General features: G+C 71.8%; 54 protein-coding genes and 1 riboswitch (1 of these 55 only partly in view). Of the genes, 35 read left to right on the top strand and 19 right to left on the bottom strand.

Annotated features, from left to right (window positions below; all coding sequences use genetic code 11):
* Window positions 1-1,155: part of an FG-GAP-like repeat-containing protein coding region (locus E9934_RS05040; protein WP_238694773.1), annotated on the top strand (this coding region is incomplete at its 5' end). The annotated region extends 266 nt beyond the left edge of the window; the window shows 1,155 of its 1,421 annotated nt.
* 4 nt (window positions 1,156-1,159) lie between these two features.
* Here E9934_RS05040 and E9934_RS05035 read toward each other — a convergent pair.
* Both E9934_RS05035 and E9934_RS05030 read right to left on the bottom strand, forming a co-directional pair.
* Window positions 1,160-1,621, bottom strand: a complete 462-nt coding sequence (locus tag E9934_RS05035) for a hypothetical protein (RefSeq protein WP_136561766.1) — start codon at window positions 1,619-1,621, stop codon at window positions 1,160-1,162.
* 100 nt (window positions 1,622-1,721) lie between these two features.
* Window positions 1,722-2,426 carry a hypothetical protein gene (locus E9934_RS05030; protein WP_136561765.1) on the bottom strand — a complete coding sequence of 235 codons (705 nt, stop codon included), beginning with the start codon at window positions 2,424-2,426 and terminating at the stop codon, window positions 1,722-1,724.
* A 117-nt stretch (window positions 2,427-2,543) separates the two neighbouring features.
* Between E9934_RS05030 and gatC the strand changes: the two genes are divergently transcribed.
* From gatC to E9934_RS04985, 9 genes are all read left to right on the top strand, one after another.
* Window positions 2,544-2,843, top strand: a complete 300-nt coding sequence (gatC, locus tag E9934_RS05025; protein ID WP_136561764.1) for an Asp-tRNA(Asn)/Glu-tRNA(Gln) amidotransferase subunit GatC — start codon at window positions 2,544-2,546, stop codon at window positions 2,841-2,843.
* Between the two features lie 2 nt (window positions 2,844-2,845).
* Window positions 2,846-4,375, top strand: coding sequence for an Asp-tRNA(Asn)/Glu-tRNA(Gln) amidotransferase subunit GatA (gatA, locus tag E9934_RS05020; RefSeq protein WP_136561763.1), 1,530 nt, complete (start codon window positions 2,846-2,848; stop codon window positions 4,373-4,375).
* Window positions 4,372-5,865: an Asp-tRNA(Asn)/Glu-tRNA(Gln) amidotransferase subunit GatB gene (gene gatB / locus E9934_RS05015; RefSeq protein WP_136561762.1), complete on the top strand. Its 1,494-nt coding sequence runs from the start codon at window positions 4,372-4,374 to the stop codon at window positions 5,863-5,865. The genes gatA and gatB overlap by 4 nt, the downstream gene beginning before the upstream one ends.
* Before the next feature lie 53 nt (window positions 5,866-5,918).
* On the top strand, window positions 5,919-6,716 hold the full coding sequence (locus E9934_RS05010; protein ID WP_136561761.1) for a hypothetical protein: 798 nt from the start codon (window positions 5,919-5,921) through the stop codon (window positions 6,714-6,716).
* 83 nt (window positions 6,717-6,799) lie between these two features.
* Window positions 6,800-6,914: riboswitch (cobalamin riboswitch) on the top strand.
* A 75-nt stretch (window positions 6,915-6,989) separates the two neighbouring features.
* Window positions 6,990-8,543: a hypothetical protein gene (locus E9934_RS05005; protein ID WP_136561760.1), complete on the top strand. Its 1,554-nt coding sequence runs from the start codon at window positions 6,990-6,992 to the stop codon at window positions 8,541-8,543.
* A 2-nt stretch (window positions 8,544-8,545) separates the two neighbouring features.
* Complete coding sequence (locus tag E9934_RS05000) at window positions 8,546-9,445, top strand: hypothetical protein (protein ID WP_136561759.1); 900 nt, start codon at window positions 8,546-8,548, stop codon at window positions 9,443-9,445.
* 22 nt (window positions 9,446-9,467) lie between these two features.
* Window positions 9,468-10,607 carry an energy-coupling factor transporter transmembrane component T gene (locus E9934_RS04995; RefSeq protein WP_136561758.1) on the top strand — a complete coding sequence of 380 codons (1,140 nt, stop codon included), beginning with the start codon at window positions 9,468-9,470 and terminating at the stop codon, window positions 10,605-10,607.
* Complete coding sequence (locus tag E9934_RS04990; protein ID WP_136561757.1) at window positions 10,604-12,217, top strand: ABC transporter ATP-binding protein; 1,614 nt, start codon at window positions 10,604-10,606, stop codon at window positions 12,215-12,217. Before E9934_RS04995 ends, E9934_RS04990 begins: the two co-directional genes overlap by 4 nt.
* Window positions 12,214-13,047, top strand: a complete 834-nt coding sequence (locus E9934_RS04985; RefSeq protein WP_136561756.1) for an ECF transporter S component — start codon at window positions 12,214-12,216, stop codon at window positions 13,045-13,047. Before E9934_RS04990 ends, E9934_RS04985 begins: the two co-directional genes overlap by 4 nt.
* A gap of 7 nt (window positions 13,048-13,054) precedes the next feature.
* On the opposite strand, the gene E9934_RS04980 is transcribed toward E9934_RS04985, so the two are convergent.
* From E9934_RS04980 to E9934_RS04965, 4 genes are all read right to left on the bottom strand, one after another.
* Window positions 13,055-14,236 (bottom strand): PQQ-dependent sugar dehydrogenase, encoded by a 1,182-nt coding sequence (locus E9934_RS04980; RefSeq protein ID WP_136561755.1) that lies wholly within the window; start codon window positions 14,234-14,236, stop codon window positions 13,055-13,057.
* Window positions 14,233-15,168, bottom strand: a complete 936-nt coding sequence (locus E9934_RS04975) for an alpha/beta fold hydrolase (protein ID WP_136561754.1) — start codon at window positions 15,166-15,168, stop codon at window positions 14,233-14,235. Before E9934_RS04975 ends, E9934_RS04980 begins: the two co-directional genes overlap by 4 nt.
* Window positions 15,169-15,204: 36 nt before the next feature.
* The gene (locus E9934_RS04970; RefSeq protein WP_238694772.1) at window positions 15,205-16,074 is read right to left on the bottom strand and encodes an EamA family transporter; all 870 of its coding nucleotides are present in this window, start codon (window positions 16,072-16,074) and stop codon (window positions 15,205-15,207) included.
* A gap of 84 nt (window positions 16,075-16,158) precedes the next feature.
* The gene (locus tag E9934_RS04965; protein WP_136561753.1) at window positions 16,159-18,081 is read right to left on the bottom strand and encodes a hypothetical protein; all 1,923 of its coding nucleotides are present in this window, start codon (window positions 18,079-18,081) and stop codon (window positions 16,159-16,161) included.
* 256 nt (window positions 18,082-18,337) lie between these two features.
* On the opposite strand from E9934_RS04965, the gene E9934_RS04960 reads away from it, so the two are divergent.
* A complete protein-coding gene (locus E9934_RS04960) occupies window positions 18,338-21,160 on the top strand; it encodes an ATP-binding protein (protein WP_158294931.1) in 2,823 nt (940 codons plus the stop codon).
* A gap of 80 nt (window positions 21,161-21,240) precedes the next feature.
* Here E9934_RS04960 and E9934_RS04955 read toward each other — a convergent pair whose 3' ends face one another.
* On the bottom strand, window positions 21,241-21,582 hold the full coding sequence (locus tag E9934_RS04955; protein WP_136561751.1) for a hypothetical protein: 342 nt from the start codon (window positions 21,580-21,582) through the stop codon (window positions 21,241-21,243).
* Between the two features lie 153 nt (window positions 21,583-21,735).
* On the opposite strand from E9934_RS04955, the gene E9934_RS04950 reads away from it, so the two are divergent.
* Genes E9934_RS04950 through E9934_RS04920 form a run of 7 tightly spaced genes read left to right on the top strand, consistent with a single transcriptional unit; the run spans window position 21,736 to window position 28,620 of the window.
* Window positions 21,736-22,830 (top strand): WD40/YVTN/BNR-like repeat-containing protein, encoded by a 1,095-nt coding sequence (locus E9934_RS04950; protein ID WP_136561750.1) that lies wholly within the window; start codon window positions 21,736-21,738, stop codon window positions 22,828-22,830.
* Window positions 22,831-22,839: 9 nt separating this feature from the next.
* On the top strand, window positions 22,840-23,286 hold the full coding sequence (locus E9934_RS04945) for an SRPBCC family protein (protein WP_136561749.1): 447 nt from the start codon (window positions 22,840-22,842) through the stop codon (window positions 23,284-23,286).
* A gap of 37 nt (window positions 23,287-23,323) precedes the next feature.
* Entirely contained in the window at window positions 23,324-25,171 is a 1,848-nt protein-coding gene (ilvD, locus tag E9934_RS04940) for a dihydroxy-acid dehydratase (RefSeq protein ID WP_136561748.1), read from the top strand.
* Window positions 25,172-25,214: 43 nt separating this feature from the next.
* A complete protein-coding gene (gene ilvD / locus E9934_RS04935) occupies window positions 25,215-26,900 on the top strand; it encodes a dihydroxy-acid dehydratase (protein WP_136561747.1) in 1,686 nt (561 codons plus the stop codon).
* On the top strand, window positions 26,897-27,487 hold the full coding sequence (locus E9934_RS04930) for a pyridoxamine 5'-phosphate oxidase family protein (protein ID WP_238694771.1): 591 nt from the start codon (window positions 26,897-26,899) through the stop codon (window positions 27,485-27,487). The genes ilvD (E9934_RS04935) and E9934_RS04930 overlap by 4 nt, the downstream gene beginning before the upstream one ends.
* The gene (locus tag E9934_RS04925; RefSeq protein WP_136561746.1) at window positions 27,487-28,194 is read left to right on the top strand and encodes a GNAT family N-acetyltransferase; all 708 of its coding nucleotides are present in this window, start codon (window positions 27,487-27,489) and stop codon (window positions 28,192-28,194) included. Before E9934_RS04930 ends, E9934_RS04925 begins: the two co-directional genes overlap by 1 nt.
* Window positions 28,195-28,203: 9 nt before the next feature.
* A complete protein-coding gene (locus E9934_RS04920; protein WP_136561745.1) occupies window positions 28,204-28,620 on the top strand; it encodes a VOC family protein in 417 nt (138 codons plus the stop codon).
* A gap of 10 nt (window positions 28,621-28,630) precedes the next feature.
* On the opposite strand, the gene E9934_RS04915 is transcribed toward E9934_RS04920, so the two are convergent.
* Window positions 28,631-29,641 (bottom strand): SGNH/GDSL hydrolase family protein, encoded by a 1,011-nt coding sequence (locus tag E9934_RS04915; RefSeq protein ID WP_158294930.1) that lies wholly within the window; start codon window positions 29,639-29,641, stop codon window positions 28,631-28,633.
* A gap of 324 nt (window positions 29,642-29,965) precedes the next feature.
* On the opposite strand from E9934_RS04915, the gene E9934_RS04910 reads away from it, so the two are divergent.
* The 3 genes from E9934_RS04910 to ilvC all read left to right on the top strand — a co-directional run bounded on the left by E9934_RS04910 (window position 29,966) and on the right by ilvC (window position 33,393).
* Entirely contained in the window at window positions 29,966-31,726 is a 1,761-nt protein-coding gene (locus E9934_RS04910; RefSeq protein WP_136561743.1) for an acetolactate synthase large subunit, read from the top strand.
* A 2-nt stretch (window positions 31,727-31,728) separates the two neighbouring features.
* On the top strand, window positions 31,729-32,268 hold the full coding sequence (ilvN, locus tag E9934_RS04905; protein WP_136561742.1) for an acetolactate synthase small subunit: 540 nt from the start codon (window positions 31,729-31,731) through the stop codon (window positions 32,266-32,268).
* Between the two features lie 99 nt (window positions 32,269-32,367).
* Complete coding sequence (ilvC, locus tag E9934_RS04900) at window positions 32,368-33,393, top strand: ketol-acid reductoisomerase (protein WP_136561741.1); 1,026 nt, start codon at window positions 32,368-32,370, stop codon at window positions 33,391-33,393.
* A gap of 60 nt (window positions 33,394-33,453) precedes the next feature.
* Here ilvC and E9934_RS04895 read toward each other — a convergent pair whose 3' ends face one another.
* Genes E9934_RS04895 through E9934_RS04880 form a run of 4 tightly spaced genes read right to left on the bottom strand, consistent with a single transcriptional unit; the run spans window position 33,454 to window position 35,169 of the window.
* On the bottom strand, window positions 33,454-33,915 hold the full coding sequence (locus E9934_RS04895; RefSeq protein ID WP_136561740.1) for a hypothetical protein: 462 nt from the start codon (window positions 33,913-33,915) through the stop codon (window positions 33,454-33,456).
* Window positions 33,912-34,316, bottom strand: a complete 405-nt coding sequence (locus E9934_RS04890; protein WP_136561739.1) for a hypothetical protein — start codon at window positions 34,314-34,316, stop codon at window positions 33,912-33,914. Before E9934_RS04890 ends, E9934_RS04895 begins: the two co-directional genes overlap by 4 nt.
* 30 nt (window positions 34,317-34,346) lie before the next feature.
* Window positions 34,347-34,829 (bottom strand): hypothetical protein, encoded by a 483-nt coding sequence (locus tag E9934_RS04885; RefSeq protein WP_136561738.1) that lies wholly within the window; start codon window positions 34,827-34,829, stop codon window positions 34,347-34,349.
* Window positions 34,830-34,839: 10 nt separating this feature from the next.
* Entirely contained in the window at window positions 34,840-35,169 is a 330-nt protein-coding gene (locus tag E9934_RS04880) for a hypothetical protein (protein WP_136561737.1), read from the bottom strand.
* 100 nt (window positions 35,170-35,269) lie between these two features.
* On the opposite strand from E9934_RS04880, the gene E9934_RS04875 reads away from it, so the two are divergent.
* Window positions 35,270-35,533: a type II toxin-antitoxin system VapC family toxin gene (locus E9934_RS04875; protein ID WP_136561736.1), complete on the top strand. Its 264-nt coding sequence runs from the start codon at window positions 35,270-35,272 to the stop codon at window positions 35,531-35,533.
* A gap of 98 nt (window positions 35,534-35,631) precedes the next feature.
* On the opposite strand, the gene E9934_RS04870 is transcribed toward E9934_RS04875, so the two are convergent.
* Both E9934_RS04870 and E9934_RS04865 read right to left on the bottom strand, forming a co-directional pair.
* A complete protein-coding gene (locus E9934_RS04870; protein ID WP_136561735.1) occupies window positions 35,632-36,027 on the bottom strand; it encodes an FxLYD domain-containing protein in 396 nt (131 codons plus the stop codon).
* A gap of 138 nt (window positions 36,028-36,165) precedes the next feature.
* Window positions 36,166-36,501 (bottom strand): DUF6907 domain-containing protein, encoded by a 336-nt coding sequence (locus E9934_RS04865; RefSeq protein ID WP_136561734.1) that lies wholly within the window; start codon window positions 36,499-36,501, stop codon window positions 36,166-36,168.
* Window positions 36,502-36,640: 139 nt separating this feature from the next.
* Between E9934_RS04865 and E9934_RS04860 the strand changes: the two genes are divergently transcribed.
* The gene (locus E9934_RS04860; RefSeq protein WP_136561733.1) at window positions 36,641-36,919 is read left to right on the top strand and encodes a helix-turn-helix domain-containing protein; all 279 of its coding nucleotides are present in this window, start codon (window positions 36,641-36,643) and stop codon (window positions 36,917-36,919) included.
* A 20-nt stretch (window positions 36,920-36,939) separates the two neighbouring features.
* Here E9934_RS04860 and E9934_RS04855 read toward each other — a convergent pair whose 3' ends face one another.
* The 3 genes from E9934_RS04855 to E9934_RS04845 form a co-directional block, all read right to left on the bottom strand.
* Window positions 36,940-37,374, bottom strand: a complete 435-nt coding sequence (locus E9934_RS04855; RefSeq protein ID WP_136561732.1) for an EamA family transporter — start codon at window positions 37,372-37,374, stop codon at window positions 36,940-36,942.
* Window positions 37,375-37,471: 97 nt separating this feature from the next.
* Window positions 37,472-38,296, bottom strand: coding sequence for an ABC-2 transporter permease (locus E9934_RS04850; RefSeq protein ID WP_136561731.1), 825 nt, complete (start codon window positions 38,294-38,296; stop codon window positions 37,472-37,474).
* Window positions 38,293-39,192, bottom strand: coding sequence for an ABC transporter ATP-binding protein (locus tag E9934_RS04845; protein ID WP_136561730.1), 900 nt, complete (start codon window positions 39,190-39,192; stop codon window positions 38,293-38,295). The genes E9934_RS04850 and E9934_RS04845 overlap by 4 nt, the downstream gene beginning before the upstream one ends.
* 121 nt (window positions 39,193-39,313) lie before the next feature.
* Here E9934_RS04845 and E9934_RS04840 point away from each other — a divergent pair, with 121 nt between their 5' ends.
* The gene (locus E9934_RS04840; protein ID WP_136561729.1) at window positions 39,314-39,967 is read left to right on the top strand and encodes a DsbA family oxidoreductase; all 654 of its coding nucleotides are present in this window, start codon (window positions 39,314-39,316) and stop codon (window positions 39,965-39,967) included.
* Window positions 39,968-39,976: 9 nt separating this feature from the next.
* Here E9934_RS04840 and E9934_RS04835 read toward each other — a convergent pair whose 3' ends face one another.
* The gene (locus E9934_RS04835) at window positions 39,977-40,429 is read right to left on the bottom strand and encodes a MaoC family dehydratase (protein ID WP_136561951.1); all 453 of its coding nucleotides are present in this window, start codon (window positions 40,427-40,429) and stop codon (window positions 39,977-39,979) included.
* A gap of 221 nt (window positions 40,430-40,650) precedes the next feature.
* On the opposite strand from E9934_RS04835, the gene serA reads away from it, so the two are divergent.
* On the top strand, window positions 40,651-42,249 hold the full coding sequence (gene serA, locus E9934_RS04830; RefSeq protein WP_136561728.1) for a phosphoglycerate dehydrogenase: 1,599 nt from the start codon (window positions 40,651-40,653) through the stop codon (window positions 42,247-42,249).
* Between the two features lie 414 nt (window positions 42,250-42,663).
* Here serA and yczR read toward each other — a convergent pair whose 3' ends face one another.
* On the bottom strand, window positions 42,664-44,127 hold the full coding sequence (gene yczR, locus E9934_RS04825; protein ID WP_136561727.1) for a MocR-like transcription factor YczR: 1,464 nt from the start codon (window positions 44,125-44,127) through the stop codon (window positions 42,664-42,666).
* A 61-nt stretch (window positions 44,128-44,188) separates the two neighbouring features.
* Between yczR and yczE the strand changes: the two genes are divergently transcribed.
* From yczE to E9934_RS19525, 10 genes are all read left to right on the top strand, one after another.
* Window positions 44,189-44,869, top strand: a complete 681-nt coding sequence (gene yczE, locus E9934_RS04820) for a membrane protein YczE (protein ID WP_136561726.1) — start codon at window positions 44,189-44,191, stop codon at window positions 44,867-44,869.
* Window positions 44,870-44,922: 53 nt separating this feature from the next.
* Window positions 44,923-46,131: a toxic anion resistance protein gene (locus E9934_RS04815; RefSeq protein WP_136561725.1), complete on the top strand. Its 1,209-nt coding sequence runs from the start codon at window positions 44,923-44,925 to the stop codon at window positions 46,129-46,131.
* A 27-nt stretch (window positions 46,132-46,158) separates the two neighbouring features.
* The gene (locus E9934_RS04810; protein ID WP_238694770.1) at window positions 46,159-46,650 is read left to right on the top strand and encodes a hypothetical protein; all 492 of its coding nucleotides are present in this window, start codon (window positions 46,159-46,161) and stop codon (window positions 46,648-46,650) included.
* On the top strand, window positions 46,647-48,326 hold the full coding sequence (locus tag E9934_RS04805) for an AAA family ATPase (RefSeq protein ID WP_238694769.1): 1,680 nt from the start codon (window positions 46,647-46,649) through the stop codon (window positions 48,324-48,326). Before E9934_RS04810 ends, E9934_RS04805 begins: the two co-directional genes overlap by 4 nt.
* Window positions 48,323-49,594: a hypothetical protein gene (locus E9934_RS04800; RefSeq protein WP_136561723.1), complete on the top strand. Its 1,272-nt coding sequence runs from the start codon at window positions 48,323-48,325 to the stop codon at window positions 49,592-49,594. Before E9934_RS04805 ends, E9934_RS04800 begins: the two co-directional genes overlap by 4 nt.
* An 80-nt stretch (window positions 49,595-49,674) precedes the next feature.
* Window positions 49,675-50,607 carry a glutamate ABC transporter substrate-binding protein gene (locus E9934_RS04795; protein WP_136561722.1) on the top strand — a complete coding sequence of 311 codons (933 nt, stop codon included), beginning with the start codon at window positions 49,675-49,677 and terminating at the stop codon, window positions 50,605-50,607.
* A gap of 8 nt (window positions 50,608-50,615) precedes the next feature.
* Window positions 50,616-51,737, top strand: coding sequence for a hypothetical protein (locus E9934_RS04790; RefSeq protein ID WP_136561721.1), 1,122 nt, complete (start codon window positions 50,616-50,618; stop codon window positions 51,735-51,737).
* Window positions 51,734-54,139 (top strand): serine/threonine-protein kinase, encoded by a 2,406-nt coding sequence (locus tag E9934_RS04785; protein WP_136561720.1) that lies wholly within the window; start codon window positions 51,734-51,736, stop codon window positions 54,137-54,139. Before E9934_RS04790 ends, E9934_RS04785 begins: the two co-directional genes overlap by 4 nt.
* Entirely contained in the window at window positions 54,136-55,311 is a 1,176-nt protein-coding gene (locus E9934_RS04780) for a PP2C family protein-serine/threonine phosphatase (RefSeq protein WP_238694768.1), read from the top strand. Before E9934_RS04785 ends, E9934_RS04780 begins: the two co-directional genes overlap by 4 nt.
* Window positions 55,304-56,548: vWA domain-containing protein (locus tag E9934_RS19525; RefSeq protein WP_158294929.1), on the top strand; the 1,245-nt coding region annotated here is incomplete at its 3' end. The genes E9934_RS04780 and E9934_RS19525, both read left to right, overlap by 8 nt.

The following is a 56,548-nucleotide window of genomic DNA, read 5'->3' as shown; positions in this document are numbered from 1 at the left end:
GTCGCCGTCCTGCTCGCGCTGATCCTCGGGGTCGGCGGCGGCGCCCTGTGGCACTTCACCCGCGACGACGGGGGCGGGACGGACGACCCGACCGCGGGGATCAGCGACGGCGCCACCGAGTCCGTCGCTCCCGCCGACGGGGGAAGCGACCCCGAGGCGTCGGGCCCGGGGCCCGACGAGCGTCCGGTCACCGCGGCCGACGCCGACGGAGACGGCCTGGACGACGTGTTCATCGTCGACAACCTCGCCGACCGGACACTGCTGCTCACCGGCGACGCGAGCGCCGCCAGCGGCTTTGGCAGCCTGCAGGAGTGGTCGCAGAGCTCCTACGGCTCGGCGAAGGTCGTGCGCGGCGACTTCGACGGCGACGGCTGGGCGGATCTGGCGGCGGTCGAGCGTGACCGGGTCGAGGTCGCTCGCTCCCTCGGCAACGGCTTCGGCGAGGCGGAGCGCTGGGCGTCACCGGGACTGCCGGAGACGTTCAAGGTGACGGCCGGTGACTTCGACGGCGACGGCCGCGACGACCTCGCCTATGCCGTCCAGGCGGGCAACGACGTGCGCCTGGATGTCGCGCTGTCCGACGGCTCCGGCTTCGGGCCGGCACGGGAGTGGGCGACAGCCGTCGGTTGGCTGCTGGCCAACATGAAGCCCGCGGCCGGCGACTTCGACGGTGACGGCCGCGCGGACTACATCGAGCAGGGACAGCCGAGCCAGCGCTCGGACCTCGATGTCGACTTCCGGCTCTTCCGCTCCGAGGGCGACGGCTTTGCGCCCCACACCGGGGCCTTCCTCAGGTCCGACTGGGCCTGGGAGGACACCCATCCGATGGTCGGTGACTTCGACGGCGACGGTGACGCGGACGTCGTGGTGCGTCGTGAGGTCGGCGGCGACATCCAGTTGGTCATCCTCGTCAACGAGGGCGGTGACCTGGTGGTCGACGCGGCCCGAGGGATCGGCCTGGAGGTGGCGGACGTGGACTCCGTCGGCGCCGTGGCCGCCGACGTCAACGGCGACGGCGTGACCGACATCGTCACGCTCGACCGCAGCACCGGCGAGGTCAAGCTGCTCGTCTACGGCGCGGGGCAGGCCGGGACGGCCGCCTTCACCCTCGCCGACGACAGCAGCGAGATGCTGCTGATCGGCGTCACGCGCTGAGGCATCAGCTGCTGGCAGAACCCCGCGACAATCCCTCGATCCCGTCCAGCCAGGCGGCGATCTCCTCGGGTCCGGTCAGTCGGACCAGTGGGAGCTCGGGGTGGCTGGTGGCCACGGTGTCGATCCACGACAGGTCGATCTCGGGCGCGGTGTCGGAGCGCATCCGTCGTACGGTCCGGCGGACGAAGCCGCGCAGGGTGCCGGCAACCTCCACCTGGACCTGCAGCAGCAGGTCGGCACGAGGCAGGAGGTAGAGGCCCGCAACCGCGTCCTCGATCGTGGCCACCCAGCCATCGAACGCAGCGAGCCGGGCCGCGTCGCGGGCGCCGAGATCCTGGGCGAGCACGAGCGGCAGGTCGAGCATCCCGGCGAGTCGCTCGACGGCCTCGTTCAGTGCCGGGCCGGGCGCGGCAGCGACCAGGACCCGCTGCGGCACGCGCGGCGGAGCGGGGACGGGGAAGGGCACGGCCGGAGTCTAGGTCGTGGACCGCGGCGTGGGACGACCGAGGGGCCGGGCCCGGCATCGCTGCCAGGCCCGACCCCTCGGACGACGAACGCTTGCGTCGTCAGCGACGCGTCGCGGTGAACGGTCCGTGGACCGACTTCGCGAAGCCGCTGCCGGCCGGCAGGATCATGCGGTACTTGATGCCGGTCCGGGAGTTCGCGAACGTGGTCACGAAACGGCCCGTGCTCGGCACCGTGACGCGCTTGTAGGTGCGCCATGCGCCGCCCTTGCGGACCTGGAACAGCGCGCGCTTGCCCTTGATGCTCGCGGCAGGCTTGATCGTGAACAGGGCCGCGCTGGCGCGACGGGTGCTGCGGTCGGCGACGGCGACCTTGCGGATGACGTTGACCCGGAGGCTCGCCGAGGCCGACCCCGACCAGCTGTAGGAGCTGTTGGCGCCACCGCCGTAGACGGCGCGGTAGGTCGTGGTCGCGTTGAACTTGTCGGCGCCGTAGTAGTAGGCGTAGGACCCGCCCGAGCTGTTCATGGCGACGTTGACCCACGCGCTGCCGGTCCATCGCTGGATGACGGTGTTCCCGACGTAGGGGTCGGTGCAGCCGGCGCCGGAGGACGTGGTGTCGGCCGTCAGCGAGTTGTAGCCCCTGAACTCGTTGGTCTTGTACGACGCCTTGAGCGTCACGGACGTGGCGCACGCCGTCACGCCGGCGTGGGCGGTGCCGGCGCTGGTCGCGACGAGCGCGGTGGCGGCCACGAAGGCGCTGGCGATGCCGGTGGCGAGCCGCCGGCGCATGGAGATGGCAGTCATTCGATCTTCTTTCCCGGGATGTGCTGAAAGGGCGGCCGTCGGCTCCCTTGACGACGGCGACGATCGTGCGGGCATCCCCCACGGGCGCGCGACGATCGGACCTGAGACGATAGGGCCATGCCTGAGATCTCCCGCGACGAGGTGGCCCATCTGGCCGATCTCGCCCGGATCGACCTCGACGACACGGAGCTGGACCACCTCGCACCCCAGCTCAACGTGATCCTCGAGGCGGTCGCCTCCATCAGCGGCGTGGCCGGTGACGACGTCCCGCCTACCTCACACCCGTTCCCGCTCACCAACGTCTTCCGCGAGGACGTCGTGGTGCCCGGGCTGAGCGCCGAGCAGGCGCTGGCGGGAGCCCCCGCGGCGGAGGAGCAGCGCTTCCGCGTGCCGCGGATCCTGGGGGAGGAGCAGTGAGCGTGCCCAACGAGCTGATCACGAGGACCGCCGCCGAGTTGGCCGATGCGCTGGCCGCGGGAGAGACCACCTCGGTCGAGCTGACCCAGGTCCACCTCGACCGGATCGCCGCCGTGGACGGCGACGCCGACGCGGGCGTGCACGCCTTCCTGCACGTGGACCCCGAGGGTGCCCTTGCGCAGGCGGCCGAGTCCGACGCCCGCCGCGCGGCCGGCGAGACTCGGCACCTGCTCGACGGCGTGCCGATCGCGGTCAAGGACGTGCTGGCGACGCAGGGGCTGCCCACGACGTGCGGCTCGAAGATCCTCGAGGGCTGGGTGCCGCCGTACGACGCCACCGTGGTGCGCCGCATCAAGGACGCCGGTCTGCCCATCCTGGGCAAGACCAACATGGACGAGTTCGCGATGGGCTCCTCGACGGAGCACTCGGCCTACGGCCCGACCCGCAACCCGTGGGACCAGACCCGGATCCCCGGCGGCTCCGGCGGCGGCTCGGCCGCGGCCGTGGCGGCCTTCGAGGCGCCGCTGGCACTCGGCACCGACACCGGCGGCTCGATCCGCCAGCCCGGCGCGGTCACCGGCACGGTCGGCGTCAAGCCGACCTACGGCGGGGTCTCCCGCTATGGCCTCGTCGCCCTCGCCAACAGTCTCGACCAGGTCGGTCCGGTCACCCGGACCGTCCTCGACTCCGCGCTCCTGCACGAGCTCATCGGCGGGCACGACCCGCTCGACTCCACCTCGGTCGACGTGCCGGTGGGCGCCTACGTCGAGGCGGCCCGCGCCGGAGCGACCGGTGACCTCAAGGGCCTGAAGGTCGGCGTCATCAAGGAGCTGGCCGGCGACGGCTGGCAGCCCGGCGTGATGGCCCGCTTCGCCGAGACCGTCGACCTGCTGAAGGAGCTGGGCGCGGAGGTCACCGAGATCTCCTGCCCGACCTTCGTGCACGCGATGGCGACCTACTACCTGATCCTGCCGGCGGAGTGCTCCTCCAACCTCGCCAAGTTCGACGCCATGCGCTACGGCCTACGCGTCGTGCCCGAGGGCGACCCGTCAGCCGAGGCCGTCATGAAGGCTACCCGCGACGCCGGCTTCGGCGACGAGGTCAAGCGCCGGATCATGATCGGCACCTATGCCCTGTCCAGCGGCTACTACGACGCCTATTACGGCCAGGCCCAGAAGGTGCGCACGCTCATCTCCCGCGACTTCGCGGCAGCGTTCGAGCAGGTCGACGTCCTGGTCTCGCCGACCGCGCCGACCACGGCGTTCCCGCTGGGGGAGAAGCTCGACGACCCGCTGGCGATGTACCTGCAGGACCTGGCCACCATCCCGGCCAACCTCGCCGGAGTCCCCGGCATCTCGGTGCCCGCCGGTCTCGCCGAGGAGGACGGCCTCCCGGTCGGCTTCCAGGTGCTCGCCCCGGCGCTCGCCGACGACCGGCTCTACCGGGTCGGTGCGGCCGTCGAGGCGGCGCTGACCTCCCGCTGGGGTGGTCCGATCCTTGCGAAGGCTCCGACCCTGGAGGTGGCGCGATGACCGACGTACTCGTTCCGTTCGACGAGGTGATCGAGAAGTTCGACCCGGCCCTGGGGCTGGAGATCCACGTCGAGCTCAACACCAACACCAAGATGTTCTGTGGCTGCCCCGCCACCTTCGGCGGCGAGCCCAACACGCAGGTGTGCCCGACCTGCCTGGGACTGCCGGGTGCGATGCCGGTCGTCAACGGCAAGGCCGTCGAGTCGGCGATCCGGATCGGCCTGGCGCTCAACTGCGAGATCGCCGAGTGGTGCCGCTTCGCCCGGAAGAACTACTTCTATCCGGACATGCCGAAGAACTTCCAGACCTCGCAGTACGACGAGCCGATCGCCTTCGAGGGCTATCTCGACGTCGAGGTGGAGGGCGAGACCTTCCGGATCGAGATCGAGCGGGCCCACATGGAGGAGGACACGGGCAAGTCCAGCCATGTCGGTGGCTCCGACGGCCGGATCCACGGTGCCGACTACTCGCTGGTCGACTACAACCGCGCCGGCATCCCCCTCATCGAGATCGTCACCAAGCCGATCCTCGGCACGGGTGACAAGGCGCCGCTCGTCGCGAAGGCCTATGTCTCGGCGATCCGCGACCTGATCGTCGCTCTGGGTGTCTCGGACGCCCGGATGGACCAGGGCTCGATCCGGGCCGATGTCAACCTGTCGCTGGCCCCCAAGGGCTCCGACGTCCTCGGCACGCGATCGGAGACCAAGAACGTCAACTCGCTGCGCTCGGTCGAGCGGGCGGTGCGCTTCGAGATGTCGCGTCACGCCGGCATCCTCGGCGCGGGCGGCTTCGTCCTGCAGGAGACCCGGCACTTCCACGAGAACGACGGCTCCACGTCGTCGGGCCGCGAGAAGTCCGACGCCGAGGACTATCGCTACTTCCCCGAGCCGGACCTGGTGCCGGTCGCGCCGAGCCGTGAGTGGGTCGAGGAGCTGCGGGCCACGCTGCCCGAGAACCCGGCCGCCAAGCGGGCCCGCCTGCAGGCCGACTACGGCTTCTCCGACCTGGAGATGCGTGACGTCTGGGCCGCCGGCGCCCTCGGGCTGATCGAGGAGACCGTCGCCCAGGGCACGGCTCCCCAGTCGGCCCGCAAGTGGTGGGTGGCCGAGCTGCTCCGTCGCGCCAACGACGCGGGCGTCGAGCTGGCCGAGGTGGGGGTGACCCCGCAGCAGGTGGCCGAGGTCCAGGCGCTGGTCGACGCCAAGACGATCAACGACAAGATCGCCCGCCAGGTCTTCGACGGACTCATCGCCGGCGAGGGCACGCCCGAGCAGATCATCGAGAAGCGCGGTCTGGCCCTCGTCTCCGACGACGGCCCGCTGCTCGCCGCCATCGACGACGCGCTCGCCGCCCAGCCGGACGTCGCGGACAAGATCCGCGGCGGCAACATGGGTGCGATCGGCGCGATCATCGGCGCGGTCATGAAGGCGACCCGCGGTCAGGCCGACGCCGCCCGGGTGCGTGAGCTGGTCCTCGAGAAGCTGAGCTGACGGCGTCGGGGCACTGCCGGTCGTCGTACGCGATGGCGGGTAGGGTCCCGGCCATGACTTCTCGACTGCGTCGCGGACTCGGCTCCGCCTCGGCTGCTCTGCTCCTCGGTCTCACGCTCGTTGCCTGCGGTGGCGACGACGGGGACTCCGACGACAAGGCTTCTAGCGACAACGGATCGAGCTCGGAGGAGTCGAGTGACACCGGCTCCGACGACGCGTCCGAGAGTGGCTCCGACGACGACTCGGACGACGCCGGATCCGGTGACGGTCCCTCGGAGCAGGACCTCGAGGCCGCCCTGCTGAGCGCCGACCAGGTGCCCGCGGGCTTCCAGGCGACGGGCGACGAGAACGAGTCGGACGAAGAGGACGACGAGGACAACCCGTTCGCCGGGACCTGCCTGGCGGACGTGGGCGAGTTCGACGACAAGGTCGGCGACCCCGCGGTCGAGGCGAAGACGGAGTACGAGCAGAGCAACGTCGAGCTGCCGGGCAGTATCGAGGTCGGCATCTCCTACTACAGCACCGATGTGGAGGACGAGTTCGCCGACTTCGTCGACGAGCTCGGCTCCTGCCCGCGCGTCCTGTCCACCGTCGATGACGTCACCTTCGACCTCGATGTCACCACGGAGGAGTTCGCGGCGCTGGACGCCGACGACACCGCCAAGGTCACGATGGCCGGCACGATCAGCAGCCAGGGCCAGTCCTTCCCGCTGACCGCCACGGTCATCGCGATCCTCAAGGACAACTACGTCAGCACCGTGTCGACGTTCGAGTTCCAGACCGAGACCCTGTCCGCGCAGGCCGACATCTGGGCCAACCTGCAGTACTCCAACGTCTACGAGCTGCGCTGATCGCTCGGGTCCGACCCGGCCACCTTCTCGCGTCCGATCGCCGGAATCGGCGGGGCGGCGCGCAGAAGGTAGGCTGCGGCCGACACATCAAGCACGTTCGCGGTGGGGGAAGCCGGTCCGAGTCCGGCGCTGACCCGCAACCGTAGGCCGCCATCGGGGGCGGCGAGCCGGAGCACCTGTTGCGACACGTCCTGACACCAACGCTGTCGTGGAAGAGCAGCGGGTGATCGGCTGGCGCCGTCCCTCCCGCTGAGTGCAGCGGGAAGGATCCACATGTCCTCGATCAACCTGCGCCGTCTCGGCGCGGTCGTCGCCGGTGGCGCCGTCGTCGCCTCCGGCCTGGTCGCCGCCGGACCGACGGGCAGCGCGCACGCGCTCGTCCTCAACGCCCCGACCGTCGCCGCCGTCGACTGGCTCGAGGCGCAGCTGACCGAGGACGACGTCTTCGGCACCGAGGCGTCCAATGTCACCGCGACCATCGACTTCGGTGTCGGGCTCGCCCGCAGTGGCGCCGATGGCGACGTCCTGGCGCGCATCGTCGACGGGGTCGACGGTGCCCTGGCGACCTACGTCGGATCTTCCGGCGATCTGGCGAAGTCGGCCCGCGTCGCGAAGGCCGCCGCGTTCTACGCGCTGGCCGGTGAGTCCCTGACCCGCGGTGAGATCGACCTCCAGGACCGGTTGGAGACCGTGGTGGGAGACGACGGCGGTCTCGACAACGACTGGGGTGGGGACGACTACTTCAACCAGTCGGCTGCGGTCCTGGCGCTCGATGCCGTGGGCAGCGAGGAGACCAACGCCGCGACCGAGTTCCTCCTCGCGGGACAGTGCGCCACAGACGGCGGATGGGGCTATCTCGACACGTTCACCGATCCGGGCAACCCCGCCTGTGTCGCCGACGCCGACACGACGGCGGTCGCCCTCCTCGGCCTCGTCTCGCAGAACGACGACGAGGACGTCGCAGCGGCGATCGCCGAGGGCGTGGCCTACCTCGAGGGCCAGCAGGCCGCGGACGGTTCGTTCGGCGAGACCTTCTTCACGCCCTTCAACACCAACTCCACGGGTCTGGCGGGCTGGGCGCTGAGCGAGGCCGGGACGACCGAGTCGGCTGCTGACGCCGCCGAGGCCGCCGCGGTCTGGGTGCGCCGCCACCAGCTCACCGGCCTCGCCTGCGACGGCGCAGCCGTCGCCGAGGCGGGCATGCTCAGCTACTCCGACCAGGCGCTCACCGACGAGCTCGGATCCGGGGTGACCGACCGCGCTCGCGCGATCAGCGCCACGGCGCAGGCGTTCCCGGTGCTCCTGCTCGCGCCCGCAGCGACCGGGGACGTGACGATCAAGGCCCCGCGGTGGGTGAAGGCCGGGACGTCGGTCACCGTGCGGGCCGCGGGGCTCGCTCCCGGTGAGCGTGACTGTGTCGTGCTCGCCGGTGGCAACGGCGCTGCTGTGGGCGATGCCGACGGCAACGGCTCGGCCTCCATCGCCGTTCCTCCCACGACCCGCAACTACAAGGCCGCGCTGCGCACCGTCGGCGGCGCCAACCTGACCACGCCCGTCACTGCGCTCGCGCCGAAGGTCCTCACGGTCCTGCGCGGCACGTCGCGGGTCGCGGCCGGCGGCCAGCAGGCCGTGCGCATCACCGGCCTGGTCCCGGGCGAGAAGGCCACCATCCGCTACGGCAAGGTCGTCGTCGGGACCGGTGTCGCCAACGCCAACGGCGCCTTCCGCGTGACGTTCGCGGTGGGGCGCGCCAAGGGCACCAAGACCGTGACCGGCCGAGGGCTGTTCAACACCCGCCGCGGCGCGGTCACGTTCCGAGTGGTCTGACGATGACGATCCCCAGGAGGCTCGGGTCGGTCGCGGCGCGTCTCATCGCCGCGACCGGCCTCCTGGTCGCCGCTCACACGGTCGTCCCGGTCAGCGCCGCCGCGGATCCGGCGAGCTCGTGCGAGGGTCGTGACGGCGTCATCGTCGTCGTCGACTTCGCCGAGCTGGGCGGCGGCGTCACCAAGGGTTGCTCGGCGGACGGCGGCACGGCCGCCGAGTTGTTCAAGCGGGCCGACTTCGGCCTCACCCGCGTCACGTCGAGCCCCAGCTTCGTGTGCCGTGTCAGCGGCAAGCCGTCGGACGCGGCCTGCGCGGACACTCCCCCCGTCAACGCCTACTGGAGCCTGTGGACCGCCGACGGGACCGCCGAGTCCTGGTCCTATGCGCAGAGCGGTGTCGATGGCCAGCGGGTCGCGGAGGGCGGCTACGTCGCGTTCGCGTGGCACCAGGGCGGCGGCCGCGCGGCAGCCCCTGCGGTCACCCCCAGCGCCCGCGTCGCGGAGGCCGAGCCCACGCCCAGCACGGGCGGCGGTACCGGCGGCAGTGGCACGGGTGGCGGCAAGGGCGGCGGCTCGAACGGGTCCGGGGGCCCCGGTCCGTCCGCTGGTGAGTCCGCATCACCCGCCGACCCGAGCTCGGCGACGCCCACGGGCGAGCCGGGTGAGACCGGCAGCCCGTCGGCCAGGGCCTCCGCGAGCGAGCGACCCACGGCGACCGACGACGCCGCCGACGAGTCCGCCTCCACGGAGCTTCCCGGCATCGACGAGATCCCCGAGGGCGCCCCGGCGGCGGAGCCGGACGACGACGAGGGTGGCTTCCCCGCCTGGGTCGGGATCGGCCTGGCCGTGCTGGTGCTCGGAGCGGCCGGCGCCGTCCCGATCATCCGGCGCCGCGCGGGCTGAGCCGGCGGGACGGGAGCTGGCGATGGCGGGACGGATCCCGCGGGACCTCCATCCCGTGGCGTGGTGGGTGTGGGCGATCGGCCTGGCGGTCGGCGCGACCTGCACCACCAACCCGTTCCTGCTCGCGATCCTGCTCGCCGTCGTCACCCTGACCGTGCTGAGCTGTCGCGGCGACCAGCCATGGGCCCGCTCCTTCCGGCTCTATGTCTGGATCGGCGCCCTGGTCATCGTGACCCGGATCCTCTTCCGGATCGTGCTCGGCGGCGACGTGCCCGGCCAGGTGATCCTTCGCCTGCCCGACATCCCGCTGCCCGACGTCGCGGCGGGCATCAGCCTGCTCGGACCGTTCACGCGCGAGGAGCTGCTCGCCTCGTCGTACGACGGGCTGCGGCTGGCCGCGCTGCTGATCGCCGTCGGCGCCGCCAACGCGCTCGCGAACCCCAAGCGCCTGATGAAGTCGCTCCCGCCCGCGCTCTATGAGGTCGGCACGGCCATGACCGTCGCGATCAGCGTCGTGCCGCAGCTCGCCGACAGCGCCCGCCGGGTCCGGGCGGCGCAGGAGCTGCGCGGCGCCGCGGCGGGGCGCTTCCGCCGCATCCGGGGCGTACGACGACTGCTGGTGCCGATCCTGGAGGACGCGTTCGACCGCTCACTGGCCCTGGCGGCCGGGATGGACGCGCGCGGCTACGGCCGCACCGGTGAGAGCACCCCGGCCCAGCGGCGGACCACCGGGGCGCTCATGCTCGTCGGGCTGTCCGGCGTGTGCGTCGGGGTCTATGCCGTCCTCGACGCGACGGCTCCCCGCGTGCTGGCGGTCCCGCTCGTCGTGGCCGGCACCGCTGTCGCACTCGTCGGCATGGCGAGCGCGGGCCGGCGCGTCGGCCGCACCCGCTATCGCGCCGACCGGTGGCGGTTGCCGGAGCTGCTGGTCGCCCTGTCCGGGGTGGTCGCGGGCGCCGGCCTGTGGGCCGTGCAGCGGTGGCAGGTCGACGTCGCGCACCCCGGTGTCCTGGAGGTGCCGGAGATCGGCCTCGGCGCCGTCGCGGTGATCCTGGTCGGCGTACTGCCCGTCTGGGTGGCCCCGCCACCGCTCACCGCGTCGACCCAGCCGACCGCGACGGCAGCACTGCGCGCCCCGGCCGAGGCGGTGGCCGCGCGATGATCGAGCTGCGCGACCTGACCTTCGCCTACGACGACGGCCCGAGGATCCTCGACGGCGTGGACCTGACGGTCGAGGAGGGCGAGCTGGTCCTGCTGGCCGGCCCGACCGGCGTGGGCAAGTCGACCCTGCTGGGGGCGGTGGCCGGCCTGGTGCCGGCGTTCAGCGGCGGCACCGTGAGCGGCGACGTCCTGCTGGACGGCGGGAGCATCCTGGAGCTGCCCGCCCGCGAGCGTGCGCACGCGATCGGCTTCGTCGGCCAGAACCCGTCGGCCTGGTTCGTCACCGACACGGTCGAGGAGGAGCTCGCCTTCGGCATGGAGCAGCTCGGCCTCGCGCCGGCGACCATGCGTCGCCGGGTGGAGGAGACCCTCGACCTGCTGGGCATCGCCGAGCTGCGCCAGCGTGACCTGCGCACGCTGTCCGGCGGGCAGCAGCAGCGGGTCGCGATCGGCTCGGTGCTGACCATGCATCCCCGGCTCCTCGTGCTCGACGAGCCGACGTCGGCCCTCGACCCGACGGCCGCCGAGGACGTCCTGGCCACGCTGACCCGGCTGGTGCACGACCTCGGCGTCTCGGTGCTCCTGGCCGAGCACCGGCTCGAGCGGGTCGTGCCGTTCGCCGACAGGATGGCGCTGCTCGGTGGTGACATCGACCGCCCGGGCCTCCTGCGGGTCGGTGAGACGGCCGAGGTGCTCGCCGACGCGCCGATCGCGCCGCCGATCGTCGAGCTCGGTCGGGCCGCCGGGTGGCAGCCGTTGCCCCTCACGGTCCGTGACGCCCGGCGTCGCGCCCGCCCGTTGCTCGCCGACCTCGGCGAACCTCCGGTGCGGCCGCGACCGCCGGTCGTCGACACCACCCCGGTCGTGGACGTACGACGCCTCGTCGGCGGGCCCGCCCACGTGCCCGTGCTCCGGGAGATCGACCTCCAGCTCCAGCGCGGCACGGTCACCGCGCTGATGGGCCGCAACGGCGCCGGCAAGTCCACGCTGCTGTGGACCCTGCAGGGGCGGCTGCGCCCCGACCGGGGCGATGTCGTCGTCGCCGGTGCCGACCCGCACGGACGCAGCGCCGAGGAGCGCCGCGCCACGACGGGCCTCGTGCCGCAGAGCCCGGCCGACCTGCTCTACCTGGAGACGGTCGCCGAGGAGTGCGCGGCGGCCGACGGTGACGCCGGACGGCCCGGACGGACCCGCGAGCTGCTCGACCGGCTCGCCCCCGGCATCGACCCCGACCAGCATCCGAGGGACCTGTCGGAGGGCCAGCGACTCGCCCTGGCCGTCGCGATCGTGCTGGCCGCGAGCCCGCAGGTGCTGTTGCTGGACGAGCCGACCCGCGGCCTCGACTACCCGGCCAAGGCGGCGCTGGCCGAGGTGCTGCGCGACCTCGCGGCCGAGCCCGGGGCCGAGCGTGCGGTCCTCGTCGCGACCCACGACGTCGAGTTCGTCGCGCGCGCCGCGGACGACCTCGCGGTCCTCGCCGAGGGCGAGATCGTGTCCCACGCTCCGGTGGCCCGGGCCGTCGGGGAGTCACCGGCCTTCGCGCCGCAGGTCACCAAGGTCCTCGGCGAGGGCTGGCTGACGGTGGACCAGGTCCGCGAGGCACTGCCATGACCGAGCCGCGGCCTCAGCCGCAGCGCGTGAGCGACGCCCGCGCCGCCGTACCGCTCGGGTTGCGGTCGGGGGCCGTCCTCGCGCTGACATCGGTGATGGGCGCGATGATGCTCGCCTGGCCGCTCTTCCTCGAGGTCGACCCCGACGCCAACCGCGTCGATCCGCCCTTCCTCTTCCTCGCGCTGCTGCCGCTGGTCCTCGCGGTCGTGATGGCCGAGCTCAGCGAGGGCGGGATCGACTCACGGGTCCTCGCGATCCTCGGCGTCCTCACCGCCGTCAACGCGGTGCTCCGGCTGCTGAGCGCCGGCACGGCCGGGCTGGAGCTGGTGTTCTTCCTGCTGATCCTCGGTGGGCGGGTCTTCGGGCCGGGCTTCGGCTTCGTGCTCGGCTGCCTGTCGATGTTCGCCTCCGCGTTGCTCACCGCCGGGGTGGGGCCGTGGCTGCCGTTCCAGATGCTGTGCGCCGGCTGGGTCGGCATGGGTGCGGGGCTGTTGCCGCGCGGTCCCCGCGGCCGTCGGGAGATCGCGCTGCTCGTGGTCTACGGCGTGCTCGCGGCCTATGCCTACGGCCTGCTGATGAACCTGCAGGGCTGGCCGTTCATCGTCGGCCTCGACGTCCCCGGCCAGGACTCGACGTCACTTTCCTATGCCCCCGACGCGTCGGTGGGGGAGAACCTCCACCGCTTCGGTCTCTACACCCTGCTGACGTCGACCGCCGGCTGGGACACCGGCCGCGCCCTGACCACGGCGCTGGCCCTGATCCTGCTCGGCCCGGCCGTGCTCACCACCCTGCGCCGGGCCGCTCGCCGGGCCCGGATCGTGCGGCGGTAGCAGCCCGTCAGGGCTCGACCAGCAGGATCCGGTCGTCACCCTCGCCGGGCTCGCCCCGGCCGTCGGTGTTGCTGGTGGTGAGCCAGAGCCGTCCGCTGGGGTCCCGCACGACGGTGCGGAGGCGGCCGAAGGTCTGCTCGTCCTCCGCCGCCGGGGCGAAGTACGCCGCCGGGTCGCTGACCTGCCCGGAGGCGACCTTGATCCGCCACAGCCGCTCGCCTCGGAGCGCCGCCATCCAGAGGTAGCCGCCGGCATAGGTGACGCCCGCGGGCGAGGCCTCCTCGGCGCTCCACGTCAGCGAGGGCCGGGTGAACTTCGCCGGCCCGCGGTCGCCCTCGACCTGCGGCCAGCCGTAGTTGGCGCCGGGAAGGATGCGGTTGAGCTCGTCGGCGGTCTGGTCGCCGAACTCCGAGGCCCACAGCTGGCTGTCCATGTCGAAGGTCAGGCCCTCGACGTTGCGGTGGCCCATCGACCACACCAACGTCTTGAACGGGTTGTCCGGTGCCGGCTCGCCGTCGGCGGTCATCCGCAGGATCTTGCCGCCGAGCGACTTCCGCGCCTGCGCCCGGGCGCCGTCCTCCGCATCGCCGGTCGAGGCGTAGAGGAAGCCGTCCGGCCCGAACGTCAGGGCGCCGCCGTTGTGGCGCTCGGCGACGGGGATTCCGGTCACGATGGGCTCGGTGGCGCCGAGCGACTCGCCGTCGAAGGTGGCCCGGACGATCCGGTTGTCGTCGGCGGTCGAGACGTAGAAGAAGAGCAGGCCGTCGGAGGAGAACGTCGGGGAGACGGCCACGCCCAGCAGGCCGCCCTCGGAGCGGGCCTGCGTCTCGGCGATCGTGCCGATCTCGACGACCTCGCCCGGCTCCTCGGTGGGCTCGCCGTCGACGGCGGGCGCGGTCACGACCAGCACCCGGCCGGTGTCGCGCTCCGTGACGACCGCCCGACCGTCGGGCAGGAAGGCCACGCCCCAGGGCGTGGTCAGGCCGGTGGCGATGGTGGCGACGACGTCGGGAACGCCGTCGACGGCGAAGGTGAGCTCGCCGTTCTGCACGGTGCCGGTCGGCGCCGCGGTCGCGGTGCCCTGCACGTCGACATCGACCTCGTTGCCGCCCTGGCCGCAGGCGCCGAGCGCCAGCGCGAGGCAGGCGAGTGCGGTCGCCGATGCCGGGGTGCGGTGCGGGCGCCTCATCCGACGCGCCGCACGAAGTCGAGCAGCAGCTCGTGCACCCGCTCGGGCTGCTCCAGCTGGATGAAGTGCGAGCCGCGCAGCTCGACGTACTCGGTCTCCTCGCCGCGCTCGGCGAGACGCGCCGAGGCGCTCGCCATGTCGCGTGCCCCCGCCAGCAGGTCGTACGTCGCCGCGACGAACAGCGTCGGCACGTGGATCTGGCTCAGCCGCACCCGCGGGTGCCGCGACGTGCCGAGGGCGAGCCGCGCGTACCACTCGACCGGCGTCGTCAGGAACTCCTGCACGCCGATCGCCGTGGCCTCGGGATCCGGCATCGGGAACATGAAGCCCGTGCGACCGATCGCGTTGATGAGTCCGGGGCCGACCGGGATCCGGCGGACCAGGGGGCTGGCGATCCAGCCGGTGTACTTGGCGAAACGGCAGGCGTTGACGGTCACCAGACGCGCGACCGGCCGCGGCAGGTGGAAGGGCCCCAGCATCGTCGAGAAGGTGTCGCCGGGCACGCCGGCCATGGCGAAGATGCCGCGGACCCGCTCGGGGTGGCGGTAGGTCATCTCGAAGGCGGTGTTGACACCCATCGACCAGCCCATCAGGACGGCGTTGTCGATGCCGAAGTGATCCATGACCGACAGGCCGTCCTGGACGAAGTGCTCGATCTCGAGGTGGCGGCGGTCGCGTGGCCGCTCCGATCCGCCGACGCCGCGGTGGTTCCACGACACGACCCGGATCCCGCACGCCGGGTCGAGCAGCCACGGCCAGAGCAGGGCGTTGGTGCCGAGACCGTTGCAGAGCACGACGGTGGGGCCGTCGATCACGCCGTCGGGGTCGTTGGTCCACGCCCGGACGTGGGTGCCGTCGTCGGACAGGATGTCGCGGAACTCGAGCGACGTCGGTCGCACGCGTTCCTCGGGGCGGGGAGCAGAGGTCGCCATGCGGGCGATTCTGCCCGAAGTCGGACCCCTCCGACGTCAGGCGCCGACCAACGGGCGGCTGGTGGCCCGGGTCGCTCCGATGCTGGCGACGACGACGCACACGATCGCCCCCCACTGGACGGCGGCGAGCTCCTCCGACACCACCAGCGCACCGGCCAGCGCCGCGGCGGCCGGCTCGAGGCTCATCAGGACGCCGAACGTCGCGGCCGGCAGCGTGCGCAGCGCCGACAGCTCCGCGGTGTAGGGCACCACCGAGCTCAACAGGCCGACCGCGGCGCCGAAGAGCAGCACCCGGCCGTCGGTGAGCCCACCGGCATCGACGCCGAGGAGGAGCGGCGAGATCAGCACCACGGCCACGACGCTCGCGACGGCGAGGCCGTCGATCCCGGGCCATTCGCGGCCGGTGGCCGCGCTGGAGAGGATGTAGCCCGCCCAGGCGGCGCCGGCCAGGAGCGCATAGGCGACGCCGACGGGGTCGAGGTGGCCGCGCTCGAAGCCGAGCAGCAGCACGCCGACGGCGGCCAGGCCCACCCACGCCAGGTCCCGGGGTCGGCGGAAGCCGACCGCGGCCAGGATGAGCGGGCCGATGAACTCGATCGTGACCGCGACGCCGATCGGGATGCGGGAGAAGGACTGATAGATGGCCCAGTTCATGATGCCGAGGCAGGCGCCGTAGCGGGCGGCCACCAGCCACGCCGTGCGTGACCGGCCGCGCAGCCGCGGACGGGCCCACAGCAGCAGGACGGCGGCGCTGGTCACCAGGCGCAGCCAGACCACGCCGTCGGGCTCGAGGTCGGCGAAGAGCCGCTTGGCGAATCCGGCGCCGAACTGGACCGACAGGATCCCGATCAGGACGAGGCCCACGGCCACCGGCCACGACGGGCCGGGTGGGGGACGCTCGGACACGGCTCCCACCGTAGACGCCCCGGAGACACCGCAGTGGCCGGCCCCGCGGGGGAGCCGGCCACTCGGGTCGTGGGAGCGGATGGACTACTTGGCGACCACGAGCCCGTCGATGTGCACTGGGCGGCCGGTCGGGCTGGTGACCCGGATCTTGACGGTGCCGGAGCGGACGCCCTGGAAGGTCGCGATCGGGATGAGCTTCTTCTTGGTGGTCTTGCCCTTGAGGCTGATGGTCTTGATGACCTTGTTGTTCCAGAGCACCTGGACGGTGCCGCCGTTGGCGACGGTGGTCGCGACCAGCGCGAGACGGCGGGCCTTCACCCCGGAGCGGACGAGCTGGCGTCCCTTGGTGGTGGTGCTGGCCAGGGTGCCCTGGAAGTGGCCGGCCTTGGCCGCGCGGGTCCAGCCGGAGCCGGCGAGCTGCTTGTCGTCCAGCGGGACGGTGGTGCAGCGCTGCGCCGAGCGGGAGCCGAGGTTGTCGGCACTGTCGATCGACTGCGTCTCGAAGCAGTAGGTGCGCCCCAGCGCTCCGGTGAAGTCGAACGGTCCGTTGGCCAGGTTGTTGCCGACCACCGCCGGGTCGGTGAAGCCCGCCTGGTTCCACGCCGAGGTGCTCACGATGACGTCGGTCGACTCGACCTGGGAGAGAGCGTCGGTGGCGGTCCAGCCGACCGGGAAGCTGGTGCTGAGCGTCTGTGCCTTGATCGCGGTGGAGGGGGCCGAGACCGGTCCGGAGACGTCGAGGTAGTCCGCCTGGACGTAGGACGCGCCGCCGTTGTCGACGATGCTGACCGCCACCACGTTGCCCTGACCGTCGGCGTCCGCTGCGATCTCACCCTCGGAGATGCCGCCGGCGTAGGTGGTCAGGGGCTGGATGGCGCTGGTGCGGTAGCGGAAGGTCAGCTGGTTGCTGCCGTCGTGGACGACGACCCGCCGGCTCCCGTCGGAGGTGAAGGGGATCGTGAACGGTGACGTCCCCGCGTCGGCCTCGTAGACGACCGGGTTGCCGAAGTCGCTGGTCGCCGGCCGGGTCGCGGCGAGGACCGAGTAGTTCGAGCCGTCGAACTGCGACCAGCTCGCGATCGCCGTTCCGGCGGCCGTCACGTCGAGCGAAGGACGGGAGGTGTCGATGCCGGGGGCGGAGACGATGTCTGGGCCGCCCGCCAGGCCCGCCGCGGTGACCTTGGCCGACACGACACGGTCGATGCCGCCCTCCGTGCCGCGGAAGACGATGGTGCCGGTGCCGTTGTCGGCGATGCCGACCTGCGGAGCGCGCGCGTCGTCCGGCCACAGGACCGGGTCGGGGTCGGTCCAGTCGGTGCCCGGCGTGCGGCGGGAGACCTCGACCTCCGGTGAGCCGAAGTTGGAGTCGTGGAAGCCGACCAGCGCCGTCCCGTCAGGTGCCACGTCGAGCGACGGGTCGGTCCCGCGCCCGCTCACCTCGCCGAGCACCGGGGCGGCCTCCTTGGCCCACAGCGCGGAGCGGACCGGGTCGGCGGAGTCCACCTCCGCCTCGATGACGACGTGGACGCGCCCGGAGGCGTCCATGGCCGCCGCAGTGTCGTTGATGCCGGTGGTGTCGGACGCGCTGAGCGTCGCGGGGCCGTCCCACTGGCCGCCGCCGACGTAGCGCGCGGAGCGCACCCGCTCCTCGCCGTTGATGGTCTGGGTCCACACGGCCGCGACGTCGCCCTTCTCGTTGCCCACGACGTGCAGGTTCTCGACCGCCGTCGCCACGCTGTGGATGACGTTGATCGGCAGGCCCCACGAGCCGCGGACGGCGTGGGAGGCATAGATCCGCTCGCCGCCGACGACCGGCTTGACCCACACCGCGACCGCGTTGCCGGGCGCGGTCGCCGTCACGTCCACCTCCGTGGGCAGGGCGCCGACCAGGCTGATGTTGCCGCCGTCGATCCCGGCGGCGGCGCCGGCGGGGGCTGCGTGGAGGCCGAGCGTGAGTGAGCTGGCGGCGACAGCGGCCGCGGCGATTCCGAGGACCTTGGTGCGCATGGGGGGTGCCTTTCGCTGGGAGGGCCGGGTCGGGCGGCCCGGGTTGGTGTCCGACCTGCTGGTGGGAGCGTCCTGACCGACGGACCTTGCACTTTTCTCACGGGACATCCGTGGCCTGTCGGTGGAGATGACCCCAGACTCGTCGTCCGGGACCGCGGTCCACATCCGCGTGGACCACGCAACCAACGCCGGTGACCACGCAGCCAACGTCACCGGCAGCACCCGCGAACGGCCGCGGCGCCCTACGATGCGATCCGTGCGCAGTCCGGTGCTCGTGTCCCGCACCGCCGAGCTCGCGCGACTCGGGACCGGCCTCGCCGCGCTCTCCGGGAGTCGCGGATCGGTGTGGTGCGTCCTGGGCGACCCCGGGATCGGGAAGTCCCGGCTCGTCGCCACCGTCGCGGCCGATGCCGCGTCGGCCGGCGTCACCGTCCTCACCGGACGGGCCGTCCTCGCCGACACCCCCGCCGCGTTGCGTCCGCTCGGTGAGGCGCTGCTGCGGTGGTCGCGCACGGCCGAGGTCCCGGACGACGCCCACCTGGCGCCGTACCTCCCGGCGCTGGGGAGGCTGGTGCCCCAGCTCGGACAGGGCACCGACGACGGCTCCGCGCCCGTGATGCTCATCGCCGAGGGCCTGCTGCGACTGGCCCGGGCGCTGCCGGGTCCGGGCATGCTGCTGGTGCTCGAGGACCTGCACTGGTCGGACCCGGAGACGCTCGAGGTGCTCGAGTACGTCGCCGACAACGCCGTCGACCTGCCGCTCATGGTCGTGGCGACCGCCCGGCAGCACGACACACCTGCGGTGACGGCGCTGATGGGCGCGCTCACGGCGCGCGGCGCCGCCGAGACGCTCACCCTGGGGCCCCTGACACCGGGCGAGGGCGCGGAACTGGCTCGCGCCTGTCTGGCCGCCGACGCTCCGGAGGAGCTGCTCGCCTGGGTCGGCCGGTTCGGTGCCGGATATCCGCTCTTCGCCGAGGAGATCCTGGCCGACCTGATCGACCGCCGCGTGCTGGTGCAGGAGGACGGCGCCTGGCACTTGGCCCAGCAGCTCGACCTGGTGGTGCCTCGTCCGTTCGTCCGCTCGGTCGAGGACCGGCTCTCCCGCGCAGGTGGGGATGCCCGCGAGGTCGCGGCCGCCTCCGCCATGCTCGGCACGGAGTTCGACTGGAGGGTCGTCGCCCACGCCACCGGACTCGGCGAGGCCGCGGTCGCGGACGCCTTCCGTGAGCTGCGGGCCCAACGACTGGTCGACATCGTCGTGCCGGACGGCTTCGCGTTCCGCCACGCGTTGACCCGCGAGGCCGTTCTCGACGGGCTGCTCGCGCCCGATCGGTCCCGGTTGGCGGCGAGCCTGGCCGACGCGCTGGCCGTCGCGGGTGACGGCGCCCCGGAGCCGCGGCTGCTCGCCGAGCTCGCCGAGACGGCCGGAGAGGACGAGCGCGCGGCCGGTCACTGGCTGGAGGCGGCTCGTCAGGCGGCCGCCCGCGGTGCCCTCACGACGGCGCTCGACGCAGTGGGCCGCGCCCGTCGGCTGCTGCCTGCCGGCGGCGTACTCGACATCGCGGCCCGCGAGATCGAGATGGGCGTGCACGCGCAGGCCGGTGACGTGCCGCGAGCGGTGGCTGCGGGCGAGGAGCTGGTCGCGGACCTGGTGGACGACCCGCCACGGCTGGCCGCCGCGCGACTACGGCTGACGCGGGCGCTGCTCGCCGGTGGCCGGTGGGACGAGGCGGCGGCAGCGCTGGGTGCCGTGACGGGGCACGATCCGGTCGAGGAGGCCGTCCTGGCCGCACGGCTGGCGCTGGGCCGACAGGACGACCGACGTGCGGTCGAGCAGGCCCGCCTGGCGCTCGAGGTCGCCGACGGCGCCCGTGTCGAGGTGTCGTGCGAGGCGTGGGAGGTGCTGGGCCGCGCGCTGCGGGCGCGTGACTACGTGGGCGCGGAGGAGGCCTTCGAGTCCGGGTTCCGGCTCGCTGACGAGCACGGGCTGCCGCTGTGGCGCTGTCGGCTCCTGGCCGCCCTGGGAGCGCTCGAGCTCGCTGGTCGCCGTCCGACCGAGGAGCGTCTGGTGGCCGCCCGGGCGGCGGCCCTGGAGCTCGGGGCGATCGCCACCGCTGCGCGCATCGAGCTCGAGCTCAACCTCGTCCGCCTGCGCTACCTGGACCTCGCCGCTGCCCAGACGGCGATCGACAACGCGATCGAGATGATGGCGCGCCTCCGGTTGCCCGATCTCGCCACCGCGCACCTGCTGCGCGCCGCCACCCACGGCCTCGCGGGCGAGGCCGACCAGATGGAGGCGGAGATCGAGCGCGCCCGCTCCCACCCGATGGACGAGGGGATCCGTCGCGTCGGGGTCCCGGGGCACGTCCGGGGGCTGGTGGCGCTCGCGCACGGCCGCCACGCGGACGCTCTCGCCCAGCTGGGTGAGGCGATGACCTATCACCGCGAGGTGCCGTCGACCCCGTTCTCCCTGCGCGGGCTGTGGGCGCTGCTGGAGACCGCGTTGACCGGCGACGGTGCCGATGCCCGCGAGGAGATCCGGTCCGGGCCGCAGTCCAACAGCCCCCACAACCACTTCGCACTGCGCTATGCCGATGCCATCGCCCTGGGGCGCGAGGGGCGCGCCGTCGAGGCCGAGCAGGCCTTCGCCGACGCGGAGTGGGCGATGCCGGGCCGGGAGCCGTGGCTCGAGCTCAATGCCCGTTTCCTCGTCGCCGGCGCGGCTGCCCGCGACGGCTGGGGCGATCCCGAGCGCTGGTTCCGCCACGTCCTCGACGGCTTCGTTGACTACGGCCTCGCCGGGGCAGCCTCGGTGTGCCGGGTGGCCATGCGCGACGCGGGCTTCGCCGTCCCCCGCAAGGCCGTCGGCAGTGGCCGGGTGCCGGTCGAGCTGCAGCGACTGGGGGTCACGGCCCGGGAGTACGACGTACTGGAGCTCGTCGTGACCGGTCTGTCCAACAAGGACGTCGCGGCCCGGCTCCATCTCTCGGTCCGCACCGTCGAGACGCACGTGACGCGACTGCTGCACCGGACGGGCTGCGCCGATCGCGCGGGCCTGGCGCGCCTGGTGTCCTGACTCAGCCGGCATCAGCCGGCATCGGCCGGCATCGGCTGGGCCGCGGTCCCCACATGGCCGCGGCCCACCCGATGCGGTGGCTACATGGCGACGGTGGGGCGCTCGGCGAGGTGCAGGTCGTCGGCGACCTCGACCCGTTCGCACCACCACGATCGCGCCGGGTCGGCGGTGCGGGCCTCGAGCGCCTTGCGGATCACCTCGACGGAGGTCGGCCGGTCCTCGTCAGCCGGTTCGGCCGGGTCTGTCGCCTCCGCGATGTCGATCACGACGGTGCAGTGATCGCGCTCGGTGCCCAGCAGCCAGCGGCTGGTCACGAACCCCGGGAGGCGGCGCAGCCACGGCGCCACCTCGGCCCGGAGGCGCTCGAGGGTCGCCGGACTGCGGTCCGGGTCGAGGCCGAGGGTCAGCACCAGCGTGGTCATGCATCAAGGCTCCCGGCCGCGCGGGCGTCGTACATCCGTGGAGACCACGTAGACAACAAGTCGAGCGCAATTCGCGCTCGACCGATGACATCGACCGCCGTCGTCGGTCAGTCTGGTCGAGGCCTACGAGCGAGCGACGGCGAGGAGACTGCGATGACGACGATCCTGATGATCGGGACCCGCAAGGGACTGTGGGTCGGACGGTCCGAGGACCGCGCCGACTGGAGCTTCACCGGGCCCCACCACGACATGGAGGAGGTCTACTCCTGCCTGGTCGACACCCGCGGCGCGACGCCACGGCTCTTCTCCGGAGCGTCGTCGAGCTGGCTCGGCCCCCAGCTGCGCTGGTCCGAGGACCTGGGCGAGACCTGGCAGGAGACACCCAACGGTGCCGTCCGGTTCCCCGAGGGCGCCGGCGCCACCCTCGAGCGGATCTGGCAGATCGTCCCCGGCACCGACCCCGGCGTCCTGCACGCCGGCACCGAGCCGGGCGCGGTCTTCACCTCCCGCGACGGCGGCGCCAGCTTCGCGCTCGAGGAGGGCCTGTGGAACCACCCGCACCGTGCTGAGTGGGGCGAGGGTTTCGGCGGCCAGGCGTTCCACACCGTCCTGCCGCACCCCACCGACGCCGACTCGCTCACCGTCGCCATCTCCACGGGCGGCGTCTACCAGACCCGCGACGGCGGTGGCTCCTGGGCGCCGCGCAACCAGGGCATCCGCGCCGACTTCCTGCCCGAGGAGCAGCGCTACCCGGAGTTCGGGCAGTGCGTCCACAAGGTCACCCGCCATCCCGCGCGGCCCGAGCGCCTCTATGCGCAGAACCACGGCGGCGTCTACCGTTCCGACGACGAGGGCGGGTCGTGGACCTCGATCGGCGACGAGCTGCCCAGCGACTTCGGGTTCCCGATCGTCGTCCACCCCCACCGGCCGGACACCATCTGGGTGTTCCCGCTCGGCGGTGGCGAGCGTCGCTACCCGCCCGAGGCCCGGGCCCGGGTGTGGCGCTCCGACGACGCGGGGGAGTCGTGGGCGTCGTACGGCGAGGGGCTGCCGGACGCGTTCTACGTCGGCGTCATGCGCGACGCGATGTGCGTCGACTCCGGCGACCCGGCCGGCCTCTACTTCGGCGCCCGCAACGGCTCGGTCTGGGCGTCTGCGGACGACGGCGAGAGCTGGCGGCAGATCGCGGCCGATCTCCCCGACGTCATGTCGGTGAAGGTCGGATCGTTCCGATCCGGGGCTGAGTAGGGTCGCGCCATGCCCGCCTTCTCCCAGACCCATGAGACGACCATCGCGGCGCCGGTCGCCACCGTCCACGCGCTGGTCGCCGAGTTCCCGGAGTGGACGAAGTGGTCCCCCTGGGAGGGCCTCGACCCCGACCTGAAGCGCACCTACGACGGCCAGGGCGTCGGCGCGACGTACGCCTGGTCGGGCAACAAGAAGGCCGGCGAGGGCCGGATGAGCTACACCTCGATCGCTCCCGAGCAGGTGGTGGTCGACCTCGAGTTCCTCAAGCCGTTCAAGGCACGCAACGTGGTGACCTTCGACCTCACCGAGGTCGGTGACCGCACGCGAGTCGCCTGGACGATGAGCGGCGAGCGCAGCGTGGTGTTCGCAGTCCTCGGCAAGCTGTTCTTCGACAAGGCCATCGCGAAGGACTTCCAGAAGGGGCTGGCGTCGCTCAAGGCCGCCGCCGAGGCCTGAGGGAGATCACCGGGGCAGGCCCGCGTAGCCTTGAAGCATGCCCACCCTGCGCTCAGCGACGTCCACCTCGGGCCGCAACATGGCCGGTGCGCGTGCCCTCTGGCGCGCGACCGGGATGACCGACTCGGACTTCGGCAAGCCGATCGTCGCCATCGCGAACTCCTTCACCGAGTTCGTCCCCGGTCACGTCCACCTGCGTGACCTGGGCAAGATCGTCGCGGAGTCCGTGGTCGCGTCCGGAGGCGTGGCGAAGGAGTTCAACACCATCGCCGTCGACGACGGCATCGCGATGGGTCACGGCGGGATGCTCTACTCGCTGCCCAGCCGCGAGCTGATCGCCGACGCGGTCGAATACATGGTCCAGGCGCACTGCGCGGACGCGATCGTGTGCATCTCCAACTGCGACAAGATCACGCCCGGCATGCTGCTCGCCGCGTTGCGGCTCAACATCCCGGTCGTCTTCGTCTCCGGCGGCCCGATGGAGGCCGGCAAGACCACGGCGATCGAGGGGATCGTCCACTCCAAGCTCGACCTGGTCGACGCGATGGCCGCGTCGGCCAACGACGCCGTCAGCGACGAGCTCCTCGACACCATCGAACGGTCGGCCTGCCCGACCTGCGGCTCCTGCTCGGGCATGTTCACGGCCAACTCGATGAACTGCCTGACCGAGGCGATCGGCCTCTCCTTGCCGGGCAACGGCTCGACCCTGGCCACGCACGCCAAGCGTCGCGCCCTCTTCGAGGAGGCCGGCCGGGTCGTGATGGACCTGTGTCGCCGCTACTACGACGAGGACGACGAGTCGGTCCTGCCACGCAACATCGCCAACCGCGACGCCTTCGAGAACGCCGTCGCGCTCGACGTCGCGATGGGCGGCTCGACCAACACCGTGCTGCACCTGCTCGCCGCCGCCCGCGAGGCCGAGCTCGACTTCGACGTCCACGACATCGACGCGATCTCGCGGCGTGTGCCCTGCCTGAGCAAGGTCGCGCCCAACTCGCCGAAGTTCCACATGGAGGACGTCCACCGGGCCGGCGGCATCCCTGCCCTGCTCGGAGAGCTGCGCCGCGGCGGCGCGCTCAAGGAGGGCGTCCACTCCGTCCACTCGCCCGACCTCGACAGCTGGCTCGGCCGGTGGGACATCCGTGCGGAGTCCCCGTCGGCCGAGGCGCTCGAGCTGTTCCAGGCCGCGCCCGGCGGTGTCCGGACGACCGAGCCGTTCTCGACCGAGAACCGCTGGGGCACCCTCGACACCGATGCGGCCGAGGGCTGCATCCGCGACGTCGAGCACGCCTACTCCGCCGACGGTGGTCTCGCGATCCTCACCGGCAACGTCGCCGTCGACGGCTGTGTCGTCAAGACCGCCGGGGTGGCCGAGGAGGCGTTGACCTTCCACGGCACCGCGATCGTCTTCGAGTCCCAGGACGACGCGGTCGAGGGCATCCTGGCCAAGAAGGTCGACGCCGGCCACGTGGTCGTCATCCGCTACGAGGGCCCGAAGGGCGGCCCCGGCATGCAGGAGATGCTCTATCCGACGGCCTTCCTCAAGGGACGCGGTCTGGGTGCGAAGTGCGCGCTCATCACCGACGGACGCTTCTCCGGCGGCACCAGCGGGCTCTCGATCGGCCACATCTCACCCGAGGCGGCCGGCGGGGGCCTGATCGCCCTCATCGAGGACGGCGACCCGATCTCGATCGACATCCCGAACCGCTCGATCCACCTCGACATCGACGACCACACGCTGTCCGAGCGCCGGGTGCTGCAGGAGAAGCGCGAGCGGCCCTACACCCCGCTCGACCGGCAGCGGCCGGTGTCCGCAGCCCTGCGCGCCTACGCCTCCATGGCCACGGCCGCGTCCGACGGTGCCTACCGGCGCGTCCCGGACTGATCCGGCGCCGTACGACGTCCAGACACTCCTCTAGCCTTGGGGCATGAGCGACGCCCCCGACATCAAGCCCCGTTCGCGCGACGTCACCGACGGCCTCGAGAAGGCGGCCGCCCGTGGCATGCTCCGCGCGGTCGGGATGGGTGACGCGGACTTCGCCAAGTCGCAGATCGGCGTCGCGTCCAGCTGGAACGAGATCACCCCCTGCAACCTGTCGCTGGACCGGCTCGCCAAGGCCGTGAAGAACGGCGTGCACGCGGCCGGCGGCTACCCGCTGGAGTTCGGGACCATCTCGGTCTCCGACGGCATCTCGATGGGCCACGAGGGGATGCACTTCTCGCTCGTCTCTCGTGAGGTCATCGCCGACTCCGTCGAGGTCGTCATGAACGCCGAGCGGCTCGACGGCTCGGTCCTGCTCGCGGGCTGCGACAAGTCGCTGCCCGGCATGCTGATGGCGGCGGCGCGGCTCGACCTCGCCAGCGTGTTCCTCTACGCCGGCTCGATCATGCCCGGTCAGGTCGACGGCCGGGACGTGACGATCATCGACGCCTTCGAGGCGGTCGGCGCGTGTCTGGCGGGCAAGATCACGCGTGAGGAGGTCGACCGCATCGAGCGGGCGATCTGTCCGGGCGAGGGGGCCTGCGGCGGCATGTACACCGCCAACACGATGGCGTCGGTCGGCGAGGCGCTGGGCATGTCGCTGCCGGGCAGCGCCGCTCCGCCGGCAGTGGACCGTCGCCGTGATGGCTTCGCGCACCGGTCGGGGGAGGCTGTGGTCAACCTGCTGCGCCAGGGCATCACCGCCCGCCAGATCATGACGCGCGAGGCGTTCGAGAACGCCATCGCCGTCGTGATGGCCCTCGGCGGCTCCACCAACGCCGTCCTCCACCTGCTCGCCATCGCCAACGAGGCCGAGGTCGAGCTGAGCCTCGACGACTTCAACCGGATCGGCGACAAGGTGCCGCACCTGGCCGACATGAAGCCGTTCGGCAAGTACGTGATGAACGACGTCGACAAGATCGGCGGCATCCCGATGGTCATGCGGACCCTGTTGGACGCCGGCCTGATGCACGGCGACTGCCTGACCGTCACCGGCAGGACGATGGCCGAGAACCTCGAGGCGCTCGCGCCGCCGGCTGTCGACGGCACGGTCATCCGGCCGCTCGACGCCCCGATCCACCAGAGCGGTGGGTTGACCATCCTCAAGGGCTCGCTCGCTCCGGAGGGCGCGGTCGTCAAGAGCGCCGGCTTCGACGACTCGGTCTATGCCGGCACCGCGCGGGTCTTCGACGGCGAGCGCGCGGCGATGGACGCTCTGGAGCAGGGCCTCATCGTGTCCGGCGACGTCGTCGTGATCCGCTACGAGGGCCCCAAGGGCGGCCCCGGCATGCGGGAGATGCTCGCCATCACCGGCGCGATCAAGGGAGCCGGACTCGGCAAGGACGTCGTGCTGGTCACCGACGGTCGCTTCTCCGGCGGCACGACCGGCCTCTGCGTGGGCCACATCGCCCCCGAGGCCGTCGACGGCGGTCCGATCGCCTTCGTGCGGGACGGCGACAGGATCACCCTCGACGTCGCCAACCGCACGTTGGAGCTCGCCGTCGACGAGTCCGAGCTCGCGGCGCGCCGGGTCGGTTGGGAGCCGCTTCCCCCGAAGTACACCCGCGGGGTGCTCGGCAAGTACGCCCGCACCGTCCAGTCCGCCGCCGTCGGCGCGGTGACATCCTGGTGAAGGTCCACCCCAGCGTCTCCGGCCGCCTGCGCGAGTTCGTCGACAGCCAGAAGATGTTCTTCGTCGCGACCGCCCCGCTCGCCCGGGACGGCCGCGTCAACGTCTCGCCCCGGGGCATCCCCGGCACCTTCCGGGTGCTCGACGAGCACACCTTCGCCTGGCTCGAGACCTCGGGCAGTGGCAGCGAGACCATCGCCCACCTGCGGGAGAACGGTCGCGTCACGGTGATGTTCTGCGCCTTCGAGGGCGCGCCCAACATCGTCCGCTTCCACGGCCAGGGCCGCATCGTGACCCGCTATGACGACGAGTACGTCCTGCTCGAGCCGCTCTTCGTCGACCTGCCGGGCGCCCGCGCCGTCGTCGTGGTCGACATCGAGCGCGTCTCCGACTCCTGCGGCTACGGCGTGCCGCTGATGGACTACGTCGGGGAGCGGGAGCTGCTGCAGTCCTACTTCGGGCGCCAGGGCGTCGAGGGCTCGGCCGACTACCGGCGCCGCAAGAACCGGACCAGCATCGACGGCCTCCCGGCCTACGACTTCGACCCGCCCGTGGAGCCGCCCGTCGAGCCGGCCGTCGAGTCGTCCTGATGACGACCGGCGACCAGGTCCAGCCCGTCGGCGCCCCGGTGCCGGGGTGGGAGCCCCGGCCGCGACCCGAGCCGGCCGTGCTCGCGGGACGGTACGTCGAGGTACGGCCCCTCACCTCGGCGCACTACGCCGACCTCTTCGCCGCCACCTGCGGCGAGGACGACGGCGACCTGTGGACCTACCGCCCCGTCCCGCGCCCCACCACGCTGCCGACACTGTGGATGCACCTCGCCGGGCTGCTCGAGTCGCCGGACCTGGTGACCTTCGCGCTCGTGCCGCTGGAGGGGGAGCGGTCCGGTCGGGCGACCGGGGTGGCGTCGTACGCCCGGATCGAGGAGGCGCACGGCCAGGTCGAGGTGGCGGGGGTCCTCCTCGGCAGGACCCTGCAGCGCACCCGGGCGGCGACCGAGGCGATCCACCTGCTGATGCGCCATGCCTTCGACGACCTCGGCTACCGGCGGTTCGAGTGGAAGTGCGACAGCCTCAACGAGCCCTCCCGGCGCGCGGCGGCACGGCTCGGGTTCGTGGCCGAGGGTCGCTTCCGCCACCACATGGTCACCCAGGGCCGCAGCCGTGACACCGACTGGTTCTCGGTCACCGACGACGAGTGGCCGGCCGTGCGGTCGGCCCACGAGGCGTGGCTGGCGCCGTCGAACTTCGACGACGACGGGGTGCAGCGGACCGCGCTGTCCGCGGTCGGTGCTTGACTCGGTCCCATGGACCCGCGGATCAGCTTCGTCACCCTCGCCGTCGCCGACCTCGACGCGAGCCGTCGCTTCTACGTCGAGGGACTCGGCTGGCGACCGGAGCTCGACGTCCCGGGCGAGGTGCTGATGATCCGCGCGGGGGAGCGGCTCGTGCTGTCGCTGTGGGACCGCGACCAGTTCGTCGCCGAGGTGGGCGGCGCCGTGGCCACGGGCGGCATCCCGCCGATCACACTGGCCCACAACGTCGCGACGCCCGCAGGGGTCGACGCCGTCCTGGACGAGGCCCGAGCGGCGGGAGCCGCCGAGGTGTCCTCGGGGACCGAACGCGAGTGGGGTGGCTACACCGGCTACTTCGCCGATCCCGACGGGTTCCGGTGGGAGATCGCGTGGAACCCGGGCGAGATCGGGCAGTCGGTGCTGCCCTGACCGCTGGTCGTCAGCGGCGCAGCTGCCGCAGCACCGACGCGGCCTGGGACCGGGCCCCCGCGGAGTTGGGGTGGGCCGGCACCGCGATCGCGAGGTCGTTGAGCGACAGGACGCCGAGGCCCTCGACGTAGCGCTCCGTCGCCGGCGCGCAGACGTCGTGGCCGCGGCTGAGCGGGTGGGTGTCGACGAGCTCGGCGCCGCCCCGCCGCGCGGCCCGGGCGAGCATGCGGTTGAGCTTGGCGAAGACGCCGTGCAGGTAGGCCATGTCGGAGTTGGTGATCGGGACGATCGGCCAACAGCCCTGGGCGGGGATGGCGTCCAGGTAGTTGACGAGCAGGATCCGCGCCTTCGGTGAGCGACGGTGGACCTCGCGCAGCGCGCGGACGACCTTGTTCTCCGAGCGCGCGATGTTGGCGGCCAGGCGGTCGACCCCGCCGGCGGTGAAGCGCTCCTTGCAGGCCCCGAGCGGGAGCGTGGAGTTGCCGATCAGCGGGACGATGTCCGGGAGCGGCAGCGTCGGCGTGGGGATCCCGATCGGGAGCAGGGAGATGCAGGACAGGGCACCGCTGGCGATGCCGGCGTCGTTGCCCCCGATGCCCATCGTGACGAGGTCCGTGCGCCGCGTCAGCCGGTCGAACTGAGGCGGGTTCTTCCCGCCCAGCGGCAGGCTCTGCGGCTTCGTGAAGTGGTCCGTCGTCGCCGAGCCGCAGGTCGCGTCGCGGAAGGTCTTCACGCCGAGCCGGCGTGCCACCAGCTTGGGGTAGTTGGTGTGCGACTGCACGCAGTCGATCGGCACGTGGGTGGTGTCCGGGAGGCCGTTCGCGTCGAGGAGGACCACGTCCGCGGACCACGAGTCCCCGAGCGCGACGTACTCCTGATAGCGGGGCGGCGCTGCCTTCGCCGCCACCGGGGCTGCCTGCGCCGCGGCAGCCGTGGGCGAGCCGGGCACGGCGGCGGCGATCAGCGGCGCGGCCAGCAGGCCGGCGAGGGTCAACAGGGTGGAGGGGGTCCGCAGGGGCATGCCCGACCAACGAGCAGGTGTGGGCGCGGTCACACCGGCCCGCGCCGGCGTTCGTCGGGGTCGTGATCGCCGGGACAGGATCTGAGACCGCCGTCTTGCCATCTGGGACCAGGTGGGACACTTATTCGACGGCACGACGTGCAACGGCGTACGCTGGCTTGCATGCATGACCAGCTCCTCGTACGCACCGGACGCGCCCGCTGACCCGATCGGCCTGCGCGTCCACCCCTCGTTGCCTCGCAACCGAGGGGTTTTTTGTTGAGCAAGATCTGATAGTCGTGACCAGCAGCGCCACGCAGCACCCAGGAGAGAAGGAACAGCCGGATGACTGAGCAGCAGGGCTCGGGCGAGTCGATCACCGGGGCGCAGAGTCTCGTCCGCTCGCTGGAGGCAGCCGGGGTGACCGACATCTTCGGGATCCCGGGCGGCGCGATCCTCCCGGCCTACGACCCCCTGATGGACAGCAGCATCCGTCACATCCTCGTCCGGCACGAGCAGGGCGCCGGCCATGCCGCGCAGGGCTACGCCTCGGCGTCGGGCCGGGTCGGCGTGTGCATGGCGACCTCCGGCCCGGGCGCGACCAACCTGGTCACCCCGCTGGCCGACGCTCACATGGACTCGGTCCCGATGGTCGCGATCACGGGCCAGGTCGGCGCGGCGCTGATCGGGACGGACGCCTTCCAGGAGGCCGACATCCGCGGCATCACGATGCCGATCACCAAGCACAACTTCCTGGTCACCGACCCCGCCGAGATCCCGACGAAGATCGCGGAGGCGTTCCACATCGCCTCGACCGGTCGACCCGGCCCGGTCCTGGTCGACGTCACGAAGTCGGCGCTGCAGTCGACGACCGGCTTCGACTGGCCCACCGAGATCAACCTGCCGGGCTACCGACCGGTGACCCGACCGCACGCCAAGCAGATCCGCGAGGCGGCCCGTCTGATCCTCGACGCCCGCAAGCCGGTCCTCTACGTCGGCGGCGGCACCATCCGCTCGGGTGCGTCGAAGGAGCTCGCGACCCTGGCCGAGCTCACCGGCATCCCGGTGGTCACGACGCTGATGGCGCGCGGCGCGTTCCCCGACAGCCACCCGCAGCACCTCGGCATGCCGGGCATGCACGGCACGGTCGCCGCGGTCGCCGCGCTGCAGAAGAGCGACCTGATCATCAGCCTCGGCGCCCGCTTCGACGACCGGGTCACCGGCAACCTCGACTCGTTCGCGCCCGGCGCGAAGATCATCCACGCCGACATCGACCCTGCGGAGATCGGCAAGAACCGGCACGCCGACGTCCCGATCGTGGGCGACGTGCGCGAGGTCCTGGTCGACCTGATCACCACCCTGCGCACCGAGGCCGACGCCGGCAACACCGGCGACTACGAGGGCTGGGTCCAGTTCTGCGCCGGCGTCAAGCAGAAGTACGCCCTCGGCTACGACAAGCCCACCGACGGCGGTCTGGCCCCGCAGTACGTCATCGAGCGCCTCGGCGTGATCTCCGGTGACAACACGATCTACACCGCGGGTGTGGGCCAGCACCAGATGTGGGCGGCGCAGTTCGTCAACTACGAGCGCCCCAACACCTGGATCAACTCCGGCGGCCTGGGGACGATGGGCTTCGCGGTTCCGGGAGCGATGGGCGCCAAGGTCGCGATGCCGGACCAGACGGTGTGGGCGGTGGACGGCGACGGCTGCTTCCAGATGACCAACCAGGAGCTGGCCACCTGCGCGATCAACAACATCCCGATCAAGGTGGCGATCATCAACAACGAGTCGCTCGGCATGGTGCGGCAGTGGCAGACCCTGTTCTACAACAGCCGCTATTCCAACACCGACCTGCACTCCAAGCGGATCCCGGACTTCGTGAAGCTCGCCGACGCCTACGGTTGCGTGGGCCTGGCGTGCGAGTCCCCGGAGGACGTGGACGCCACGATCCAGAAGGCGATGGAGATCAACGACGTGCCGGTCGTCGTCGACTTCCGGGTGCACCGCGACGCGATGGTGTGGCCGATGGTCGCCGCCGGCACCAGCAACGATGACATCAAGTACGCGCGCGACCTCGCGCCCCAGTTCGACGAGGATGACCTGTAGAGATGGCCCAGCACACCCTGTCCGTCCTCGTCGAGGACAAGCCCGGCGTCCTGGCCCGGATCTCCGCGCTGTTCAGCCGTCGCGGCTTCAACATCGAGTCCCTCGCAGTCGGCCCGACGGAGAACGACGAGATCTCGAGGATGACCATCGTGGTCAACGTCGAGTCCTCGCCCCTGGAGCAGGTGACCAAGCAGCTCAACAAGCTGGTCGAGGTCATCAAGATCGTCGAGCTCGACCCGGCCGCCTCCGTCACCCGCGAGCTGGTGCTGGTCAAGGTCGGGGCGACCAACGAGAACCGCAGCGAGGTCCTCGACGTCGTCCAGCTCTTCAAGGCCAAGGTCATCGACGTGGCTCCCGACGCCGTGACCGTCCAGGTCGTCGGCAACTCGGCCAAGATCGCCGACTTCCTCAAGGTCCTGGAGCCCTTCGGCATCCGCGAGCTCGTCCAGTCCGGCATGGTGGCCATCAGCCGCGGCTCCCGGTCGATCTCCGAGCGCGGCAAGCCAGTCGCCGTCCCCGTGCCCCGCGCCGCCCACGCCTGACCCGTTCCTGCAGCACCGGTCGTCGAGGAGCTTGCACAGCTTGCCTCACGAGACGCCCGCAGCATCCGCACCAACCCCAACCCAGCAAGGAGAGCCCCAGTGGCTGAGATGTTCTACGACGACGACGCCGACCTGTCCCTGATCCAGGGCAAGCACGTCGCCGTCATCGGTTACGGCAGCCAGGGCCACGCCCACGCGCTGAACCTGCGCGACTCCGGCGTCGACGTCCGCGTCGGCCTGCGCCCGGGCTCCAAGAGCATCGCGAAGGCGGAGGAGGAGGGCCTCAAGGTCCTGCCCGTCGCCGAGGCGGTCGAGGAGGCCGACGTCATCGTCATCCTCGCGCCCGACCAGTTCCAGCGCACGATCTACGCCGAGGAGATCGCCCCCCACCTCGCCGCGGGCGACACCCTCGTCTTCGGCCACGGCTTCAACATCCGCTTCGGCTACATCAAGGCCCCGGAGGGTGTCGACGTCATCATGGTGGCGCCGAAGGCCCCCGGCCACACGGTGCGCCGCGAGTACGTCGCCGGCCGCGACATCCCGGACATCATCGCCGTCGAGCAGGACGCCTCGGGCAAGGCCTGGGACCTCGCGAAGTCCTACGCCAAGGGCATCGGCGGCACCCGCGCCGGCGTCATCAAGACCACCTTCACCGAGGAGACCGAGACCGACCTGTTCGGTGAGCAGGCCGTCCTCTGCGGTGGTGTGTCCCAGCTGATCCAGTACGGCTACGAGACGCTGACCGAGGCCGGCTACCAGGGCGAGATCGCCTACTTCGAGGTGCTCCACGAGCTCAAGCTGATCGTCGACCTCATGTGGGAGGGCGGCATCGCCAAGCAGCGCTGGTCGGTCTCCGACACCGCTGAGTACGGCGACTACGTCTCCGGCCCGCGCGTCATCGACCCGTCGGTCAAGGCCAACATGCAGGCCGTCCTCGCCGACATCCAGTCCGGCGCCTTCGCCGAGCGCTTCATCGCCGACCAGGACAACGGCGGCAAGGAGTTCCTCGAGCTGCGTGCCAAGGGCGCCGCCCACCCGATCGAGGCCGTCGGCAAGACCCTGCGCGGCCACTTCTCGTGGAAGCAGCAAGACGACGACTACACCGAGGGTTCCGCCGCGCGCTGACCTTCTGCACCGACGCAACTCCGCCCCGGCCTCCGCGAGGAGCCGGGGCGGAGCTCGTTGTCAGGAGTTGACGCTCACGACCTTCCACCGTCCGTCGAGCTCGACGAGGTAGACCCCGTGGCTGTCGTCGTGGATGTCGCCGCGCTGGCAGCTCAAGGTGACCTTGGCGGAGGGAACGCCGTCGTCCTCGTCGGACTCCGTCTCGACGACCGTGCAGTCGTCGTTGTGCGCGTAGGTGATGATGTTGCCGCCGACCGAGCCGGGCCCGCTGTACTGGCTGTCGTCGCAGCTGTCGAAGTCGACGCGGTCGGACTCCGCCTCCGTGGCGAGGAAGCGCTCGAGCTCCTCGCAGCTCGACGACTCGGCGAACGCGATCGCGACCTCCTCGACGGTCTCGGGCTGCCCCGGTCCCGGTCCGGAGTCCGCGCCGGGCTCGTCGCCACCGCCGCAGGCCGACAGGGAGAGCAGGAGCGCCGTGAGGACGGCGGGCGCTCCGGTGCGTGCCATCGATGCCGCGCTCACCGCTCACGCCTCCGCACCGAGTCGACGGCGCCCTTGCCGGCCGCGCCCAACGCGATCAGGACGGGGAGCAGGTGGCCGAGGATGATCAGCCCGAGGACGACGGCGCCGAGTGTCGGATGGATCAGCGAGGCGCCGATGATCAGCGCGATGTAGAGGGCGATCATGAACCAGAAGCCGAGGAAGTCCATGATCGCCCCGAAGATGCCGCCGATGACGAAGAGGATGCCTTCGCCGGCGAAGGCGAGGACCTTGCGGGTCGTGCTCTCCTCGCGAGGCGGCGTGTCCGGTGCCGCCGGTCCGGCAGCCGGGGGAGCGGGTGGGTGCACTGGTGCGGGCGGAGGCGTGCTCGCGCGGCCCGGGTGGACGTAGCTCGGTCGCGGTGCGGACTGCGGTTCGTTCATGGTGATGACCTCGTTTTCGGTGGGAGCTGCTCAGGGGGTCTCGCCGCAGGTGTCGACGACGTAGTCGCCGAGGCGCTGCCACGAGCCCTGGGTGGTGAGCCCCTGGACGAGGCTGCCGAGCAGCGCTCCCCAGGGGTTGTCGACGGCGTCGCCCGAGCTGTCGATGGACTTCTGGAGCGAGTCGCGGATGCTCGCGACATCGGGCTGGATCTCGTCGGGAGCGGTTGCCTCGAGCTTGTCGAAGATGATGACGACGTCGCCCAGCGCCTCGCCGAGAGAGCTGACCGACACGAGGAAGGCCGCCAGCGGATCGTCCGCGCTGAGCTGGTCGACGGTGTCGCTGCGCGCGCCGTACTTGGCGAGGTAGGCGTCCTTCTCCTGCCAGTAGGTCGCACAGAAACTGTCGGCGGTGCGAGCCGGCGGCGTTGCGCCCGCGGTGGCGTCGGTGTCGCAGCCGGCCGCGAGGACGGTCAGCAGCAGCAGCGGCGCGGCGCAGCGTGGTCGCCTGGTCACGAGCGTCCCCTCAGCTGCCGTCGGCCAGGACGAGGCAGTAGATCGCGTCGTCGGGCTCGTCGGTGAACTCGACGGGGAAGAATCCCTGCGGGCTGGAGCAGCTCCCGTCGGTGCCGTCGATGACCTCGTAGACCTCATAGACGGCCTCGTCGCCAGTGAGCACGCCGGCGTTGTTGCTGCAGTCGGCCTCCTCGAGCTCGGCGTCGACGAGGCCGGGGTCGAGCGTGACGCAGTCGCCCTCGGCGAAGCGGGGCTCGCTGCTGCAGGCGGTGAGGGCCAGGGTCGAGGTGCCGATCACGGTCGCGACGGCGAAGGCCTTGCGGAAGCGGTGCTGGTGCATGGTTACCCCCATGTGTCCCGGCCGGACGGGAGCTGTCCGGCGCTGTGATCGCCGAGGCTAGGGACGGTCATGCGGAGACGTCGATGGGTCGGACTCCCCAATGGGGAGGGCTCCCCAAGGGGAGCGCGAATGCCGAACGCCCAGCCTCCTGCGCAGGATCGACGCCGAAATCGTCCCCTTCGACGCTCGGCACGCCGCCGAGGCGAGCCGCGCCTGGGAGCGCTACGGCCGCGGCAGTGGGCACCCGGCAGGTCTCAACTTCGGAGACTGCATGGTCTATGCCGTCGCCTCACTCGCTGACGAGCCCTTGCTGTTCAAGGGTGACGACTTCGCCAGGACCGACCTCGGCTCCGCGCTGGCGTGAACGCGCGAACCAGCGATTGCGACGGCGGCCTGGCACCGTGAAATGCCGAGCGCCCTCGGACCGTGTGGTCCGAGGGCGCTCGCGGTCGCGCGACGCGATCAGAACGCGTTCTTGATCTCGTAGTCCTTGAACTGGGCGAACTCGTCGGTGCTGATGCACTCGATCTGAGCCTGCTGACCTGGCTCGACCTCGTCGCCGATGCAGTCATAGGTCGCGACCAGATCGCCGGCCTTGTCGGTGAGGCGAATCTCGAACCACGGCGTGTCGTTGTCGTCGCTGACGTTCTTGACCTTGATCTTGGTGGTCGCGAACGTGCCGAGCGAGTCCTTCTTGAAGACCGGGTCGGTGACGATGTCCCAGTTGCCGACCTCGCCTGCGGCTGACTCGCCGGCGTCCTTCTTGCCGGTGCTCTCCTCGCCGTCCTCGCCCGTGCAGGCGAGGAAGACGAGGGCGGGCAGCCCGAAGAGAATCGCCTTCGACAGCTTCCTGTTCATGTGTGTGCTCCTGTGGTGCAACGTTGACTCACCTGTCCGGACGGGAGGGCTGGTCCGCTGTGGTCCATCGCTAGGCGGGCCAAGCCTGCCATACGAGGATGATCATCTGAGAGTGGTCTGAGAAAACTGTCCGAAGGGTCAGATCTGCGGATGGCCCAGCTGGATCAGCAGGGCGCGCGTCAGTGATTGAGCAGACTCCGCCGTCAGGGCCATCCGCGGTTGGGGGTGCTCCGCGCTCTCGATCGAGAGCCACTCGCGTGCATCGCCGACGTGGCGACCGCGGCGGACGACGATCTCGCAGGCGTGCAGCGTCGAGGTGAGGGGCACGGCGTCCCCGGTGCCGGCGATCGCGTCGATCGTGGACGGCGTGCTCTGGTGGAAGCGGTCCTCGGGATGGTCGCCCTCGTGGTGTTGGCGGGCGCACCAGGATGGACACGGCTCGGTCAGCCAGGTCGGGCTGTCATCGGTCGTCATTGCCTGCCCCTGTCGTTGGTCCGAGTGACGATAGGGAATGCCCCGGACAGTTCGGCCGTCGCGACGGCGCCTGTCCACAGGCGGCGAATCCCATACAAGTATGGTCGTCAGCGGATGACCATCTGAGAATGATGGGCGCGTGGCGAAGCGGGCGGACCGGAGCTGGGCGGCCTACGCGGCCGAGCTGGGGCACAACCTGCACCGGGCCCGCGCCGCTCGAGGCCTCAGCCAGGAGCGGGTGGCCCATCTGGCGGGCATGGCCGGCTTCACGTACCAGAAGTACGAGAAGGGCGAGTCACGTCCGGGAACGCCGATCAACCTGCAGCTGCGGTCGCTCGTCTCGCTGAGCCAGGTGCTCCAGGTGCCTGTGGCCGACCTGCTGCCCGACTTCGAGCCCGACCTCAACCGCGAAGGCTGAGCGCCGGTCGTCGTACGAGCTCAGCCGCTGACGACGAGCAGGATCGCGCCCGCGCCGACCAGGGCCACGCCGGACCACTGCAGCAGGGAGAGGCGCTCGCCGAGGAGGGTGACCCCGAAGACGGCGACGAGCACGACACTGAGCTTGTCGACGGGTGCGACCAAAGAGGCGTCGCCGACCTTGAGCGCCCGGAAGTAGCAGATCCACGAGGCACCGGTGGCGAGGCCCGAGAGCACGAGGAAGAGCCACGTCCGGCCACTCACCTCGCCCGGGGAGTGGAACTTGCCCAGGGCCAGCAGGATCAGGCCCAGGCTGATCAGGATCACGATGGTCCGCACGAAGGTCGCGACGTCCGAGTCGATCTCCTTGACGCCGACCTTGGCGAAGATCGCCGTGAGCGCGGCGAAGAGGGCGGACAGCAGAGCCCAGAACCACCAGGCGGATCCGAGCTCCATGGTGCCTCCTGCTCCGGGGACGAGACGTCGTCGGGCCCGGGAGCAGTCCACTCCCGGGCCCGACGACGTTAGCGCGTCCGCGGCAGGTGCCGCTCGGTCACTTCACCTCGGACCTCATGAGCATCGCAAGTCCGACGGTGAGGGGGATGGCCAGCCACACGAGGCTGGTGACACCCAGCTGGGCCCACGCCTCGCCGGTCATCTCGGAGTCGAACAGCGGGAAGGTGGCGGTGTTGAGGTCGAACCAGGCGGCGTTGTCGGCCCACCACTGCTGCGTGCTGGCGAGGGCGCCGGAGACGCCCGGCAGGACGAAGGAGAACACGAAGTACCCCACGATCCCGCCCGCCGAGCTGCGCAGCAGCACGCCGAGGGTGAAGCCGATGAGCATCGTGATCTCGTTGGCGAGGACGATCTGTGCGAACTCCTGCGGGTTGATGTTCCAGACCGGGTCGACGCCGGCGATGGCCGTGCCGACAAGGTTGCCGACCGCGCCGACGCCGAGGGCGAGCACCATGCCGGCAATGCCGATCGCGAGCGTCACGACGGCCTTCGCGGTGATCACGCGTCGCCGGTCGGGCACGAAGGTGAAGGTGGTCAGCCCCGATCGCTGGCTCCACTCGCTCGTGACCGCTAGGACCGCGAGCATCGGCAGTACGACGTTCATCGGGATCCCGATCGCCGTCGCGAAGGACTCGAACGTCAGGTCCTCGCGCGCGGCGAAGATGATCGTCGCGCCGGTGGCCACGACCGACAGGATGCCGATGCTGGCCATCAGCCAGAAGCCGGAGCGCGTGTCGAACATCTTGCGCAGCTCGACGGCCAGGATCCGCGACGTCGGGATCGCTGCCGGCTCGGGACGTGCCCGACGCCCGACGGTCGCGGGGGCTGGGGGAGCGGGCGGGGTGGTGGTGTCGATGCTCATGCTGCGACTCCTTCGCGCTGGGTCTGGGCGGTGAGCTCGAGGAAGATCTCCTCGAGACCGGCGCCGTCGGCGGCGCGGAGCTCGGTCACGGCGACGCCGGCGCCGAACGCCACTCGACCGACCGTGGCCAGGTCGGCCTCGGCGCGCACTGCGTCGGAGCCGGAGGCGTGGATGGTGAGACCGGCGGCGCTCAGCGCAGCGCGCAGTGCGGCCGGGTCCTCGGCACGGACCAGGGTGCCGGCCGTGGCGAGCAGCTCGTCCTTCGTGCCCTGGGCGACGATCGTGCCGTTGCCGATCACGACCAGGTCGTCGGCGATGACCTCGATCTCGTGCAGCAGGTGCGACGAGAGCAGGACCGTGCCGCCGTCGTCGGCGAAGCGGCGCAGCAGGTCACGCATCCAGCGGATGCCGGCCGGGTCGAGCCCGTTGGCCGGCTCGTCGAGGATCAGGACCTCCGGAGCGCCGACGAGCGCGGTGGCGATGCCGAGGCGCTGCCGCATGCCGAGGGAGTAGTTGCGCACGCGGCGCCCCGCCTCCTCGTCGGTGAGGCTCACCATGTCGAGCAGCTCGTCCACCCGGGTCCGGGGTACGCCGACGATGCGTGTCGCGAGCGTCAGGATCTCCCGTCCGGTGCGACCGGCGTGCTGCGCCGAGGCGTCGAGCAGCACCCCGACCTCGCGACCGGGATTGGGAAGGTCGGCGAAGCGACGGCCGAGGACGGTCGCGGTGCCGGAGGTGGGGTCGGTCAGTCCGACCATGGCACGCATGGTGGTGGACTTGCCCGCGCCGTTGGGGCCGAGGAAGCCGGTGACCCGCCCGGACCGGGCCGTGAAGGTGACGTGGTCGACGGCGGTGTAGCCGCCGTACCTCTTGGTCAGTGCGTCGATCGTGATCATGACCGGAAGCCTGTCGGCTGACGCCCGGTCTGCGCTTCGGGCAGACCCCCGGAGCCACCCCTGAGCCGACCCTGAGGCCAGTCGGGGGAAGCAATCAGGGATCCGCTGCGTTGGGTCGGGCGTGCGTATCGAGATCTGGGCCGACGTCGTGTGTCCGTGGTGCTACATCGGCAAGCGCCGGTTCGAGACGGCGCTCGCCGGTTTCGCGCACCGTGACGACGTCGAGGTCGTCTATCGCTCCTTCGAGCTCGACCCGTTCGCGCCGGAGGTCGGCAGCGAGTCGACTGTCACGGTGCTGGGCCGCAAGTTCGGCAAGGACGAGGCCGCGACACGGGAGATGATGGCCGGCGTCGACGAGCTCGCGGCGGCCGAGGGCCTGGAGTTCGGCTACGCCGACGCGCTCCATGCCCGCACGCTCAATGCCCACCGGCTCCTGCACCTGGCCCGGTCGGTCGGCCGCCAGAAGGAGCTGATGGAGCAAGTCCTGGCGGCGTACTTCTCCCGCGGCGAGTCGCTCGGCGATCCTGACGTGCTGCGTCGAGCGGCCGCAGCGGCGGGACTCGACGCCGCGCGCGTCGAAGAGGTCCTGGGCAGCACCGAATACCGCGACGAGGTCATGGCCGACATCGCCCAGGCGCAGGCCTACGGAGCCAGCGGCGTGCCGTTCTTCGTCGTCGACGGTCGCTTCGGGATCTCGGGAGCGCAGCCGACCGAGCTGTTCGGTCAGGCGCTGGAGCAGGCCTGGTCCAGCCGCGAGTCCAGCCGCGAGGTCTGACCTACCGGATCAGGCCAGCAGCAGGACGACGGTCTCGGCGACGCAGGCCGGCTTCTCCTCGCCCTCGATCTCGATCGTGTGCTTGACCGTCAGCTGCTTGCCCTTGGGGATGTCGACGACCTCGCCCATCGCCACGTGCAGGCGGATCCGCTTGCCCACGAGGACCGGGTTGGTGAAGCGGACCTTGTTGACGCCGTAGTTGAGCTTGGCTCCCGGGGTCTGCAAGGTGAAGATCTGGCTGCCCAGCCACGGCACCAGTGACAGCGTGAGATAGCCGTGCGCGATCGTGCCACCGAACGGGCCGTTCTTGGCGCGCTCGAGGTCGACGTGGATCCACTGGTGGTCACCGGTCGCATCGGCGAACTGGTTGACCCGACGCTGGTCGATCGTGACCCAGTCGCTCGTACCGAGCTCGGTTCCTGCCGCCTCGGCAACCTCGTCGAACGTGGTGAACACCCGCATCGCCATGACTCCTTCGTCCCATGATTCCGATGCCCCGACCCTAGGGCATGGCCGGGCGGCCCGTGGCACGTGTTCGGGCTGCTCGACGGCACCGTCCCGCATCCCGTTCACACGTTGGAAACACGCCGGTTCGCCGGGTAGTGTTGCCGGCGGCACAGTGTCGTGCACGCGAGTCTCTCGATTCCACTTCCACCCGCACGAAACTCCCCTAGGACACCGCTGTGACTGCCCAGACCGCACGTCCCGTCGTTCTCATCGCCGAAGAGCTCAGCCCGGCCACGGTCGAGGCCCTCGGCCCGGACTTCGAGATCCGCCACTGCAACGGCGCCGACCGCGCCGAGCTGATCCCCGCGATCGCCGACGTCGACGCGATCCTCGTCCGCTCCGCCACGAAGGTCGACGCCGAGGCCCTCGCCGCGGCCCAGCAGCTCAAGGTCGTCGCCCGTGCCGGCGTCGGGCTCGACAACGTCGACGTCAAGGCCGCCACCCAGTCCGGTGTCATGGTCGTCAACGCGCCCACCTCCAACATCGTCTCCGCCGCCGCGCTCGCCGTCGCGCTGATGCTCGCCGCGGCCCGCCACGTGTCGCCGGCCCACGCCGCACTGCGCAACGGCGAGTGGAAGCGCTCGAAGTACACCGGCATCGAGCTGTTCGAGAAGACCGTCGGCATCGTCGGCCTCGGCCGCATCGGCGTCCTCGTCGCCCAGCGCCTCGCGGCGTTCGGCATGGACGTCATCGCCTACGACCCCTACGTGCAGCCGGGCCGCGCCGCCCAGATGGGTGTGCGTCTCGTCGACCTCGACACCCTGATGGCCGAGGCCGACTTCATGTCGGTCCACCTGCCCAAGACCCCCGAGACCGTCGGCCTCATCGGCGCCGACCAGCTCGCGAAGGCGAAGCCGTCGCTCGTCCTGGTCAACGCCGCTCGCGGCGGCATCGTCGACGAGGCCGCGCTCCACGACGCCCTCAAGACCGGCCGCATCGCCGCCGCCGGCCTGGACGTCTTCGCCAAGGAGCCCTGCACCGACAGCCCGCTCTTCGAGCTCGAGAACGTCGTCGCGACCCCGCACCTCGGCGCCTCCACCGACGAGGCCCAGGAGAAGGCCGGCATCGCCGTCGCCAAGTCCGTGCGCCTCGCGCTCTCCGGTGAGCTCGTCCCCGACGCCGTCAACGTCCAGGGCGGCGTCATCGCCGAGGACGTCCGTCCCGGCATCCCGCTGACCGAGAAGCTCGGCCAGATCTTCACCGGCGTCGCCGGCGAGGTCGCCCAGAGTCTCGACGTCGAGGTCCGCGGCGAGATCGCCGAGCAGGACGTCAAGGTGCTCGAACTCGCCGCGCTCAAGGGCGTGTTCGCCCATGTCGTCGAGGAGCAGGTGTCCTTTGTCAACGCCCCGCTCCTCGCGGCCGAGCGCGGCGTCGCCGTCCGCCTCGTCACCGACAGCGAGAGCCCCGACCACCGCAACCTGATCACCCTGCGCGGCACCCTCGCCGACGGCACCCAGGTCTCCGTCAGCGGCACCCTGGTCGGCATCCACCAGCGCGAGCGCATCGTCGAGGTCAACGGCTTCGACATCGACATCGAGCCCACCGACCACATCGCGTTCTTCACCTACGTCGACCGCCCGGGCATGGTCGGCACCGTCGGCCAGATCCTCGGCCAGGCGCAGGTCAACATCGCCGGCATGCAGGTCTCCCGCGAGACCAAGGGCGGCGAGGCCCTCGTCGCGCTCTCCGTCGACTCCGCCATCCCGTCGGAGACGCTCAGCGAGATCTCGGCCGCGATCGAGGCCACCTCGATCCGCGCCGTCGACCTGGCATAGCGCCCAACTGCGCGATCGCGTCGCCCTGTCGGGGCCGGCCGCCCGGGCGCTCGCTGCGCTCGGCCCGCGGACCGGCCCCGACGCGGCTTCGCCGCTGGGGCGCCGCGCTGCCGCGCCGCGGTTGTCGTGCGTAGGTCCGGCCTTGGTCTGGCGGCAAGCCGACTCTGCAGGGTGAGGGCGCGGGGCGGCGGCTGCGGTGCCGGACGACGGGGCGGCGCCGCCTGCGGTGCCGTACGACGGGGCGGCGCCTGCGGTGCCGGACGGGGCGACCCCCGCCGGCGCATCGGGGTGCCCTCGGCGGGAAGCAACGGTCAGCCGCGCACCACGGTGGCCGAGGGCGGGGGCCCCGCGCTGCGCCGCCGGGGGTCGTCCCGGGAGGCGCCGCAGGCGCCGACCCCACCCATCCCGGCCACGTCAGGCGACCAGGACCGGGTCGCTGCCGGAGACCGGTGCGCGCGACCCGGCCCGGCCGGAGCTGACGACCGCCCACGCGGCGGCGATCCGGTCGACGGCGGTCACCAGCTGGTCGGCGGCGATCGCGTAGGGGAGGCGGACATAGCGGTCGAGGCCGCCGGCGGGGGCGAAGGACGGGCCCGGGGCGAGCAGGACGCCGTGCCGCTCCGCCTCCAGCGACAGCGCGGTCGCGCCCGCTCCTGACGCGGTGGTGGGCAGGTGGCACCACAGCGCCATGCCTCCCGCGGGCATCCGGAAGCGCCAGTCGGGCAGCCGGGCAGCGAGGGCGCCGACGAGGGCGTCGCGCTGCTCGCGCAGCCGGTCGCGTTGGAGGGCGAGGACCGCGTCGGCGTCCCCGGTGAGCAGGCGGGTCAGCACGACCTGCTCCAGGACCGGAGCCCCCAGGTCGAGGCCGACGCGGGCCCGGGTGAGCTGGTCGACGAGTGGGCGCGGCGCGCGGATCCAGCCCAGGCGCATCCCACCCCACACGCTCTTGCTGGCGCTGCCGACGCACACCGCGTCGGGGGCGTACGACGCAAACGGCCGGCCGGCGACGTGCGGCGGATCGAGCGACAGGGCGTGGTGGGCCTCGTCGACGACCGCGACGGATCCATACCGCTCGAGCAGGCCCGCATAGGCCGCCCGATCGTCGTCGGCCATGACCAGACCGGTCGGGTTGTGGAAGTCGGGCATCACGTGCACCAGGCGCGGCCGGTGCCGGGCGACGGTCGCGCCGACGGCGTCGAGGTCCCAGCCGGTCGGGTCGAGGGTGATGGTCACGAGTCGTCCGCCACCGGCGCGCAGCGCCTGGACGGCGTTGGGATAGGTCGGCGACTCCATCAGCACCTTGTCGCGGGTGCCGGCCAGGGCGCTGCCGATCACGGCGCTGGCGGCAAGTGCCCCGGCCGTGACGATGATCTGGTCGGGACCGGTCGCCAGCCCGCGCGCGTCGTACGTCGCCGCGATCGCCTCCTGCAGGGCGGGCATGCCGGCGGGGAAGTAGCCGTGGCCGCCCAGGTGGGCGGGGAGCTCGGCCGCGGCCTCGGCGTAGAGGGCGGCCATCCCGGGCGGCGCGGTGGCGGCGGCGCAGACGAGGTCGATCACACCCCGGCCGACGTCACTGGGCCACAGCGCGCGATCGAGCGCACGGGTCCGGCCGCCGGGGAGGCGCGTGTAGGTGCCGGAGCCCTGGCGTGCCTCCGCGAAGGCGGAGTCGCGCAGGACGGCGTAGGCGCGGGTCACGGTGGTGCGGGAGACACCGAGGGCGTCGGTGAGATCGCGCTCGCTGGGCAGGCGGGTGCCGTAGCCGATCCGGCCGTCGCCGATCAGCTCCCGCACGGCCTCCGCCAGTCCGGCGTAGGCCGGGGAACGGTCGAAGGTGCCGACGAGCTCGGCGAGACGTGCGGCGGAAATGGACTGCTCCATGCAGGCCAGTGAATCACGATTGGCTATTTGGCAACAGTCCAATCGAGGCGATCCTTGATGCATGAGCACCGCCGTCCGCCCGCCCGCCGCCGCGACCGTCCTGGCCGACCTCGGCCCCGTGGCGCAGGTGCGCGCCGGGCGGCTGACCCGACGACTGGCGCAGCTGTTCGTGGGTCTCTGGCTCTATGGCGTCAGCCTCGCGCTCATGGTCCGGGGCGACCTGGGCCTGGCGCCCTGGGACGTCCTGCACTCCGGCCTGATCCGCCACGTCCCGCTCACCCTGGGCCAGGCGGTCGTGGTGATGAGCTTCGTCGTCCTCCTGCTGTGGATCCCGCTGCGCGAGACCCCCGGCATCGGCACGATCGCCAACGCGCTCGTGGTCGGTCTCTCCGCGGACGTCACCCTCGCGCTGCTGGAGCAACCCGACGCCCTCGCTATCCGGGCGGCGCTGATGGTGGGGGGTGTGCTGCTCTGTGGGTTCGCCACGGCGCTCTACATCGGAGCACAGCTCGGCCGCGGGCCTCGCGACGGCCTGATGACGGGCCTGCACCGGCGTACCGGCCTGTCCCTGCGAGTGGTGCGCACCGGCCTCGAGGTCGCGGTCGTGCTGATCGGCCTGGCGTTGGGCGGTGTCCTGGGGCTGGGCACGGTCATCTACGCGCTCGCCATCGGCCCGCTGGCGCAGCTGATGCTGCCCTGGTTCCTCGTCCCCCTCCCCGGGACGACCCCGGCCCGTCCCTGAATTCCCCGCACGACCCTGCGTGAAGGCGGGCTCGGCTGGATAGGCTCGGGTCCATGACCACTGCCCCTGAGCCCTCCCCGCTCGCTCCGCCCGAGCCCGTCATCCAGCTGACGGCACCGGAGGCTCCGGCTCCGGTCGCCGAGACCCAGGCCCCCAAGATGGCCCCCCAGGTCGATGCGGCGATGGTGCCCGAGCTCGACGCCAAGGTCGACAACTTCCTGACGTCGCTCACCTCGACCAAGGCGGGCAGCCCCGAGTTCGCCGCCCAGGCCGAGAACGTCCGGACCATGGGAGACGCCGACATCCGCAAGGCGGCTGAGACGTCCAACCGGATGCTCGACAAGCCGGTGACGGCGCTGCGTGAGGGCGGCCTCGCGGAGGGTTCGGGTGTCGGCAAGACGCTGCTGGACCTGCGCCGCACGGTCGAGGACCTGGACCCCGGCCAGTCGGCCGGCAAGAAGTGGTGGAGCAAGCTGCCCTTCACGGACAAGCTCGAAGACTACTTCCGCAAGTACCAGTCCTCGCAGAGCCACCTCAACTCGATCCTGCACGCGCTGCGCAGCGGCCAGGACGAGCTGACCCGCGACAACGTGGCGCTCAACCTGGAGAAGACGAACCTCTGGGCCGTGATGGGCCGCCTCAACCAATACATCTACGTCGCCGAGAAGCTCGACGCGAAGCTGGCGGCCCAGATCGCCCAGCTGGAGCTCAGCGATCCCGAGACGGCCAAGACGCTGTCGCAGGACGTGCTGTTCTATGTCCGGCAGAAGCACCAGGACCTGCTCACGCAGCTGGCCGTCTCGATCCAGGCCTACCTGGCGATCGACATCATCATCAAGAACAACATCGAGCTGATCAAGGGTGTCGATCGTGCGACCACGACGACCATCTCCGCGCTGCGGACCGCGGTCATCGTGGCCCAGGCGCTGAGCAACCAGAAGCTCGTGCTCGACCAGATCACCGCGCTCAACACCACGACGTCCAACATGATCCAGCGGACCTCGGAGATGCTGAAGGACAACTCGGCGGCCATCCAGGAGCAGGCGGCGTCCTCGACCATCGGCATCGAGCAGCTGCAGGCGGCCTTCGCCAACATCTACGCCACGATGGACTCGATCGACGAGTTCAAGCTCAAGGCGCTCGACAACATGTCGACGACCATCGGCGTGCTGGAGAACGAGGTCCAGAAGTCCAAGGACTATCTCGACCGGGTCCAGCAGCACGACGCGCGCAACGCCGCGGGCACGCTCGACATCGGCTGAGATCCTCCGGTGGGGTTGAAATCGTGGTTGCGCGGGCGACGAGCTGACGACGAGCCGGTCGTCAGCGCCCCCGGCGTACCGACCGAGCAGGACATCCTCGCGGCCCTCAACCGGGTCAACGCGATGCTGACCGAGGGCAATGCCCCGCCGGTGGTGATCTCGCGGGTGGTGCGGATCGCGCGCACCGTCCACCAGACACTGCCGCGGCTCAAGCAGATGGGGCTGGGCAGCCTCGAGGCCTATTCGGTGGTCGCGACGGCGACCGACTACCTGCCCGAGGCGGTCACCGGCTACCTCCGGCTGCCGCGGGACTGGGCCGACACCCGACCCATCGACGGGCAGAAGACGGCCCTGATGATCCTCATCGAGCAGCTCGAGCTCCTGGGAGCGACCATGGACCAGATCTTCGACGCCGCCAACCGGGCCGATGCCCAGGAGCTGGTCGCCCACGGCCGCTTCCTCGACGCGAAGTTCGGGCACAGCTCGACCGGCGGCGACCTCGGACTGGGGGCCCCGTGAGCACGCTGCGTGAGGCCCTCGACGCCCTCGCCGCGGTCGCCCGGGACGCCGGTCTCGACGAGGCGACCGCGCGAGCCGAGGGGGAGGCGGTGGCCGCGACGGTGTCCGCGCGATCCCGTGGCGCGTTCGTGGTGTGGTCCGAGCAGACCGGACGTGCCGTGTCGGCCGAGGAGCACCAGCTCGCGGCCAAGCGCGGCAACCGTTTCCGGGCCGGGCCGACGCCGCTGATGGCGCAGCTGCTGCTCGCCAAGTCGCCCGCGTCGGCCGACTACGCCGGCGCCCTGGCCGACGTCGCGCTGGCCGGCTCCCGCCTCGGCGAGCCCGGTCCCGACGCGGTCGGTGCCGCCACCACCGTCACCACCGCCCAGCTCGGCGGCGGCAGCGCGGGGTTGGTCCCGCCCACCGGCGGCCCGGGCGCCTTCGACCTCCCGGATCGACAGCCCGCGCCCGGTCTCGGCGACGAGATGCTCGACCAGGTCCGCCGGGTCGGTGAGCAGGTACGACGCCAGCTCGGCGCGCTGAACGACGCGGCGCCGCCGCTGCCGGCCGACGCGGACCAGACCCCGGGTTTCGAGGCTCGGTCGCGGGGCGACCTCGCACCTCAACCGCCGACCGGAGCGGCCACCGACGCTGGCGCGCGGACCCAGTCCGCCGAGCCGGCGACACCGCCGGTCGAGGAGGCGGAGCCGGAGGAGCCGACCAAGTCGGTCGAGGAGCTGCTCGCCGAGCTCGACGCGCTCATCGGCCTGGCCAACGTCAAGGGCGAGATCCACCGCCAGGCGGCGGTCCTGCGGGTCGAGGGGCTGCGCAAGAAGGCAGGTCTGGAGAGCCCCACCATCACCCGCCACCTGGTCTTCAACGGCAATCCCGGCACGGGCAAGACCACGGTCGCGCGCCTTGTGGCCGGCATCTACCGCGCCCTGGGCCTGCTGTCGAAGGGTCAGCTCGTCGAGGTCGACCGGTCCGAGCTCGTCGCCGGCTACCTCGGCCAGACCGCCGCCAAGACCGCCGAGGTCGTGGCGTCGGCGGAGGGCGGCGTCCTGTTCATCGACGAGGCCTACGCGCTCTCCGGCGACCAGTACGGCAAGGAGGCCATCGACACCCTCGTCAAGGAGATGGAGGACAAGCGCGACGACCTCGTCGTCATCGTCGCCGGCTACCCGCTGCCGATGGCGGTGTTCATCTCCGAGAACCCGGGCCTGGAGAGCCGCTTCCGCACGACCATCGACTTCCAGAACTACACCGACGACGAGCTCGCCGGGATCTTCGCCTCGATGATCAAGGGCGCCGACTACGACGCTGGCGAGGAGGTGCTCGCGCGGTTGCGGACGATCCTCGCTGAGGCGCCGCGCGGGCCGTCCTTCGGCAACGCCCGCTTCGTGCGCAACCTGATGGAGGCGGCGATCGGCCACCACGCCTGGCGCCTGCGCGAGATCGCGGAGCCCACGCTGGAGCAGCTGCGGACCCTCGAGCCGGACGACCTGGTCGTCGACCCCAACGAGGTGCCGGACCCCGATCCACTCGAGGCCACCGAGCTCGCGCCTCCCGCAGACGCCGCGCCCGCCGAGACCGTCGAGCCGTTCGAGCCGGTCGCACCGGTCGCACCGGTCGAGCCGGTCGCGCCGGTTGAGGCAGCACAGGACAGCGCCGACGAGGAGAGCGGGGAGCAGCCGTGACGCAGGCAGCGCCGACACCGGCCCCCGCGCCACCCGTCGTCCAGCCGGCGACGACGCCGGCCGCCGCACGACAGCCGGCTCCGTCGTACGTCGACACCCCGGCGCTGCTCAACCGCTGGCAGCTCATCGGCATGAGCGTCGCGATCGTGTTCGCGGTCCTCAGCGCGCTGGTCCAGCTCGTCGGCTGGCAGAGCGACGGCCGGGCCGCCGACGACACCGAGCAGCTGCTGCGGGTGCAGGAGATCCAGTCGACACTGCTGCGCGCCGACGCCCTCGCAACCAACGCCTTCCTCGTCGGCGGCCTCGAGGACACCGACGACCGCGCCGAGTACGACGCCGCGATCGACTCCGTCCTGCGTCAGATCGCCGCGGCGGCCGACGCCCAGCCGGCCGACCAGGACGTGCTCGCGGACCTCAACGTCGCGATCAACGACTACGACAGCGCGGTGGCCCGGGCCCGCGACTTCAACCGACTCGGCTATCCGGTGGGCGCGGAATACCTCACCGGCGCCAGCACCGCCCTACGCGCCGACGCGATCCCGATCCTCGAGGCGCTCGTCGCGGCCAACACCGACCGGGCCGAAGGAGCGATGAACGGCCAGCACCCGTTCTGGCTGCTGGCCATCGGTCTCCTCGCCCTCGCTGGCCTGCTCTGGCTCAACCAGCAGCTGGCCCAGCACTTCCGGCGCCGGATCAACAAGGGCATCGCGATCGCCGCCGCGATCGTCGTCGGCGTCACCGTGGTCGCCGTGATCGGCGCCTGGGCGCGCGACTCCTCCAACGACGGGCTCCGCGACGGCAGCCTCGCCGTCGCCGTCTCCCAGGCCACCGCCCGCACGGCCGCCAACGACGCCAAGGCCAACGAGAGCCTGCGGCTGATCAAGCGCGGCTCCGGCGCGGACTACGAGACCGCCTGGTCAGAAGCCGCGGCCGTCGCGGAGGATGCGCTGCGCCGTGACACGGGCGACGCCTGGGACGCCTACGCCGACGCACACGCCGACATCGTCGAGCTCGACGACGGCGGCGACTGGGAGCAGGCCCGCGACCTGGCCACGACCGACGACGCGGACGGCTCGACCGACGACCTCGACGCCTTCGACGGCCAGTCGCAGGCGATCGTCGACACCGAGAGCGCGAAGGTCACCGACGACCTGCGCAGCGGACGCTGGCTCGCCCTGACCGTCAGCGTGCTCACGCTGCTGCTCGGCATCGTCGCCGCCGTCGCGGTCGCCCGAGGAGTCGGCGAACGACGGAGGGAATTCGCATGACCACCCCACGACGTTCTTCGCCTTCCCCCGCTTCGCTCCTCCGGCGAACAACGCCGCGGGGACCCCGGATGAGGATCCCGATGATCGCCACGCGACGGTGGATCGCCCCGCTGGCCGCCCTCCTCGTCCTCACCTCCTGTGGCTACGACGCCACGAGGGTGCCGGAGCCGGACGCCGCACCGACGCAGCCGGGTGCGGCCGGCGAGCCGGTCGAGTGCGACAACCCGCTGGCGTCGTACTCCCCGAGCGGGGACGCGGAGGCCGCACGAGCACAGCTGATCAACGAGGGCCGGCTGGTCGTCGGGGTCTCGGCCGACACCTTCCAGATGGGCTGGTCGAACCCGATCGAGAACGGTGTGATCAAGGGCTTCGACATCGATGTTGCGCGTGACATCGCCGAGGCCCTCGGCGTGCGGCTGCAGCTGCGTGTCATCTCGGCCGCCGATCGGGTCTCGCTGCTGCAGGCCGGCGAGATCGACCTCGTCGCCCGCAACATGACCGTCAACTGCGACCGGTGGTCGAAGATCGGCTTCTCGGCGGTCTACTACAACGCCACCCAGAAGGTGCTGGTCCGCGCCGACGACGCCGAGGCGTTCGAGCGGGAGGGCGTCACCTCGCTCGCCGGCAAGAAGGTGTGCGCGCCGAGGGGATCGACGAGCATCGACAACATCACCGAGATCCAGCCGGACGCCGAGGCGGTGGCGGCGACGAATCACACCGGGTGCCTGGTCAAGTTCCAGCAGGGCGAGGTGGACGCCATCACCGGCGACGACACCGTCCTGGCCGGACTCGCTGCCCAGGACCCCTACGCCGTCGTCCCCGAGCAGGACAAGCTCACCGACGAGCCCTATGGCATCGGGGTCAACGCTGACGACATCGCGCTCATCCGGTTCGTCAACAGCGTCCTCGCCGACCGCGTCAGCACGGGGGAGTGGAAGCGGTCCTACGACACCTGGCTGAAGCCCTACCTCGGCGTCGACGTGAAGGCGCCGACCCCGGACCACAGCCGGTGACGTCGACCGTGCCGATCACGACCACCACCGCTCCCGTCGCCCCGGGCCAGCTGGGCGATGCGCTCGACCCAGCGGTCATCCAGACCTACCTGGGCGCGCTCGACACCTGGGTGCGCGTACGCCGCAGCGAGCTCGCCGAGCTCGACGAGGCGGCCCTCGCCGTCGGCCGGGGCGGTGAGCTGGCCGGCGACATGTCGCTCGCGCTGGCCCTGTGGAAGGCGATCTCCGACCGTTACCAGCTGGTCTTCGCCACCTGGGACGGCGGGCGCGTCCTGCGCCAGGAGCGCGAGCGCATCTCGACCCTCATCTGGGGCCGCCTCGACGGGGCCGCCGAGCTGCCGGGCGGCCTGGCCGTGTCGTTGCCCGAGGCCGGTCGCCTGTGCGACGCCCTGACCGGGCAGCTGCGCTCGCGGTTGGCGTTGGTGCCCGGGGCGGACGCCGCTTCGGCGCGGGTGCGCGACCTGCGCGCCCAGCTGGAGCGGATCCGCGACCAGGTCGCGCTGGAGCCGGCGCTCACCCGCGACGCGGCCGTCGACCGCCTCGCCGGGCTGATGGCCCGCCTGCAGGACCTCGCCGCCCGCGCCGAGCGAGGCGCCGACGTCGGCGGGATGGTCGGGCCCCTGGAGGCGGAGGCCACCACGTTCGAGCGGGACCTCATCGTCGGCAACGCCCGACGCCGCGACGCCCGCGACCAGATCATCTCGGCCCGCGAGCTGCGCGCGGACCTCGAGGCTCGCGCGTCCGCACTGGCGAAGCTGGCCGCGACCTGCGTCGCCACCGTCGATCCCGCGCCGCGCTACGCCGTGCCCGACCTCGACGCCCTCGGGCCGGTGCCGGTGACGGGCGAGGAGATCGGGCCCTACCTGCAGCGGCTCGACCGGGTCTCGCAGGCCCTCGAGCTGGCCCAGCACGCCTACGCCGACGCGCTCGCCGAGCACGCCCAGCTGGTCGACCTGCTCGACGCCTACGCCGCCAAGGCGACCGCATCCGGCGTCGCGGACCGCCCGGACGTGGTCCACGCCCAGCAGGCCGCACGCGACCTGCTCGAGCGACGGCCGTGCCCGCTCGAGATCGCGCGGCAGCTCGTGGCGACCTACCAGACCTGGATCGGCAAGGAGATCGCCTCATGAACGCAGGGACCTGCACCCAGCCGGGGTGCTCGGGCACGATCCTCGACGGCTACTGCGACGTCTGCGGCATGCCCGGCGCCGGCGGTACGACGGCCGTGCCCGCAGCCGCCGCGTCCGCTCCACCCGCCGCACCGGCCGCACCGGCCGCACCCCCGTCTGCAGCCGTCGGCAACGGCGCCGCCTGCGGCCAGCCGGGCTGCACGGGCGCGCTCCTCGACGGCTACTGCGACGTCTGCGGCTCGCCCGCGGTGCCGGGCGCCCGCGTGGCAGAGGCCACCGCGCTGGTGGAGGCGCAGCCTTTGTCCGGGCAGGACTCGACCGCCGCGACCGCCGGCAGCCGGGTGCAGTCGGCGGCCATCGGATCGAAGCGCGCCGGCGCCTCGGGGAGCGCGGTCACCCGACGCACCCGCACCGGGTCGCAGCGGATGCGGTCGGCCCGGCTGGGCGCCGGCCTGACCGTCGTACCTCCCGAGCCGCCGGTGGACGCCGCCAAGGCGATCATGGCCGACCCCCAGGTCCCGGAGTCCAAGCGCAGCTGCTCCAAGTGCGGCAATCCGGTGGGACGCAGCATCGACGGGCAGCCCGGTCGTTCGGAGGGCTTCTGCCCGAACTGCGGCCAGTCCTTCTCGTTCACCCCCAAGCTTCGGCCCGGGGACCTGGTCGCGGGCCAGTACGAGGTGGCCGGAGCCCTCGCGCACGGCGGGCTCGGCTGGATCTACCTCGCCCGCGACCGCAACGTCTCCAACCGGTGGGTCGTCCTCAAGGGCCTGCTCAACTCGGGGGACCCCGACGCGCTGGCGGCGGCGATCGCCGAGCAGCAGTTCCTCGCCCAGGTCGAGCACCCGCTGATCGTCGAGATCTACAACTTCGTGACGCACGAGGGTGCGGGCTACATCGTCATGGAGTACGTCGGCGGGAAGTCCCTCAAGCAGATCCTCAAGCAGCGGATGACCGCCAAGGGCGGCGCCTACGACCCGCTGCCGGTTGACCAGGCGCTGGCCTACATCCTGGAGCTGCTGCCGGCCTTCCAGTACCTCCACGACCTCGGCCTCGTCTACTGCGACTTCAAGCCGGACAACATGATCCAGGTCGGCGACGCGATGAAGCTGATCGACCTCGGCGGTGTTCGTCGCCTCGACGACGACGAGTCGGCGATCTATGGCACGGTCGGATACCAGGCGCCCGAGGTGGCCGAGGTCGGTCCGTCGGTGGCGTCCGACATCTACACGATCGGCCGCACCCTGGTGGTGCTGACGATGGAGTTCCGCGGTTATCAGGGGACCTACCTCCACATGCTGCCACCGGTGGAGGGCACGCCGCTCTTCCAGAGCCACGACTCCCTCTACCAACTCGTCGCCAAGTGCTGTGCGCCCGACCCCGCCGACCGGTTCGCGTCGGTCGACGAGCTGCGCACCCAGGTGCTCGGCGTGCTGCGTGAGGTGGTCGCGCGCGACCGCCAGGGCACGGCGGTCACCTCCGCGTCGTCGGTGCTCTTCGAGTCGCCGGCGACCGCACGGCCGATCACCGAGTGGAGCCAGCTGCCGCGGCTGCGCGAGGACAGCACCGACCCCCAGGCGAGCTGGCTGTCGACGATCAGCGCCGAGGACCCGCGCCAGCGGCTGACGGACCTGCAGCAGGCGCCCGAGGACACCGCCGAGGTGTGGCTTGCCCGGGCGCGTGCCGGGCTCGACCTCGGCGACCCGGTCGTGGCGCGAGCCCACGCGCAGTCCCTCCTCGCCGACGACCCGTGGGAGTGGCGGGCGCTGTGGGTCGAGGGCCTGGCGGCCGTCCAGGCGAAGGACTGGGCGACGGCCATGGCGTCGTTCAACGCTGTCTACCAGCAGGTGCCCGGCGAGCTCGCGCCCAAGCTGGCGCTGGCCTTTGCGTGCGAGGAGGGCGGACTGCCCGAGGTCGCCGAGGGGCTCTACCAGACGTGTGCCGCCACGGATGCGGCGTACGTCGCCCCGGCGGCCTTCGGCGTCGCGCGGGTGCGCGCGCAGCGCGGTGACGCGCCGGGTGCCGTGACCGCGCTGGACCTGGTGCCGGCGACCAGCCGCGGCTACACCGAGAGCCGTCAGCTGCGCGCCGAGATGCTGCTGTCCGGGCGTTCGCAGGACATCGCCGTCCTCGACCAGGCGATGCGCACCATCGAGGCATCGAGCGTGGCACCGCAGGTGCGCCAGCAGTTCGTCGTGCGGATCCTCAGCGAGGCGCTGCCGGTTGTCACCACTGCGAAGCTGCCCGACGGCGCCCGGATCGGCTCGGTGGCCGCGACCGAGGTCGGCGTCCGGGACGGGCTCGAGAACGCGCTGCGTTCCCTGGCCCGCGACGCGATCGATCTCCAGGAGCGCGTCGAGCTGGTCAACCGGGCCAACGGTGTGCGCAACTGGAGCCTGACGTGAGCGAGGTCGGCACGCCGGTCTGCCCGTCCTGCGGCGCCGGGCTCGGCGTGGGCGCGCGCTTCTGCGAAGGCTGTGGTGCGCAGGTCGACGGCGCTCCGCAGGTCGGCGGCGCTGCGGCCGTCTCGACCGAGCCTGCCGCGAGCTCCGGGCACCCGCTCGACAACGCCCCGATCAGCGCACCGACGCGCAAGCCCTCCGCGGCACTGCCCGATCCGCCGGCGGCGGGACGGCGCCCGTGCAGCGACTGCGGGGGAGAGGTCGGCCCCGACCTCTACTGCCTCGAGTGCGGGACCAAGGCGCCCAGCGAGCGCGACCACTTCCGCGAGCAGCCGGCCACCTGGGTGGCCGGGGTCTGTGACCGCGCGGTCCGCAAGACCCGCAACGAGGACGCGATGGCGCTGCTCGCTGGCGCCGAGGCCGGATCGCGGGCGGTGCTGGTCGTCCTCGACGGGGTCTCCAACTCGATCGACTCCGACGTGGCGTCCCTCGCCGGTGCGCGGGCCGCCCGCGAGGTGCTGCGGATGCCGTTGCCGGCGGGCATGGGTACGCCGCAGAGCCGGGACGCAGCGGTCGCCAAGGTCATGGCCAGAGCTGCGGAGGCGGCCAACACCGCGATCGTCGCGGTCACCGACCCCGCGTCCCCCAACCCGGCGTCCGCGACGTTCGTCGCCGTCGTCCTGGAGGGGCGGCGCGCGACCTGGGCAGGTCTCGGCGACTCCCGGGCCTACTGGCTGCCCGACGACGGACCTGCCGCCCAGCTCACCGTCGACGACTCGGTGGCCCAGGCCCAGATCGCGGCCGGGGTCGCCCGCGAGGTCGCCGAGACCGGGGCGCAGGCCCACGCCATCACGAAGTGGCTGGGCCGCGACGCCGAGGACATCGTGCCGATGGTCGGGGCGATGGACCTGCCCGAGGACGGCTGGCTGCTCGCCTGCTCCGACGGACTGTGGAACTACGCCTCCGAGCCCGACGCCCTGCGTGAGCAGGTCCGTGCCGCCGGCACCACCGACCCCGCCGCGCTGGCGCTCGCCCTCGTCGCGTTCGCCAATGCCGCCGGCGGACACGACAACATCACCGTCGCACTGGCCCGGGTGGACCAGCCCGCGGTCGGGCAGAATGACCAGACCCTGGCACCACCACCGATCCCAGGAGGAGAGCCGACCGATGGCTGATTTCAGCGCCGCCGTCTACCAGAACGAGTTCCTGCCCGACGGCGGGACGGACGTCAACGCGATCGTCACGATCACCTGCTCCGGCGCGGGCACCGCCGGGCAGTCCGGCTCGGGCTCGGCCGGCGAGATCATCATCGTCGACACCTCCGGCTCCATGAACCCGCCCACGATGGCAGCGGCCAAGGAAGCAGCCCAGGCCGCGCTCTCGGAGATCGTCGACGGCACCTACTTCGGCGTCATCGCGGGCGCCGACCGGGCCATGCTGGCCTACCCGCAGGTCTCCAGCGGGCCCGGCCTGGTGCGGATGGACTCCCGGACGCGGGCGGAGGCATCCGCCGCGATCGCCCGCTTCGTCGGCAGCGGCGGGACGGCGATCAGCACCTGGCTCGACCTCGCCGGTCAGCTGTTCTCCTCCGTCGCGGAGGTCACCCAGCGGCACGTGCTGCTGCTCACCGACGGGGAGAACAGGGAGCGGCCCGGCAAGCTCGACGACGCGATCAACCGCGCCACCGGCTACTTCCAGGCCGACTGCCGCGGCGCCGGCACCGACTGGCAGGTCGCGGAGATCCGCCGGATCGCGCAGGCCCTGCTCGGCACGGTCGACATCATCCCGAGCCCGGCGCAGATGAAGGCCCAGTTCGAGGAGATCATGCGGGCCTCGATGGCCCGCGGCGTCGCGGACGCCTCGCTGCGGGTCTGGACGCCGCAGGGCGCGCAGGTCCTGTTCGTCCGCCAGGTCTCGCCCACCGTCGAGGACCTCACCAACCGGCGGACGCCGGTCAACCCGCTGACCGGCGACTACCCGACGGGCGCGTGGGCCGACGAGTCCCGCGACTACCACGTCGCCGTGCGCGTGCCCGCCAAGGCCATCGGGCAGGAGCAGCTCGCCGCCCGGGTCCAGCTCGCCCTCGGTGACGACGTCGTCACGCAGGCGCTGGTCAAGGCGACCTGGTCGAGCAACTCCGAGCTCACCACCCGCATCGACCAGCAGGTCGCCCACTACACCGGGCAGACCGAGCTCGCCCAGGCCATCCAGGACGGCCTGGCCGCGAAGGCCGCGGGCGACGAGGCGACCGCCACCACCAAGCTGGGCCGCGCGGTCCAGCTCGCCGCGGCGACCGGCAACGACGAGGCCACCAGCAAGCTGCGCAAGGTCGTCGAGATCGACAGCGAGGCCGACGGCACCGTGCGGCTCAAGCGCACGGTCGACAAGGCCGACGAGATGGCGCTCGACACC

The sequence above is a fragment of the Nocardioides caeni genome (assembly GCF_004912195.1).
Lineage (GTDB): Bacteria > Actinomycetota > Actinomycetes > Propionibacteriales > Nocardioidaceae > Nocardioides > Nocardioides caeni.
The sequence above is the reverse complement of the archived record's forward strand: the minus strand, read 5'-3'. Positions and strand labels throughout refer to the sequence as shown.

Coding starts and splice junctions, on each gene's coding strand:
- E9934_RS04890 (WP_136561739.1), bottom strand. CDS start 34,316: ATGAACGAACCGCAGTCCGCACCGCGACCGAGCTACGTCCACCCGGGC.
- E9934_RS04920 (WP_136561745.1), top strand. CDS start 28,204: ATGGACCCGCGGATCAGCTTCGTCACCCTCGCCGTCGCCGACCTCGAC.
- E9934_RS05000 (WP_136561759.1), top strand. CDS start 8,546: ATGACGATCCCCAGGAGGCTCGGGTCGGTCGCGGCGCGTCTCATCGCC.
- E9934_RS04965 (WP_136561753.1), bottom strand. CDS start 18,081: ATGCGCACCAAGGTCCTCGGAATCGCCGCGGCCGCTGTCGCCGCCAGC.
- gatC (WP_136561764.1), top strand. CDS start 2,544: ATGCCTGAGATCTCCCGCGACGAGGTGGCCCATCTGGCCGATCTCGCC.
- E9934_RS04855 (WP_136561732.1), bottom strand. CDS start 37,374: ATGGAGCTCGGATCCGCCTGGTGGTTCTGGGCTCTGCTGTCCGCCCTC.
- E9934_RS04945 (WP_136561749.1), top strand. CDS start 22,840: ATGCCCGCCTTCTCCCAGACCCATGAGACGACCATCGCGGCGCCGGTC.
- E9934_RS04795 (WP_136561722.1), top strand. CDS start 49,675: ATGATCGCCACGCGACGGTGGATCGCCCCGCTGGCCGCCCTCCTCGTC.
- E9934_RS04990 (WP_136561757.1), top strand. CDS start 10,604: ATGATCGAGCTGCGCGACCTGACCTTCGCCTACGACGACGGCCCGAGG.
- E9934_RS05030 (WP_136561765.1), bottom strand. CDS start 2,426: ATGACTGCCATCTCCATGCGCCGGCGGCTCGCCACCGGCATCGCCAGC.
- E9934_RS04865 (WP_136561734.1), bottom strand. CDS start 36,501: ATGACGACCGATGACAGCCCGACCTGGCTGACCGAGCCGTGTCCATCC.
- yczE (WP_136561726.1), top strand. CDS start 44,189: ATGAGCACCGCCGTCCGCCCGCCCGCCGCCGCGACCGTCCTGGCCGAC.
- E9934_RS04985 (WP_136561756.1), top strand. CDS start 12,214: ATGACCGAGCCGCGGCCTCAGCCGCAGCGCGTGAGCGACGCCCGCGCC.
- E9934_RS05005 (WP_136561760.1), top strand. CDS start 6,990: ATGTCCTCGATCAACCTGCGCCGTCTCGGCGCGGTCGTCGCCGGTGGC.
- E9934_RS04875 (WP_136561736.1), top strand. CDS start 35,270: ATGGGGAGGGCTCCCCAAGGGGAGCGCGAATGCCGAACGCCCAGCCTC.
- E9934_RS04850 (WP_136561731.1), bottom strand. CDS start 38,296: ATGAGCATCGACACCACCACCCCGCCCGCTCCCCCAGCCCCCGCGACC.
- E9934_RS04785 (WP_136561720.1), top strand. CDS start 51,734: ATGAACGCAGGGACCTGCACCCAGCCGGGGTGCTCGGGCACGATCCTC.
- E9934_RS04880 (WP_136561737.1), bottom strand. CDS start 35,169: ATGCACCAGCACCGCTTCCGCAAGGCCTTCGCCGTCGCGACCGTGATC.
- E9934_RS04815 (WP_136561725.1), top strand. CDS start 44,923: ATGACCACTGCCCCTGAGCCCTCCCCGCTCGCTCCGCCCGAGCCCGTC.
- yczR (WP_136561727.1), bottom strand. CDS start 44,127: ATGGAGCAGTCCATTTCCGCCGCACGTCTCGCCGAGCTCGTCGGCACC.
- E9934_RS04835 (WP_136561951.1), bottom strand. CDS start 40,429: ATGCGGGTGTTCACCACGTTCGACGAGGTTGCCGAGGCGGCAGGAACC.
- E9934_RS04910 (WP_136561743.1), top strand. CDS start 29,966: ATGACTGAGCAGCAGGGCTCGGGCGAGTCGATCACCGGGGCGCAGAGT.
- ilvN (WP_136561742.1), top strand. CDS start 31,729: ATGGCCCAGCACACCCTGTCCGTCCTCGTCGAGGACAAGCCCGGCGTC.
- E9934_RS04955 (WP_136561751.1), bottom strand. CDS start 21,582: ATGACCACGCTGGTGCTGACCCTCGGCCTCGACCCGGACCGCAGTCCG.
- ilvD (WP_136561747.1), top strand. CDS start 25,215: ATGAGCGACGCCCCCGACATCAAGCCCCGTTCGCGCGACGTCACCGAC.
- E9934_RS04980 (WP_136561755.1), bottom strand. CDS start 14,236: ATGAGGCGCCCGCACCGCACCCCGGCATCGGCGACCGCACTCGCCTGC.
- E9934_RS04975 (WP_136561754.1), bottom strand. CDS start 15,168: ATGGCGACCTCTGCTCCCCGCCCCGAGGAACGCGTGCGACCGACGTCG.
- ilvD (WP_136561748.1), top strand. CDS start 23,324: ATGCCCACCCTGCGCTCAGCGACGTCCACCTCGGGCCGCAACATGGCC.
- E9934_RS04915 (WP_158294930.1), bottom strand. CDS start 29,641: ATGCCCCTGCGGACCCCCTCCACCCTGTTGACCCTCGCCGGCCTGCTG.
- E9934_RS04870 (WP_136561735.1), bottom strand. CDS start 36,027: ATGAACAGGAAGCTGTCGAAGGCGATTCTCTTCGGGCTGCCCGCCCTC.
- E9934_RS04995 (WP_136561758.1), top strand. CDS start 9,468: ATGGCGGGACGGATCCCGCGGGACCTCCATCCCGTGGCGTGGTGGGTG.
- gatB (WP_136561762.1), top strand. CDS start 4,372: ATGACCGACGTACTCGTTCCGTTCGACGAGGTGATCGAGAAGTTCGAC.
- E9934_RS04925 (WP_136561746.1), top strand. CDS start 27,487: ATGACGACCGGCGACCAGGTCCAGCCCGTCGGCGCCCCGGTGCCGGGG.
- E9934_RS05010 (WP_136561761.1), top strand. CDS start 5,919: ATGACTTCTCGACTGCGTCGCGGACTCGGCTCCGCCTCGGCTGCTCTG.
- E9934_RS04950 (WP_136561750.1), top strand. CDS start 21,736: ATGACGACGATCCTGATGATCGGGACCCGCAAGGGACTGTGGGTCGGA.
- E9934_RS04845 (WP_136561730.1), bottom strand. CDS start 39,192: ATGATCACGATCGACGCACTGACCAAGAGGTACGGCGGCTACACCGCC.